55 protein-coding genes, 2 tRNA genes and 2 rRNA genes (1 of these 59 running past the window's edge) are annotated in these 57,671 nt (G+C 57.3%); 53 read left to right on the top strand and 6 right to left on the bottom strand.

Annotated features, from left to right (window positions below):
- The 30 genes from K341_RS0106880 to K341_RS0107035 all read left to right on the top strand — a co-directional run.
- Positions 1–311 (top strand): 23S ribosomal RNA (locus tag K341_RS0106880); the annotation flags it as partial.
- A 106-nt stretch (positions 312–417) separates the two neighbouring features.
- Positions 418–534 (top strand): 5S ribosomal RNA (gene rrf, locus K341_RS0106885).
- A gap of 52 nt (positions 535–586) precedes the next feature.
- Positions 587–662: transfer RNA gene (locus K341_RS0106890), tRNA-His, on the top strand.
- Between the two features lies 1 nt (position 663).
- Positions 664–739, top strand: a tRNA-Trp gene (locus K341_RS0106895).
- 138 nt (positions 740–877) lie between these two features.
- Positions 878–1,435, top strand: a complete 558-nt coding sequence (locus K341_RS0106900; RefSeq protein WP_009349097.1) for a hypothetical protein — start codon at positions 878–880, stop codon at positions 1,433–1,435.
- A gap of 364 nt (positions 1,436–1,799) precedes the next feature.
- Positions 1,800–2,345, top strand: coding sequence for a cell division protein SepF (locus K341_RS0106910; protein ID WP_009349094.1), 546 nt, complete (start codon positions 1,800–1,802; stop codon positions 2,343–2,345).
- Between the two features lie 211 nt (positions 2,346–2,556).
- Positions 2,557–3,267 (top strand): 30S ribosomal protein S2, encoded by a 711-nt coding sequence (gene rpsB, locus K341_RS0106915; protein ID WP_009349093.1) that lies wholly within the window; start codon positions 2,557–2,559, stop codon positions 3,265–3,267.
- 78 nt (positions 3,268–3,345) lie between these two features.
- The gene (gene tsf, locus K341_RS0106920) at positions 3,346–4,215 is read left to right on the top strand and encodes a translation elongation factor Ts (protein WP_026762305.1); all 870 of its coding nucleotides are present in this window, start codon (positions 3,346–3,348) and stop codon (positions 4,213–4,215) included.
- A gap of 116 nt (positions 4,216–4,331) precedes the next feature.
- Positions 4,332–5,057, top strand: a complete 726-nt coding sequence (gene pyrH, locus K341_RS0106925) for a UMP kinase (RefSeq protein ID WP_009657951.1) — start codon at positions 4,332–4,334, stop codon at positions 5,055–5,057.
- Positions 5,054–5,611, top strand: a complete 558-nt coding sequence (gene frr / locus K341_RS0106930; RefSeq protein ID WP_009349090.1) for a ribosome recycling factor — start codon at positions 5,054–5,056, stop codon at positions 5,609–5,611. Before pyrH ends, frr begins: the two co-directional genes overlap by 4 nt.
- A gap of 325 nt (positions 5,612–5,936) precedes the next feature.
- Positions 5,937–6,725 carry an undecaprenyl pyrophosphate synthase gene (gene uppS, locus K341_RS0106940; protein WP_026762306.1) on the top strand — a complete coding sequence of 263 codons (789 nt, stop codon included), beginning with the start codon at positions 5,937–5,939 and terminating at the stop codon, positions 6,723–6,725.
- A 15-nt stretch (positions 6,726–6,740) separates the two neighbouring features.
- Positions 6,741–7,562 (top strand): phosphatidate cytidylyltransferase, encoded by an 822-nt coding sequence (locus K341_RS0106945; protein WP_026762307.1) that lies wholly within the window; start codon positions 6,741–6,743, stop codon positions 7,560–7,562.
- A 24-nt stretch (positions 7,563–7,586) separates the two neighbouring features.
- On the top strand, positions 7,587–8,627 hold the full coding sequence (gene rseP / locus K341_RS0106950; protein ID WP_026762308.1) for an RIP metalloprotease RseP: 1,041 nt from the start codon (positions 7,587–7,589) through the stop codon (positions 8,625–8,627).
- An 8-nt stretch (positions 8,628–8,635) separates the two neighbouring features.
- The gene (gene ispG / locus K341_RS0106955) at positions 8,636–9,715 is read left to right on the top strand and encodes a flavodoxin-dependent (E)-4-hydroxy-3-methylbut-2-enyl-diphosphate synthase (protein WP_009657946.1); all 1,080 of its coding nucleotides are present in this window, start codon (positions 8,636–8,638) and stop codon (positions 9,713–9,715) included.
- Positions 9,712–11,424 (top strand): proline--tRNA ligase, encoded by a 1,713-nt coding sequence (locus K341_RS0106960; RefSeq protein WP_026762309.1) that lies wholly within the window; start codon positions 9,712–9,714, stop codon positions 11,422–11,424. The genes ispG and K341_RS0106960 overlap by 4 nt, the downstream gene beginning before the upstream one ends.
- Before the next feature lie 107 nt (positions 11,425–11,531).
- Complete coding sequence (locus K341_RS0106965; RefSeq protein WP_026762310.1) at positions 11,532–11,978, top strand: Hsp20 family protein; 447 nt, start codon at positions 11,532–11,534, stop codon at positions 11,976–11,978.
- Between the two features lie 36 nt (positions 11,979–12,014).
- Positions 12,015–12,803 (top strand): CheR family methyltransferase, encoded by a 789-nt coding sequence (locus tag K341_RS0106970; protein ID WP_009657941.1) that lies wholly within the window; start codon positions 12,015–12,017, stop codon positions 12,801–12,803.
- Positions 12,800–13,714: a phenylacetate--CoA ligase family protein gene (locus tag K341_RS0106975; RefSeq protein ID WP_026762311.1), complete on the top strand. Its 915-nt coding sequence runs from the start codon at positions 12,800–12,802 to the stop codon at positions 13,712–13,714. Before K341_RS0106970 ends, K341_RS0106975 begins: the two co-directional genes overlap by 4 nt.
- Before the next feature lie 2 nt (positions 13,715–13,716).
- Entirely contained in the window at positions 13,717–14,430 is a 714-nt protein-coding gene (gene pyrF / locus K341_RS0106980) for an orotidine-5'-phosphate decarboxylase (RefSeq protein WP_026762312.1), read from the top strand.
- Entirely contained in the window at positions 14,430–15,005 is a 576-nt protein-coding gene (gene pyrE / locus K341_RS0106985) for an orotate phosphoribosyltransferase (RefSeq protein ID WP_026762313.1), read from the top strand. Before pyrF ends, pyrE begins: the two co-directional genes overlap by 1 nt.
- Before the next feature lie 12 nt (positions 15,006–15,017).
- Positions 15,018–15,710 (top strand): hypothetical protein, encoded by a 693-nt coding sequence (locus tag K341_RS0106990; RefSeq protein ID WP_009657938.1) that lies wholly within the window; start codon positions 15,018–15,020, stop codon positions 15,708–15,710.
- A complete protein-coding gene (locus K341_RS0106995; protein ID WP_428829698.1) occupies positions 15,710–16,975 on the top strand; it encodes a methionine gamma-lyase family protein in 1,266 nt (421 codons plus the stop codon). The genes K341_RS0106990 and K341_RS0106995 overlap by 1 nt, the downstream gene beginning before the upstream one ends.
- A 44-nt stretch (positions 16,976–17,019) precedes the next feature.
- Positions 17,020–18,012 (top strand): aldo/keto reductase, encoded by a 993-nt coding sequence (locus K341_RS0107000; protein ID WP_009657948.1) that lies wholly within the window; start codon positions 17,020–17,022, stop codon positions 18,010–18,012.
- 240 nt (positions 18,013–18,252) lie between these two features.
- Complete coding sequence (locus tag K341_RS0107005) at positions 18,253–18,870, top strand: ABC transporter ATP-binding protein (protein WP_009438968.1); 618 nt, start codon at positions 18,253–18,255, stop codon at positions 18,868–18,870.
- On the top strand, positions 18,851–19,507 hold the full coding sequence (locus tag K341_RS0107010; protein WP_009657953.1) for a heme exporter protein CcmB: 657 nt from the start codon (positions 18,851–18,853) through the stop codon (positions 19,505–19,507). Before K341_RS0107005 ends, K341_RS0107010 begins: the two co-directional genes overlap by 20 nt.
- Positions 19,508–19,524: 17 nt before the next feature.
- Positions 19,525–20,136, top strand: a complete 612-nt coding sequence (gene ccsA, locus K341_RS0107015) for a cytochrome c biogenesis protein (RefSeq protein ID WP_009657936.1) — start codon at positions 19,525–19,527, stop codon at positions 20,134–20,136.
- Complete coding sequence (locus tag K341_RS0107020) at positions 20,133–20,510, top strand: cytochrome c maturation protein CcmE domain-containing protein (protein ID WP_009657949.1); 378 nt, start codon at positions 20,133–20,135, stop codon at positions 20,508–20,510. The genes ccsA (K341_RS0107015) and K341_RS0107020 overlap by 4 nt, the downstream gene beginning before the upstream one ends.
- Positions 20,507–22,633 carry a cytochrome c biogenesis protein CcsA gene (gene ccsA / locus K341_RS0107025; protein WP_026762315.1) on the top strand — a complete coding sequence of 709 codons (2,127 nt, stop codon included), beginning with the start codon at positions 20,507–20,509 and terminating at the stop codon, positions 22,631–22,633. The genes K341_RS0107020 and ccsA (K341_RS0107025) overlap by 4 nt, the downstream gene beginning before the upstream one ends.
- A gap of 27 nt (positions 22,634–22,660) precedes the next feature.
- Positions 22,661–23,143 (top strand): cytochrome c3 family protein, encoded by a 483-nt coding sequence (locus tag K341_RS0107030; protein WP_009349063.1) that lies wholly within the window; start codon positions 22,661–22,663, stop codon positions 23,141–23,143.
- The gene (locus tag K341_RS0107035; RefSeq protein ID WP_009752857.1) at positions 23,136–24,440 is read left to right on the top strand and encodes an ammonia-forming cytochrome c nitrite reductase subunit c552; all 1,305 of its coding nucleotides are present in this window, start codon (positions 23,136–23,138) and stop codon (positions 24,438–24,440) included. The genes K341_RS0107030 and K341_RS0107035 overlap by 8 nt, the downstream gene beginning before the upstream one ends.
- A 68-nt stretch (positions 24,441–24,508) precedes the next feature.
- Here the strand turns inward: K341_RS0107035 and K341_RS0107040 are convergent, their stop codons facing one another.
- On the bottom strand, positions 24,509–25,306 hold the full coding sequence (locus K341_RS0107040) for a sulfite exporter TauE/SafE family protein (protein ID WP_009752795.1): 798 nt from the start codon (positions 25,304–25,306) through the stop codon (positions 24,509–24,511).
- A 234-nt stretch (positions 25,307–25,540) separates the two neighbouring features.
- Here K341_RS0107040 and K341_RS0107045 point away from each other — a divergent pair, with 234 nt between their 5' ends.
- From K341_RS0107045 to K341_RS0107065, 5 genes are all read left to right on the top strand, one after another.
- The gene (locus tag K341_RS0107045) at positions 25,541–26,977 is read left to right on the top strand and encodes a carbon starvation CstA family protein (RefSeq protein WP_026762316.1); all 1,437 of its coding nucleotides are present in this window, start codon (positions 25,541–25,543) and stop codon (positions 26,975–26,977) included.
- 170 nt (positions 26,978–27,147) lie between these two features.
- The gene (locus K341_RS0107050) at positions 27,148–27,651 is read left to right on the top strand and encodes a hypothetical protein (RefSeq protein WP_026762317.1); all 504 of its coding nucleotides are present in this window, start codon (positions 27,148–27,150) and stop codon (positions 27,649–27,651) included.
- A gap of 130 nt (positions 27,652–27,781) precedes the next feature.
- Positions 27,782–28,612, top strand: coding sequence for a polysaccharide deacetylase family protein (locus K341_RS0107055; RefSeq protein WP_026762318.1), 831 nt, complete (start codon positions 27,782–27,784; stop codon positions 28,610–28,612).
- Positions 28,613–28,807: 195 nt separating this feature from the next.
- On the top strand, positions 28,808–30,133 hold the full coding sequence (locus K341_RS0107060) for an S-layer homology domain-containing protein (RefSeq protein WP_026762319.1): 1,326 nt from the start codon (positions 28,808–28,810) through the stop codon (positions 30,131–30,133).
- A gap of 276 nt (positions 30,134–30,409) precedes the next feature.
- A complete protein-coding gene (locus K341_RS0107065; RefSeq protein ID WP_009349052.1) occupies positions 30,410–31,702 on the top strand; it encodes an S-layer homology domain-containing protein in 1,293 nt (430 codons plus the stop codon).
- A 196-nt stretch (positions 31,703–31,898) separates the two neighbouring features.
- On the opposite strand, the gene K341_RS0107070 is transcribed toward K341_RS0107065, so the two are convergent.
- The 5 genes from K341_RS0107070 to K341_RS0107090 form a co-directional block, all read right to left on the bottom strand.
- Positions 31,899–32,711: an HAD-IIB family hydrolase gene (locus K341_RS0107070; RefSeq protein WP_026762320.1), complete on the bottom strand. Its 813-nt coding sequence runs from the start codon at positions 32,709–32,711 to the stop codon at positions 31,899–31,901.
- Positions 32,708–33,283, bottom strand: coding sequence for an anthranilate synthase component II (locus K341_RS0107075; RefSeq protein WP_026762321.1), 576 nt, complete (start codon positions 33,281–33,283; stop codon positions 32,708–32,710). The genes K341_RS0107070 and K341_RS0107075 overlap by 4 nt, the downstream gene beginning before the upstream one ends.
- Positions 33,267–34,772, bottom strand: a complete 1,506-nt coding sequence (locus tag K341_RS0107080) for an anthranilate synthase component I family protein (protein WP_026762322.1) — start codon at positions 34,770–34,772, stop codon at positions 33,267–33,269. The genes K341_RS0107075 and K341_RS0107080 overlap by 17 nt, the downstream gene beginning before the upstream one ends.
- Positions 34,769–35,074, bottom strand: a complete 306-nt coding sequence (locus K341_RS0107085) for a hypothetical protein (RefSeq protein ID WP_009752896.1) — start codon at positions 35,072–35,074, stop codon at positions 34,769–34,771. The genes K341_RS0107080 and K341_RS0107085 overlap by 4 nt, the downstream gene beginning before the upstream one ends.
- Before the next feature lie 89 nt (positions 35,075–35,163).
- Positions 35,164–36,393, bottom strand: coding sequence for an FAD-dependent oxidoreductase (locus K341_RS0107090; RefSeq protein WP_026762323.1), 1,230 nt, complete (start codon positions 36,391–36,393; stop codon positions 35,164–35,166).
- A gap of 213 nt (positions 36,394–36,606) precedes the next feature.
- On the opposite strand from K341_RS0107090, the gene K341_RS0107095 reads away from it, so the two are divergent.
- The 18 genes from K341_RS0107095 to rbr form a co-directional block, all read left to right on the top strand.
- A complete protein-coding gene (locus K341_RS0107095; RefSeq protein WP_026762324.1) occupies positions 36,607–38,613 on the top strand; it encodes a methyl-accepting chemotaxis protein in 2,007 nt (668 codons plus the stop codon).
- 337 nt (positions 38,614–38,950) lie between these two features.
- Complete coding sequence (locus K341_RS0107100; protein WP_009349040.1) at positions 38,951–40,957, top strand: methyl-accepting chemotaxis protein; 2,007 nt, start codon at positions 38,951–38,953, stop codon at positions 40,955–40,957.
- Positions 40,958–41,046: 89 nt separating this feature from the next.
- Complete coding sequence (locus tag K341_RS0107105) at positions 41,047–42,246, top strand: saccharopine dehydrogenase family protein (RefSeq protein WP_026762325.1); 1,200 nt, start codon at positions 41,047–41,049, stop codon at positions 42,244–42,246.
- Complete coding sequence (gene nspC / locus K341_RS0107110; protein ID WP_026762326.1) at positions 42,246–43,388, top strand: carboxynorspermidine decarboxylase; 1,143 nt, start codon at positions 42,246–42,248, stop codon at positions 43,386–43,388. The genes K341_RS0107105 and nspC overlap by 1 nt, the downstream gene beginning before the upstream one ends.
- Positions 43,389–43,421: 33 nt before the next feature.
- On the top strand, positions 43,422–44,012 hold the full coding sequence (gene folE / locus K341_RS0107115) for a GTP cyclohydrolase I (RefSeq protein WP_009349036.1): 591 nt from the start codon (positions 43,422–43,424) through the stop codon (positions 44,010–44,012).
- Entirely contained in the window at positions 44,009–44,857 is an 849-nt protein-coding gene (gene folP / locus K341_RS0107120) for a dihydropteroate synthase (RefSeq protein WP_009349034.1), read from the top strand. The genes folE and folP overlap by 4 nt, the downstream gene beginning before the upstream one ends.
- Position 44,858: 1 nt before the next feature.
- Positions 44,859–45,224: a dihydroneopterin aldolase gene (gene folB / locus K341_RS0107125; protein WP_009349033.1), complete on the top strand. Its 366-nt coding sequence runs from the start codon at positions 44,859–44,861 to the stop codon at positions 45,222–45,224.
- A 2-nt stretch (positions 45,225–45,226) separates the two neighbouring features.
- Positions 45,227–46,192 (top strand): 2-amino-4-hydroxy-6-hydroxymethyldihydropteridine diphosphokinase, encoded by a 966-nt coding sequence (gene folK, locus K341_RS0107130; protein WP_009349032.1) that lies wholly within the window; start codon positions 45,227–45,229, stop codon positions 46,190–46,192.
- Positions 46,193–46,202: 10 nt separating this feature from the next.
- Positions 46,203–46,898 (top strand): uracil-DNA glycosylase, encoded by a 696-nt coding sequence (locus K341_RS0107135; protein WP_026762327.1) that lies wholly within the window; start codon positions 46,203–46,205, stop codon positions 46,896–46,898.
- Between the two features lie 31 nt (positions 46,899–46,929).
- The gene (gene msrB / locus K341_RS0107140) at positions 46,930–48,084 is read left to right on the top strand and encodes a peptide-methionine (R)-S-oxide reductase MsrB (protein ID WP_026762328.1); all 1,155 of its coding nucleotides are present in this window, start codon (positions 46,930–46,932) and stop codon (positions 48,082–48,084) included.
- 75 nt (positions 48,085–48,159) lie between these two features.
- Positions 48,160–50,148: a TonB-dependent receptor plug domain-containing protein gene (locus K341_RS0107145; protein WP_009349028.1), complete on the top strand. Its 1,989-nt coding sequence runs from the start codon at positions 48,160–48,162 to the stop codon at positions 50,146–50,148.
- 39 nt (positions 50,149–50,187) lie between these two features.
- Positions 50,188–51,162 (top strand): sugar phosphate isomerase/epimerase family protein, encoded by a 975-nt coding sequence (locus K341_RS0107150; RefSeq protein WP_009349026.1) that lies wholly within the window; start codon positions 50,188–50,190, stop codon positions 51,160–51,162.
- Positions 51,163–51,275: 113 nt separating this feature from the next.
- Positions 51,276–52,385: a methyl-accepting chemotaxis protein gene (locus K341_RS0107155; protein ID WP_009349025.1), complete on the top strand. Its 1,110-nt coding sequence runs from the start codon at positions 51,276–51,278 to the stop codon at positions 52,383–52,385.
- Positions 52,386–52,570: 185 nt separating this feature from the next.
- Entirely contained in the window at positions 52,571–54,319 is a 1,749-nt protein-coding gene (locus K341_RS0107165) for an FAD-dependent oxidoreductase (RefSeq protein ID WP_009349022.1), read from the top strand.
- A 10-nt stretch (positions 54,320–54,329) separates the two neighbouring features.
- Positions 54,330–54,860 carry a NapC/NirT family cytochrome c gene (locus K341_RS0107170; protein ID WP_026762329.1) on the top strand — a complete coding sequence of 177 codons (531 nt, stop codon included), beginning with the start codon at positions 54,330–54,332 and terminating at the stop codon, positions 54,858–54,860.
- Positions 54,861–55,032: 172 nt separating this feature from the next.
- Positions 55,033–55,614 carry an alkyl hydroperoxide reductase subunit C gene (gene ahpC, locus K341_RS0107175; protein WP_009349019.1) on the top strand — a complete coding sequence of 194 codons (582 nt, stop codon included), beginning with the start codon at positions 55,033–55,035 and terminating at the stop codon, positions 55,612–55,614.
- A 72-nt stretch (positions 55,615–55,686) separates the two neighbouring features.
- Positions 55,687–57,318 (top strand): FAD-dependent oxidoreductase, encoded by a 1,632-nt coding sequence (locus K341_RS0107180; protein WP_009349018.1) that lies wholly within the window; start codon positions 55,687–55,689, stop codon positions 57,316–57,318.
- A gap of 109 nt (positions 57,319–57,427) precedes the next feature.
- Positions 57,428–57,671, top strand: partial view of a rubrerythrin gene (gene rbr, locus K341_RS0107185; protein ID WP_026762330.1) — the beginning only. Its footprint extends 290 nt past the window's final position; 244 of the gene's 534 nt are visible here — the first part of the coding sequence; it begins with the start codon at positions 57,428–57,430; its stop codon lies off the right edge, out of view.

Below are 57,671 nucleotides of genomic sequence, written 5' to 3' on the forward strand. Positions count from 1 at the left end.
AACGTCGTGAGACAGTTCGGTCCATATCCATCGCGGGCGCAAGATACATGAGGGAGGCTGCTCCTAGTACGAGAGGACCGGAGTGGACGAACCAACGGTGTACCGGTTGTCCTGCCAAGGGCACGGCCGGGTAGCTGCGTTCGGAAGGGATAAACGCTGAAAGCATCTAAGCGTGAAGCCCGTCCCGAGATGAAGTATCTCATCTTTTAAGAGAGTAAGACCCCTTGCAGAAGACGAGGTAGATAGGCTGGGCGTAGAAGTGCGGCAACGCATGCAGCTGACCAGTACTAATCGGTCGAGGGCTTGATTTATTGATGGAAAGTGCGCAGCACTTTCCATGATGACAGGTTATTTCGCAACTAATTTGCAAAGAGTTTCTTCTGTCTAGTTTTGAGTGAGCAAAAGTTTACTCAAGTATGCGGTGATGATGCCCGGACGGTTCCACCTGTTCCCATTCCGAACACAGCAGTTAAGCGTCCGCAGGCCGAGGGTACTTCGTTGGAGACGACGTGGGAGAGTAGGTAGTTGCCGCAATGGGACTCGTGAATCGCGTGGTTCACGAGTTCTTTTACAAAATATTATAACGGCGGCTTTGGTGAAGCGGTTAACACACTGGATTGTGGCTCCAGCATGCATGGGTTCGATCCCCATAAGTCGCCCCATAGGGGTATAGCTCAACTGGTAGAGCAACGGTCTCCAAAACCGTAGGTTGTGAGTTCAAGTCTTACTGCCCCTGCCATTGAAATTTACCGTATTGCTCTTGCGATACGGTCTTTTTTATGTTCTTTTTTCCTTGTCAAAGATTCAATAATAGTGTAGAATGACACATGTGCAAAACTGCATATACTTATTGTGAATCTAAGGAGGAGATATACTCATGAAGAGATTTGTCCAAATGGTGCTTGTGCTCTGCCTCACGCTGTTAGCCGCGCAGGCAGGAGCGTCCCCTTATTCCGACAAGGTGACACTTCCCGAGGGGGCTGTCATTACGAATGTGAACCGTTTGGCTGTCGGGGCTCCTCTCTATGTACAGGTGGAGGATACTTCGCCGTCACTTGAGATTTTGACGCAGATTGTCTCGGATGCGAGCCGTATCACACGTGCGAATATTGTTCCCTATGATATGGTCGTCAAGGGAATTCAGGAGTCGAAGGGGGTTGATCTTAAGACGCTCCCCCGCCGCGATGCTGCAAAGATCTTTAAGGAGAATGTTGCGGACTATGCGGACGCCTATATTATTCTGACTGTAGCAAACAACAGCCGGACGACGTTCTTCTTTGATGTTTACCGCTCCGGTTCGAACGATCTCCTCTACACCTATGAGGTTCGTGCGAACAAGTCGGACGGCAATACGGTTGCGACGTTCTCCAGCCTTTCCGAGCAGTTCTATAAGAATTGGCAGCGTTCGGTCGAAGAGCAGAATAAAGGAAAATAAGATTATTGTACGTTGCGAGAGATTGCTGCACTTCTGTGCGGCAGTCTCTCTTTATTATTTTATAGATCTCAAAAAAATTCAATTTTTATCCTGTACAATAACCATACCTACCGGATAGAAAATTACCGGGCGGACGATGGGAGGGCGCCCTCAAAAAACTACCTTGCAAAGTTGAAAAACGTCGATGAAGGAGCCTATAAAGTCTTGAAAACCATAAGAAATTTGAAACCAAGAAAGATCGATAATATTTTTTACGTAAATTATCTTGCCTCCCTGAAAAAAATATGATAAGATGACTGCGTTGTTAGGATGAATACTTGTCACTAAATACGGTGAGTACATTTGCTAAGGAAGGAAGAGATAAATGGGTGAAAATTCATTCTTTTCCCGCATGAAAGATACATTTTCAAGCGTGGTGAACTCATTTATGCCGATGATGGAAGAAGAGTTTGAAGAGGAGATTGCGCAGGAGCGCGCTTCTCAGAAGGCGGAGATGCGGCGGGAGACATCTGCGCTGCGGGAGCGTCGGGTCGCTAATGGTGGAACGGTCTCATATGACACCTCTTCCTATGGCGCAGGGACTTCCGCCTCGGCGATGCATACGACCTCTACCGGGGATTCCGGTACGCAGTTCACTGTCCATACGACGAAGGTTGCGGAGCTGAAGGTTCGTATTCATCGTCCGCGTCGCTATGACGATGCTGCGCCTGCCGTGGTTCAGCTCAAACAGGGAATTGCGATCGCGGTTAATTTCGACTGTATGAATGAACCTGAGCGCCGCCGTGTCTGCGACTTCCTGAACGGCGCCTGCTATGTTCTGCATGGTTCGGCACGTGTCATTTCGAGCACGATCATTCTCTACGCACCGAAGGGCGTGGACGTGAGTGAAGCAATGACCATGGCAAAGTAATTTTACGATATTGTTTATGTACACGGAGAGACGATGTTCGCTCCGTGTTTTTGTTTGCAAAGAAATTTTTTCCGAAGCGTTGTTTTACATCTGTTCTTATGTTATAATACTCGGCAGTGTGAAAAAGCACGCGATTCCGATAGCCAACCTGTGCTGCTGATGCGGTGGTATGGCACATGAGGAACGCGGAAGAACAACAGGAGGTATATTCATGGCAGTCATTTCTATGAAGCAGCTTTTGGAGGCAGGCGTCCACTTCGGACACCAGACGCGCCGCTGGAACCCGAAGATGGCGCGTTACATCTTCACGGAGCGCAACGGCATCTACATCATCGATCTGCAGAAGACGGTGCGCAAGGTGGATGAGGCGTACAACTTCCTTCGCAGTGTTGCGCAGGAAGGAAAGTCCGTACTCTTCATCGGTACGAAGAAGCAGGCGCAGGAAGCGATCCGCGAGGAAGCTCTGCGTGCGAATATGTTCTATGTCAACGAGCGCTGGCTCGGCGGCATGATGACGAACTTCCAGACCATTCAGCGCCGTATTCACCGTCTCAAGGAGCTTGAGGCGATGGAGGAGAACGGGACGTTCGAGGTTCTGACGAAGAAGGAAGTGCAGGGACTGCGCCACGAGATGGAGAAGCTCGAGCGCTATCTCGGCGGAATCAAGGATATGAACCGTCTGCCGGGTGCACTCTTTGTCGTTGACCCGCGCAAGGAGCGGATTGCGGTCGCCGAGGCACGCAAGCTCAATATCCCCATCGTGGCGATTGTCGATACAAACTGCGATCCGGACGAGATCGACTATGTGATCCCCGGAAACGACGATGCGATCCGCGCGGTGAAGCTCCTCACGGGCTGTATGGCAGACGCTGTGCTCGAGGGCAATCAGGGCGGCGCAGCGGAAGAAGCTGCGGCTGAGTAAGGAATAAAGAGGGGGGTAAGGGAGTGTTATCCCTTGCCCTTTTTTGATGAAGGCGATCAATGCAATAGGAGGCATACAATGGCAACAATTAGTGCTGCAATGGTAAAGGAACTGCGCGAGCGTACGGGCGCAGGAATGATGGATTGCAAGAAGGCGCTCGCTGAGACGGGCGGAGACATGCAGAAGGCGATCGACTACCTGCGTGAAAAGGGAATTGCAAAGGCGGAGAAGAAGGCCGGCCGCGTTGCGGCTGAGGGGGCTGTGACGGCGTATCTCTCGGCTGATGCGAAGGTTGGCGTGATCGTTGAGATCAACTGCGAGACGGACTTTGCGGCGGGCAACGAGCAGTTCCGTGCGCTCAGTGCAAAGGTCGCAAAGCATATCGCTGAGACCGATCCCGCAGATCTCGACGCGCTGAATGGAAGCACTCTTGACGGCAAGGACGTCGCTGCCCTCATCACGGAGGCGACGGCAACGATCGGTGAGAAGATTTCCCTGCGCCGATTTGCACGCTATGAGAGTACAGGGCGTGTTGCGACCTATATCCATATGGGCGGCAAGATCGGCGTGCTCGTAGAGCTCACGGGCGGCGATGAGCAGCTCGGCAAGGATATCGCGATGCAGATTGCGGCGGCGATGCCTCTGGCGATCGACCGTTCCGGCGTGACGGCGGATCACATCGAGCACGAGAAGGAAGTGCTGCGCAAGCAGGCGCTCGAAGAGGGCAAGCCCGAAAAGATCATCGAGAAGATGGTCGAGGGGCGCATCAATAAGTTCTACGAGGAAGTCTGCCTGCTCGAGCAGAAATTCGTGAAGGATCCCGAGAAGAAGATCTCCGAGGTGCTCGGAGATGTTCAAGTTAAAGCGTTCACACGGTTCCAGCTGGGCGAGGGCATCGAGAAGAAGCAGGAAGATTTTGCTGCTGAAGTTGCTGCACAGATGCAGTAATAGACCGAGAAGGAGAGCTGCCTGCCGGCAGCTCTTTTTTGCAGAGATAAAGCGGATTTTTTTAGAAATCTATGCTATAATGTCGCAGAGTAGAGAGCGTGACAGGAGGAATCATCTTGGATGCGAAATATCGCCGTATCGTTTTGAAACTCAGCGGGGAAGCCCTTGCGGGCGAGCAGGGATTCGGCATCAATCCCTCTGTGGTCGAAGAGATTGCCGCACAGATCAAGAAGGTGCGCGATCACGGCATCGATGTTGCGATTGTTGTCGGTGGCGGTAATATCTGGCGCGGGCTTTCGGGCAGTGCTAAGGGCATGGATCGTGCGACTGCGGACTACATGGGCATGATGGCGACGGTGATGAACGCTCTTGCCCTGCAGGATGCGCTTGAGAAACAGGACGTCGATACGCGCGTACAGAGCGCGATCGAGATGCGTCAGGTCGCGGAGCCGTACATTCGCCGCCGTGCGATTCGCCACATGGAGAAGGGGCGTGTCGTGATCTTTGGCGCGGGGACGGGTAATCCATACTTTTCGACGGATACGACGGCGGCGCTGCGTGCCGCAGAGATTGAAGCAGACGTGATCCTCATGGCGAAAAAGGGAACGGACGGCATCTATGATTCCGATCCAAACAAAAATCCGAATGCAAAGCGGTTTGAGAAGCTGGCCTATATCGATATTCTGCAAAAGGGGCTTGCAGTCATGGATGCAACGGCAACGAGCCTGTGTATGGATAATAAGATTCCCATTGTTGTGTTCAGCATGGATCGCTATGAGAACATTGCACGCGCTTCGTTTGGAGAGGCGATTGGAACGACTGTAGGAGGCGAAGCAAAATGATCAAGGAGATTCTTTCAAAGCACGAAACGAGCATGACGAAAGCGATCGAATCGCTGCGCCGCGAGTTCTCCTCGCTGCGGGCGGGGCGCGCGACGCCGAATCTCCTCGACAAGGTGATGGTGCCGTATTATGGCACGCCGACATCGGTCAATCAGCTGGCGAAGGTGACAGTGCCGGAGCCGCACATGATCGTTATCACGCCGTGGGAAAAATCCGTCCTGCACGATATCGAGATCGCGATTTCCAAATCGGATCTCGGACTTTCACCAAACTCCGACGGCAATGTGATTCGCCTTGCGATTCCTCAGCCGACGCAGGAGCGACGGAAGGAACTCATCAAGACAGTCGGGAAAAAGACGGAAGAGGCGAAGGTCGCTCTGCGTAATATCCGCCGCGATGCGAACGAGGCGATCAAAAAACTTGAGAAGGATAAGGAAATCAACGAGGACGAATCTAAGCGCGGTCAGGAATCCGTGCAGAAGCTTGTGGATAAATTCGTGAAGCAGATGGAAGAGATGCGCGCCGCGAAGGAAAAAGAGGTTATGGAGATCTGATGCCAGCCGTCTATGAAGGGCGCCCTTGGGCAGATGTACAAATGGAACTCGATGCCGCAGGAATCTCCTATGCGCTGTGTCAAACGTGCGCGCCCCGGGATTTTTTCAAAACGGATGTACGGCAGCCTTATGTTGTTCGGACACGAGAGCTGCATGGAGTATTCGAAGTGACACTTGCTTTCGCTCCGAAACGAAGTCTTTCACTTGCAGAAGATGATGAGATACGCTGCTAAGCGGAAAAGCATTACCCCTTCCGGCAAAGCCGGAGGGGGATTTTGGCAGTGAGATACAGAGAAGTGGAACCTCTAAGGGGAGACGGAGCGCCATGTGGAAAAAGATTTTTGGCGGTGGGGCAACGGATGCCGCTTCGCACGATACCTCGCCGATATGTGCGGTTCGTTGTGAAAATATGCCGCATCATGTCGCTATTGTTATGGATGGTAATGGTCGCTGGGCAAAGGCGCAGGGGCTTTCACGGTCAGCGGGACATGAGGCGGGCGTGCGCACGCTCAAGCGTATTGTACGTGCGGCGTCCGATATGGGGATCGAGGTACTCACGGTATATGCGTTTTCAACGGAGAACTGGAAGCGACCTCCGATAGAGGTGGATTTCCTCATGCGTCTCTTTGATTCGTTCCTCCAAAAGGAAATTGAAGAGATGCACCGGGAGAATGTACGGATTCATTTCATAGGGCGACGCGACCGTTTCGGTGATCGATTTCGACGTCGGATGCAGGAAGCAGAGAACCTCATGGCAAATAATACAGGGCTTCGATTTAATGTCGCGGTGAACTACGGCGGTCAGGATGAGATCCTGCGTGCGGCACATAGTCTTGCTGAACGCGTTGCCTCGGGGCAGCTTACCCCGGAGGATATTGATGAGACTGCGTTCTCAAATGAATTGGATACGGCGGGAGATCCGCCCGTTGATCTGTTCATTCGAACGAGCGGGGATCTGCGTTTGAGCAATTTTCTTCTATGGCAGTCTGCCTATGCTGAGTTCTACTTTACGGATACGCTGTGGCCGGATTTTACGCCGGATCACCTTGCGGCGGCAGTGGAGGACTTCGCGGGCAGAACACGCCGATTCGGAGGGCTCACCGCAGAGGATTAGCATAGGAGGCTGTCTTTGATTACACGCATTATTTCCGGTATCGTCGGCATCGGTTTGTCTGCCTATGTCATTCAGGAGGGGGGGCGAACGTTTGGGATTGCGGCGGCAGTCCTTGCCCTGCTCGCTTGGATTGAGTTTACACGAGCATTTTCGCATCGCGGAGGTAACCCAACGCTTTTTACAGGCGTGCTTGGTATCGCCGGGATCCTGTACGGCGCTTTTTATGGTCAGCACGATTTTATTTTGCTTTCCATTATGGCGGCGACGCTGCTTGCCGCGCTTAGCTGTGTACTCCTGCGTGGGGATGTATCCGTTCCGGACGTTGGGATCTCCATCGCGGGGATCTGCTATATTGGACTGCCGTTTGCGCATCTCATGATGCTGCGGCAGCTCTCAGGGAACCTGTATACGACACCTATTGGAACGTTTGACCTTGGCACGGCGATGGTATGGGTCATGTTTATTGGAACATGGGCCAGTGACAGCTTTGCCTATTTCGCCGGAAATGCGTTTGGCTCCCATAGACTTGCACCTGCAATTAGCCCGAATAAAACAATCGAGGGCTTTGTTGGAGGGCTTCTCGGCACGGTAGGCGTAGTCGTTGGGCTTGGATATTTCCTGCATTTTCCGCTCGAATATATGGCGGGGCTCGGCTGTGCGATCGCGATTCTCGGCACGCTCGGCGATCTTGTGGAATCCATGATGAAACGCCATACGGGCATCAAGGACTCGGGTGCGATCATCCCCGGACACGGCGGCGTATGGGATCGGTTTGACAGCGTGCTGTTTACGGCGCCGCTCGTTTACTATTATACGATTTACTTTGTGCTTCGATAATCACGGCATCATAAAGGAGACCCGATGTTAGAGAAGATTGTTGCAACGATTTTTGTATTTGGACTCTTGGTGTTTGTCCATGAATTGGGACATTTTATCACGGCGAAACTGACGGGGATGCGCGTCGATGAGTTTGCTATCGGTTTTGGACCGCGGCTCCTGAGTTTCCGCTATGGGGAGACAGTTTATTCTATCCGTATTGTACCGCTCGGCGGGTTCAACGATATTGCAGGAATGACGCCCGATGACAACGAGGCGGGGGAGCGCGGCTACTGCCGCAAACCGATTCTGTCGCGCATGTTCGTGATCCTTGCAGGTTCTGCGATGAACCTCATTCTGCCCGTTGTGCTCTTTTTTGGAATTTTCTTCTTTGCGGGGGTACAGACGCCGAATCCCGCGCCGGTGCTCGGCACAGTGCTTGCAGATCAGCCTGCGGCGCAGGCGGGGCTCTTGCCGCAGGATCGCATTGTTGCGATTGATGGGAAGCCGGTGGAGACGTGGCAGTCGATGGTCGAGATGATTCGCGGGAATCAAGGAAATGTTCCCCTCACGATGCAGATTGACCGTGCGGGGCAGAATCTGACCGTCAGCGTAACGCCGCGTTACGATGCGGCGCAGAATCGCGGCTACATTGGCATCGTCAACGCCTTTGACAGCACATACCCGGGCTTTTTCCAGTCCCTTACAATGGCCGTTGAGCGAACAGGCATGATCATCGTGATGATGCTCGACGCACTGTACCGCATCATCCTCGAGCTCTCCGGCTCGGAGCTTGCGGGACCGATCGGCGTTGCACAGATGGCAGGCGAGGTTGCGGAGATGGGCATTGTGCCGCTGCTGAACTTTGCGGCGCTCCTTAGTCTCAACCTCGGCATCATCAATCTGCTGCCGGTACCCGCGCTCGACGGCGGGCATTTCCTCACGCTCTGCGTCGAGGCGGTGCGCGGAAAGCCGCTGAGTCCGAAGGTAATGCACTATATTCAAAATGCGGGTGTTGGGCTCATCATCTTGCTCATGCTGCTCGCCATGAAAAATGATGTCGTCCGTATCTTTGCAGGAGGCTGACCGCCCTTATGCCCACATATGAACGCCGAAAGACACGGCAAATAAAAATCGGGAGCATTCCTATCGGCGGCGGTGCCCCCATCTCCGTGCAGTCGATGTGCAATACCAAGACCACGGACACGGAAGCAACCGTACAGCAGATCCGCGAACTCGCGGCGGCGGGCTGTGACATCGTGCGCGTCGCCGTGCCGGATATGGCTGCGGCGCAGAATCTCGGGAATATTATCCGTCAGGTCAAGACGCCGCTCGTTGCGGACATTCACTTCGACTATAAGCTCGCGCTCGAGGCGATGAAGCAGGGCATTGCCGCACTGCGCATCAATCCCGGCAACATCGGCGGGACGGAGCGCGTCAAGAAGGTGGTCGCAGCAGCGCGCGAGGGCAGCATCCCAATTCGCATCGGCGTCAATGCCGGATCGCTCGACCATAAGATGCTCAAACAATACGGCGGCGTCACGGCAGAGGCACTTGTCGCGTCCGCAATGGAGCATGTGCGTGTCCTTGAGGAACTCGATTTTTACGATATGAAGATCTCGCTCAAGGCGCATGATGTCCCGCTCACTCTTGCGGCATACCGGCTGATGAGCGAGCGCGTGGACTACCCGCTGCATCTCGGTATCACGGAGGCGGGAACGGCGGGGACGGGCATCATCAAGTCCTCGGTCGGCGTCGGCGCGCTTCTCGCGGAGGGCATCGGCGATACGATCCGCATCTCGCTCACGGGCGATCCCGTCGTCGAGGTGCGTACGGCGAACGAGATTTTGAAGGCACTCGGGCTCAAGGAATACGGTCCCACACTCGTCGCCTGTCCGACCTGCGGGCGCACGAGCATCAATCTCGTGGAGATTGCCGAAAAGGTGGAAGAACGGCTGCGCGGTATGGAGGATCCCATCGAGGTCGCCGTCATGGGGTGCGTCGTCAACGGCCCCGGCGAAGCGCGCGGCGCGGATGTCGGCATCGCGGGCGGCAACGGCGAGGGGCTGATCTTCCGCAAGGGAGAAGTCGTGCGCAAGGTGAACGAAGAGGAACTGCTGTCCGAGCTGTTTAAGGAAATAGACGCGATATTGGAGGAACGCAAGCAATCATGAGAGCAACGAATCTTTATGCGCCGACCCTTAGAAATACGCCCGCCGAGGCGGAGATCGCAAGCCACCGGCTCATGTATCGGGCGGGGCTCATCCGTAAATCCGCGGGCGGTATGTATACCTATCTGCCTCTGGCGTGGCGCACGCTCCGCAAGATCGAGCAGATCATCCGTGAGGAGATGGATGCGGCGGGCGGTCAGGAGATCATGATGCCGATTCTTCAGCCCGCCGAACTGTGGGAAGAGAGCGGGCGTTGGGGGGCATACGGCGCGGAGATGATGCGCATCAAGGATCGCCACGAGCGCGCGTTCTGCCTCGGCCCCACGCATGAGGAGATGATCACGGCACTCGTGCGCGACGAACTGCGCTCCTATAAGCAGCTCCCCGTGATGCTCTATCAGATTCAGGATAAATTCCGCGACGAGCGCCGCCCGCGGTTCGGCATCATGCGCAGCCGCGAGTTCATCATGCAGGATCTCTACTCCTTTGATAAGGACGTCGAGGGAATGCACGAATCCTACCGCAAGATGTACGAGGCGTATACGAATGTCTTTACGCGCTGCGGACTGAACTTCCGCGCGGTGGAGGCGGACTGCGGCGCGATCGGCGGCGGACGTTCCGAGGAATTCACCGTGCTCGCGCCCGAGGGTGAGTCGCGCATTGCCTGCTGTGATGCATGCAGCTATGCGGCGAGCGATGAGAAGGCGCAGCTGCGTCCCCTCGACGCGCCGGATGAGGCGGAACTTCCCCTTGAGAAGGTCTCGACCCCGCACACGAGCACGATCGCATTGCTCGCGGAGTTCCTCAAGATTCCCGTCGAAAAGACGATCAAGGCGGTAGCGTATCAGACGGAGGAGGACGTGCTCGTTCTCGCCTTCCTGCGCGGCGATCACGAGGTCAACGAGGTGAAACTCGCGAACGCCGTGCCGGGCGCTCGAGAGCTGCGCATGGCGGATGAAGCCGCCATCCGTGCAGCGGGGGGATGCCCCGGTTTTATGAGTCCCATCGGCATCAAGGAGGGGACGCATATCGTCGTTGACGAGACGGCAATGCGGATGAAGAACGCCGTCTCGGGGGCGAACGAACAGGACTATCACTATACAAACGTCAATCCTGTCCGTGATTTCGTCCACGTGACAGTAGCCGATATTCGTCTCGTCGCCGAGGGGGATCTCTGCCCCGCTTGCCGCGAGGGGCATCTCCACATCAGCCGGGGCATTGAGGCGGGACAGATCTTTGCGCTCGGGACGAAGTACAGTGAGGCAATGCAGGCGAACTTCCTCGATGTCGACGGCAAACTCAAGCCCCTGCAGATGGGGTGCTACGGCATCGGTGTCGGGCGTACCATGGCTGCCGCCATTGAGCAGAACCACGACGAGCACGGCATTATTTGGCCGCGCGCGATTGCGCCCTATGAAGTCGTCGTCGTTGCCGTCAATGCAAAGGTGGAAGAACAGCTCGCCTATGCCGAGGAGATCTATGAGGAACTGCGCGCGGCGGGCATCGATGTCCTGCTGGACGACCGCAGGGAACGCGCGGGCGTCAAGTTCAACGACTGCGACCTCATCGGATACCCCGTGCGCATCGCCATCGGTCCGAAGACGATCGAAAACGGCTCGATAGAGGTTAAGCTGCGCCGTACGGGCGAACTTGTGAACTTTGCACGCGATACCTACCTCAAAGGCGTCCGCGATATGCTTGCGGCGCTTTGAGGGCAGAGGGGGCACCGCAGTTTTCTGCGGACGTATTGAAAACACCGCATGTAATTGATATAATGATCGTGTCGAAATAAATGTTGACTGACTTGGAGGTGGCTGCTATGATTCGCCCATTGCCGTTCAATTTGAAAGAGAACGCTGAGAAGGGACAAGAGATGCTTGGCAAGGTGCTGGAAGCGATCGTGGATCATTCCTTTAACCCGTTGGATAAGGTCGGCGGCATGATCTTCCCGTTTCGTGTCGATGTGATCGACTGCGAGAACCGCTATGAACTCTTCGCGGAGCTGCCCGGTTTTTCGAAGGCGGCGATACAGGTAACGGTACACGAAGGCGGTCGGCTTAAAATCAGGGCGGAGCGCGATGACACGGACTTTGCCGATGCTAAATTCCTCTGCCGTGAGCGCAAGAAGGGCGTCTTTGAACGCGTTTTCTTCGTGGATGATATTGAGGAAAACGGGATCACGCTGTCGTATGAGAACGGTATCCTGCATGTGATTGTACCCAAGCTCGAGGAGACGAGCAGCTGCCGTGTCTTTACGGTTCAGTGAGAGTGATTCGTGTAGGGGATTTTTGGAGGGAATTGTATGGCCGAAGATCGGGACTGGGAGATTTTTAAGCAGAAATTAAAGGCGAAGACAGAGATCGATCTCGACCTTTATAAAGAACCGCAGATGAAGCGGCGCATCAATAATTTGATCACGCGCGCGGGACATAAATCCTGCACAGAATACTTTGACCATGTGTGTGGAGATAAGGATGAATTTGCGGCATTCATCGAGTATCTGACCATCAACGTGTCGGAGTTTTTCCGCACGCCGGAGAAGTTCAGCAAGCTCGAGACGGATGTCATTCCCGATCTCCTGAAGCGCTCGCCGAAGCTCAACATTTGGAGTGCGGGATGCTCGATTGGGGCAGAGCCGTATTCGCTTGCGATCATCATGAAGGAGATGACGCCGGGAACGAAGCACCGCATCCTTGCATCCGATCTCGACATCGAAATTCTCGCAAAGGCAAAGCGGGGCGTCTACACAGCGGACGAGATCAAGAGCATGGCGCCGGAGCGTCGCCGCAAGTATTTCAACGAGGAAGGGGAGCTCTTTGCCGTAAAGCCGGAGATCAAGAGCATGATCGAATTCAAGCGGCACAATCTCCTGCAGGATAAGTTCGAGACGGGCTTCGACCTCATTCTCTGCCGCAATGTCGTGATCTACTTCACGGATGAGGCAAAGGATCAGCTTTATCGGCATTTCTTTGACGCGCTCAAACCGGGCGGAATTCTCTTTGTCGGTGCGACGGAATCAATCCTGAATTTCCGCAAGATGGGCTATACGAGCTTCCAGCCGTTCTTTTATCAGCGGCCGCTTGAGTCGTGACGGCGGCGGAGCAGCTCGTGCTCCTGCAGCGCCAAATCGCGTGGGCGGCGGAAAAGACGGCGTTTTACCGCGACGCGTTTGCGCGCGCGCGCGTTTGCGCGGGCGATGTGCATACGCCGGCGGATATGAATCGTCTGCCGCTCTTGGAGCGTGCGGCATGGGAAGGGGCGGGCGCCCCTTTTTTCATGCTCGCACTGCCGCTCTCGGGGCTGATGCGCATGAGCCTCTTGCGGGATTCGGCACATGAGCGCGGTATCTTTCATTGCTGTACGCAGGAAGACGTCGCCCGCCGGGTTCGGTCGGCGGCGCAGATGCTTTCGGCGGCGGGGATCAATCGTGCGAGCAACGTGCTTCTCGTCGGAGATTTTACCGACAGCAGAATGCTTGACCTTCAATATGCGCTGGATACACTCGGGGCTATGACCATGCCGATTGGGACGGATGCGTCGGCGGCGGACATCGATCGGATATTAAGCGTCATCGTGCCGGATACCGTCATTGTGTGGGAGAACCTTCTTTCACCTGTCGCGGCAGCATTGCAGGAAAAGCAGATTATGCTGCATCGGCTCGTCACCGTCGGTGCGCGGGTTATGCCGCAGGAGGAAACGCGTGCGATTTCCGGAAATTTTGCGAGAGGGCACGTACATCTCTATACCGACGCTCTACTTGGGGCATTGATCGCGGGCGGTGCGATCGGCGGCATGCGGATCGATGCGGAACAATTTTTTGCAGAAGCCCTCGATGCTGCGGGCGCAGGGCATACGGAGGACGGCGCCGCAGGGGAACTCGTTCTCTCGACGATTGCAGCGGAGGCCATGCCCGTTCTGCGGTATCGTACGGGAAGAGCGGTGCGGTTCGTGCGGCGCGCCGCAAGCGGCAGCACATCTGAATTATACATCACGGAGGGATGAACGTGGCGGACGAGAGACTGATTGCGGCGCTGGACGTTCCGACGCGGGCGGCGGCGGAGCGCCTTGTCACGCGTTTGGGGAGCAGCGTCGGATACTATAAGGTCGGCATGGAGCTTTTCTATGCGCTTGGCGGGGAGATTGTCACATGGCTGAAGGAACGCGATAAGAAGGTTTTTCTCGACCTCAAGCTCCACGATATTCCGAATACGGCGGCGCAGGGGCTTTGCTCGCTCCTGCGCCTGCGTCCGGATCTGCTCAACGTCCACACGGCGGGCGGCCTGCGCATGATGCGAACGGCTGCCGAAGCCCTGCGCAGGGCTTCGGAGGAGCAGGGCGTACCATGCCCGAAGCTCATCGGCGTGACCGTACTCACGAGTATGGACGCTGCGGATTGGACGGGACTTGGACATGTGGGCACGATTGAGGAAGCGGTGCTTCGCCGTGCGCAGCTTGCGCAGGAGGCGGGACTCGACGGTGTTGTGGCATCGCCGCAGGAAACGGCGCGTATTCGGCGTGCATGCGGGGCCGGTTTTCTCATCGTGACGCCGGGCATCCGTCCCGCAGGCGTATCGAATGACGATCAGCGGCGCGTGACGACGCCGGCGGAGGCGATCCACGCGGGAGCCTCGCATATCGTCGTGGGGCGTGCGATCTCAGGCGCGCAGGATCCGCGCGCGGCGGCGGAGCATATTTTACGAGAGATGGAGGAAGCATGATGACGCAAGAGGAAGTACGCGGTCTGCTGCTCGAAACGGGCGCGATTATGGAGGGACATTTTCTCCTGACATCGGGACGGCACAGCGCGCAGTATGTGGAGAAATTCAACGTGCTGCAGCATCCGCTGCATACGCAGCATCTCTGCGAAGCGATGGCGGAGAAGTTCAAAAACACCGGGATAGAGACCGTGGTCGGCCCCATGACGGGCGGCATCCTGCTTGCGCATGAAACGGGCAAGGCGCTCGGTACGCGTGCGATCTTCACGGAGCGTGTGGCGGGGCGCATGACGTTCCGCCGCGGCTTTACACTCCGTCCGGGAGAGCGTGTGCTCATCGTTGAGGACATCGTGACGACGGGCGGATCCATTAAAGAGGTCATTGATGTTGTAAAGTCTCTCGGCGCCGTTCCGGTCGCCGTCTCTATGCTGGTTGACCGCAGCGGAGGCAAGGCGGACTTCGGCGATGTGCCGAAAACGGCGCTCCTCACGATGGACGTGGAGAGCTATGCGCCCGAGGAATGCCCGCTTTGCAGAGAGGATGTTCCCATGACCAAGCGCGGACGCACGGGGAAATAGGGCAGCAGACGGATGGCAGATTCATACACGGAGAAGGTGGACGCCGCTCTTGCGGATTGGCCGAAATTACAGGAGCTCCCGCAGGAAATCGCGGGCTTCCGACGCAGCTGTGAGCGGAGGCAAGAGGACGCGCAGTATGAGTTCTTTCGCTATGATCATGCAGATCTGCACCGTGCCGCGATCGGATTTTACGATGCAGTGACCGATTCGTATAAACTGCGCGTGCAGATCGGCGTTGTGAGCTATGCGCTGCCGTCCTTCGTCTGTAAGGAACTGGGGCGCTTTGGGGACGAGCTGGATGTCTATCTGCCGCGCGTGATGGAGGATCTTCTCGCAGAAACGCTGCATACACAGGAGCTGCAGACGATCTGTGATGCGGTTCTCGCGTGGGAGTATGGAGCGGCGCTGCCGGAGGAATGCGAGGGCTTTGTGCTCTTTATTCGTCCCAAATCCCCTGCGGCACTGACGAACGGCTCCTATCTCGTCATTGACTATGTAGACTTTTCGCAGGAGAGCGACGTCGGTATTTACTACAATTTTTATCGCGATGAGTTTTTTTGCGAGTATCATATCTGGGGTATGCCGTACGTCAGTTATGATTTTGACGCGGTGGATCTCGAAGAGTTGGAACAGCGGCTCAAGCTGTACCTGGTGCGCTATCTCAAGATGGTGGCGGCGGAGGCGGCAAAAGGACGCCCCGCATAATGTTTTGTGAAAGAGAGGAAGACGTGCAGAAAGAGCGGTTGCAGTCACTGCGCGGCGATGTACTCAGGCGTGCGGAGGAGCAGTTCCTACGCATCGACGGCATTGCGGAGTATAATACGAAAAAGGTGCTCGACGCCATGCGCGAATGCCGTGTGTCGGATGCGCATTTTGGGGTGAGCTTCGGCTATGCATACAGCGATCTCGGGCGGGAGAAGCTGGACGAGCTCTATGCGCGTGTATTCGGTGCAGAGCGCGCTCTCGTGCGGACACAGTTTGTCTCGGGAACACATGCGCTCGCCACGGTGCTGTTCGGACTCCTGCGTCCCGGAGACGGGCTTGTCTCCATTACGGGAACGCCCTATGATACCATGCAGACGGTCATCGGTTATGCGCACGAGAGCACCGGATCGCTGAAGGAATTTGGCATCAAATACGACGAACTCCCCATGCAGGACGGCGGCGTTGACCTTGCAGGAATTTCCCGTGTAATTACGCCCGAGACGAAGGTGGCGCTCATTCAGCGCTCACGCGGGTACAGCGAGCGCCGCCCGCTCAGCATCGCGGACATCCGGGAGATCACTGCGCGCGTGAAAGCGGCGAATCCCGGATGTATCTGTTTCGTGGACAACTGCTACGGCGAATTCGTTGATACCTCTGAGCCGACTGACGTGGAGACCGTCGACATCATGGCAGGATCGCTCATCAAAAATCCCGGCGGCGGACTTGCGCCGACGGGCGGTTATATCGCAGGACGAAGCGACCTTGTGGAAGCTGCTTCCTATCGTCTCACCGCGCCCGGCATGGGGGATGAGCTCGGGGCGAGTCTCACATCGAATCGACTGATCTTTCAAGGGCTGTTTCTCGCACCGCATATTGTGGCGCAGGCGCTCAAGGGCGCAGTCTTTGCCGCTGGGATCTTTGAGGGCTTGGGGTTTCGGACATTTCCCAGCTTTATGGAGGAACGCGGCGACATCATTCAGGCGGTCATCCTTGGAGATGCGGAGCGGATGAAGGCATTTGCACGCGCGATACAGGCAACGTCACCCGTAGATTCGTTCGCTGCGCCCGAGCCGTGGGATATGCCCGGCTACGCCGATCAGATCATCATGGCGGCAGGGACATTTGTACAGGGGGCATCCATTGAGTTGAGCGCGGACGGTCCGATGCGCGCGCCGTACTGCATTTATTTGCAGGGCGGTCTGACCTTCGAACACGCGGCACTCGCCGTGATGGCGGCAGCGGAGGCGGTTACGGCATCGTTATGATTTGACGGGCGAAGTGTACCGTTATTATATCGGGGGGAACACAGATGAATTATCGTCAATTAGGAAATCTCACCGTCTCGTCAGTAGGGCTTGGGTGCATGGGGATGAGCCATGCGTACGGTGCGCCCGCAGATAAGAAGGAGATGCATGCGCTGATTGCCGCGGCAGTCGACATGGGGATCACTCATTTCGATACGGCGGAGGTCTACGGTTCGCCCGACGATCCGCATGACAATGAGCGTCTCGTCGGTGCGGCGCTCGCGCCCTATCGGGAAAAGGCCGTCATTGCGACGAAGTTCGGCGTCTCGTTCGATATGTCGCTGCTCAAACAGGGGCGCAGCCCAATCGTGACGGATGCGCGTCCGGAGGTAATTCGTTCCTCTGTGGAGGGCTCACTGCGCCGGCTGGGCACGGATTACATCGATCTCTACTATCAGCACCGCGTTGATCCCCAAATTCCCGTCGAGGAGGTTGCGGGCGTCATGGGAGAGCTCATCCGGGAGGGTAAGATTCTCCACTGGGGCATCTCCGAGGCGACGGAGGAGGATATTCGCCGCGCACATGCGGTCTGTCCCTTGACGGCGGTGCAGAACCGCTACTCCATGATGGCGCGCGGCTATGAAAAGCTGTTCCCTGTGCTCGAGGAACTGAATATCGGCTTTGTCGCTTTTTCACCGTTTGCGAACGGCGTCCTCACCGGGGCATACGGCAAGGGTGATGCGTTCGATGCAAAGAACGACATGCGTGCGCGGATGCCGCAGTTTACACCCGAAGCGATGGAAGAGAATGCGGCGCTGCTCGAGCTCCTGCGCGGATTTGCGGAGGAAAAGGGCGCGACGAGCGGGCAGATCGCACTTGCGTGGATGCTCTGCAAGAAGCCGTACATCGCGCCGATCCCTGGGACGAGGAAGATCGTGCGTCTCAAGGAAAACGCGGGGGCTGCCGACATTGCACTCTCTGCCGCCGAGGTTGCGGCGATTGACGAGAAACTTTCCGATATGCCGATGTCTGCCGTGTTTGGAGGATCGGGGTCATAAGTGTTCAATAAAAACCGGGCTGCCGTACTTGCATATAAAATGTAAGTACGGCAGCCCGGTTTTTCTCTATAGGAAACCTTTTCATACGGTATAGAAATTCCTCATGCGATTTCTTTATTCATGAATGATGTTCAATATTAATATAGTCTACAACTATAGAAGTAAACTATATAAAAGAAGTATTTCATTTTTTTTTCAAAAATGTGCTAGAATAAATTAAAGTTATGGAAGGAATAGATCATGATTGAGATCCGATTCGAGGGAGTTGGTCAGGTATTTGACGGTCGACAGGTATTAGGCAATCTGACCTGCGTCGTTCGCGGCGGGCAGATCACAGCGGTTGCGGGAGCGAACGGCAGCGGGAAATCGACGCTGCTTCGTCTCGCGGCACGGCTCATGCTCCCGACGTCCGGGACGGTGACAACGCTCCGTGACGGCGTGGCGGTGCGCGGGGCGGCGTACCGCGCGATGCTCGGCATGGCAACGCCGGAGATGGAACTCTACACGCGTCTCACGGTGCGGGAGAATCTTTCGTTCCTGCTCGGGGTGCGCGGCGTGCCACATGAAGAAGAGGTATTACACGAGCTCTTGGAGCGTGTCGGGCTTTCCCCGGACATTTTGCCGCGCACGGCGGGGCAGCTCTCGACGGGGATGCGCCAGCGTGTGCGGCTCGCCGTACTCTTCGGCAGTGACGCCGCGGTGTGGCTGCTTGATGAGCCGGGGCTCGCGCTCGACGACGCGGGACGCGCACTGCTCGGCGCCGAGGTACGGCGGGCAACGGAGCGCGGACGGCTCGTTCTCTGGGCGACGAATGACCGCGAGGAGAAGGAGGCAGCAGATGCGTGCATCGAGCTTTGATGCGGCGTGCCGCGTCGCCTATAAGGAACTCCTCGACGGTGTGCGCCACCGCGCCGGCTATGTGACGATGGGGATGTTCGCGCTGACCGTGATTGCGTTCATGAGTATGTCGCTTGCGGGGGATATGCCGGATGCGCGGCAGGCGGCGACGCTCTACTGGATCGTGCTCTTCTTCGCGGCGACACTGCAGGGGGAACGGCTCTTTGCGGAGGAAGCGGCGGCGGGAACGCTGCTCTTCCTGCGGATCTACGTTCCGGCACAGGCGGTGCTGTTTGGAAAGATGGCGGCGCATCTTATCACGCTGCTCGTTCTATCTGTCCTTGTGATGCCGCTGGTCATTGTTCTGATGGACGCGATGTTCATGCTCGATGCAGCGTTTCTCGTTGTTCTCATTCTCGCACTTTGGGGGATGGCGGCGGCGGATACATTGCTTGCGGCAGTCGCGTCGTCTGCCAGCGTACGCGGAGGACTCGTCCCCGTGCTGCTGCTGCCGTCGATGCTGCCGATCCTCCTGCCAGCGATTGCGGTCACGGCGGGATCGACTGAGACATCGCTGTTCGGCGGGATTTTACTTTATGATTTGGCGCTTACGGTAGGGGCGTCGATCCTGTTTGATGCTCTGTGGATCGAGTCGTGAGGAAGGAGGAGAACCGTATGTTGCTCGGCGCAATCGGTGTTTTGACACTCGCGGCGCTTTACACGATATTTTTTGTCGTTCCTCCTGCCGAGGGGCTCGGAGAATATGTGCGCATCGCGTTCTTTCACATTCCCGTGGCGTGGGTCTCGGTCATCGCGTTCTTTTACGCGGCGTATCGCGGCGGTCGCTATCTGCGGACACGCGATCTCGCGCACGATGCGGCGAGCGCACGCTCGGCGGTGCTTGGTCTCGTCTTTACGCTGCTCGCGACGGGGAGCGGAGCGATTTTTTCAAAACTTACATGGGGGGCATATTGGAACTGGGATCCGCGGCAGACAACCATCTTTGTCCTGCTCCTCATCTACGGCGCGTATGCGACGCTGCGCATGACCATGCGCGATGAGCGCGCACGGGCGTCCGCGTCGGCGGTCTATGCACTCTTTTCCTTTATCTCCGTTCCGTTCCTCGTCTTTATCCTGCCGCGCATGTTCTTCTCGCTGCATCCGTCGCCCGTCATCAACGGCGCGGGACGGCTTGATATGGATACCGTCATGCTGGGGACGCTCTTGCTCTCCCTGCTCGACGCAACCCTCGTTTACGTTTGGCTGATGAAACGGAGGCTCACATGAAACGCACCTATCTCTTTATCGGATTAATTCTTGCTTTTATCGGATATGCGGGCTATTTCTTCGCGGACTCCGTGACCCCCTATGTCGGTATCGCGCAGGCGCGGGCGGCAACGCGCAGCGTGCAGGTCAAGGGGCTGCCGGATAAATCGGTTGCGGCACATATGGAGGATGACGCGTTTGTGTTCTCCATCGCCGACGAGGATACCGGCGAGACGATGCTCGTTCGCTACAAGGGCATCAAGCCCGACACTTTCGACGAGGCGTATCATATCGTCGCCGTCGGCAAATATGCGGACGGTACGTTCAACGCGGATAAACTTCTCATCAAATGCCCGTCGAAGTACGAGTCGCAGAAGGGCAAGGTCACCGTATGATCGGAACCGTCTTTCTCGGCGCTGTTCTCCTTTTCTCCCTCGGCGCTGTGGTCTGCGAGCTGCAGGAGAAACGGAGCGAGGGCGATATTTGTGCCTATCTGGCGGGGGTCGCGTCGCTCGGGGCGGCGGCAGCGCTCTTTGCCGCGATCCTCACGGATGACTTCGGCTATGCCTACGTCGTTAGCTACTCGTCTATCGAGCTGCCGCTGCTCTATAAAATCTCGGCCTTTTGGGCTGGACAGCAGGGATCGTTTCTCCTATGGCTTGTCATTCATGCGCTCGTCGGCGCACTGCTTGTGCGCCGCAGTGCGATGGGGCGGGCGGGACGCATCGTCTATCAGTTGCTCACGGCGCTCCTTGTGTTCCTCGTTTTGATCAAAAGCCCCTTCGCGTATGCGGAGACGATCGTGCCGGACGGCAACGGGATGAACCCGCTGCTGCAAGACCCATGGATGGCAGTGCACCCGCCGATCATCTTCATGGGCTACGCGCTGCTCGCCGTGCCGTTTGCCTACGCGCTTGAGAGCATGATCGCGGCGCCTTTAGACGGCAAGTTCCTTGCGCCGATGCGCCGCTGGGCGCTCGTTGCATGGGCGTTCCTCGGCGCAGGCATCTTCATCGGCGGCTACTGGGCGTACAAGGTGCTCGGCTGGGGCGGCTACTGGGGCTGGGATCCCGTGGAGAACTCCTCCCTCGTGCCGTGGCTGCTCTCCTGTGTACTCATTCATCTGATCTCTGTGGCCCGTGCGCGGCGGGGCGCATACTACCTCGTCCACCTCGCGGCGATATTCTCCTACGCGTTCGTGCTCTACGGCACGTTCCTCACGCGCAGCGGCATCCTCGGCGATTTCTCCGTGCACTCGTTTGCAGGCTCTGACATCGGGTTCTACATCGCCATTGCCAACGGGCTTGTGCTCCTCGCGGGACTGGGGATTCTCGCCGCGCGGATTGAGCGCCTGCCGAAGGGCGATGTCTACGGAACGCACAAGAGCCGTGCGTTCTTCACACTCCTCGGGATGCTGCTCATCGTATTCATCACGGCGGTCGTATTCTTCGGCATGTCGATGCCGCTCATCTCGGGACTGATCGGCGAGAGCGCGGCGGTGGATACGAGCTACTATGTGCGGACGTCGCTGCCGATCGCGGTCGTGCTCGCGCTGCTCATGGGATTTGGGGTTCTGCTTCCTCATGCGGAGGGGCGTGTCGTTCGACCCGTTTGGATCTTCGGCGTTACCGTGCTCGGCGGCATTGCCGCGGGACTTGCGGGCGTTACGGAGATTGCGCCGATCTTCCTCGCCGCGTTCGGGAGCTTTGCCGCGGCGGCGGCGGTTGCGGCGTTTCTAAGTCGCCGACTCGGAGGCGGCGGTCTCCTCGCCCATGCGGGGGCGGGGCTTGCGCTCCTCGCCTTCGTCCTTTCGGGCAGCGGCAGTCAAACGACGACCGTGACGCTTACGCCCGATGAGCCGCAGGAACTCTACGGACACACAGTCGTCTATCGCGGGCAGGCGTTCGCGGAGAGCGGCAAGGAAAAGTCCTACCGCTATGAGGTGGACGGCGCGGCGTGCGAAGCGGTGACAAAGCTCCGTGCGAACGGCGAGGATGCGGCGAGAGAGCCGGCGATCGCGCGGACGCTCCTCGGTGACATCTATATCGCGCCGACGCCGACCTCGGCGGAGCGCGGCGAGATGATCCTGCACCACAATCAGACCGCGATGGGTGTGGACGACTATGCCTTCCGATTTGAGAACATCGCCTATGAGCCGCAGGGCGGCGGCAAGACGCTCGTCACGGCGGATGTCGCCGTGACGGACGGCGAGACGGTCGAGACGGCGCAGCCGAGCATCCTTGCCACGGAGCGCGGCGGCACCTCGCAGCCCGTGGAGGTCATGGGCGGAAAGTTCCGGATCCGCCTCACGGGGGTCTCGGGAGACGATCGTGATATCCGTCTCGAACTCCTGCCCTCTGTGGATGAGGAAGCGGCGCTGCCGGTTGCCGCATCGGTCAGCACGAAGCCCGGAATATCGCTCCTCTGGCTCGCCTGCGTTCTCGTCGTTCTCGGCGGACTTACAGCGGCACGGCGGATGCCGCAGGGCAAAGGAGGTGGATCAGAACGTGAGTTTTAGGAATATTTCAGAAGGGAGGAAGGAAACATGAATCTAAAGCAGCTTTTGGAACGGCACACGCTGCGCTGCATCGGCGGCGGATTTGTACTGGCGCTCATTGTCGTTGCCGGCGGGATGCTCATGGACAAAGCGTCGGCATCGCCCGCATTCTGCGGCATGTGTCATGCGATGCAGCATGAGTCCGCGACGCACGCCGTGTCCTCGCACCAAAAGATTGCCTGTGTGGAGTGTCATCTGCCGCACGACAACGTCGTCGTCTACTACTTTGAAAAAGGAAAGACGGGGATGCACGACACGCTCCATCAGGTGCTCGACGATTATCCCGTCCACATTAAGATCTCGGATCACGGTCGGGACATCGTGAATGACAACTGCCTGCGCTGCCATACCGCAACCATGAGCGCCGTATGTGTGGACAAGGGCAAAGACGGCAGTGCGACCTGTACGAAGTGTCACAGCAGCATTGCGCATGGTTCCAATCCTTTGGAAGGAGGGATAAGAGTTGAGTAGCAAACAGAAAATCATCGCGGGGGTTGCCGGCGTCTGCGCCCTGTTCTTTGGATTCGTTGCCGTTCGTATCGGCGCGCAGCCGAACGATGCGAGTATGAAACTCGTCCAAATTTCCAAGGAGAACAACGCGCAGATTGGCAAAGAGGCGTACAAGGATGCCTACCCGCTGCAGTACAACTCGTTCATGAAGAACAACATCGAGTCTCCGTCGCCCACAGGATACGGCGGCAGCATGGAAGGGAACTCGCATCTCGAACATCAGCCCGAGATGCTGGAGAATTTTAAGGGATATAAATTCTCCATCCAGTATGACGACGACCGCGGTCATACCTATGCGGGCTACGACCTCCTGCATACGAAGCGTCTGCCGGGGCAGAAGGGCAGCTGTATCGTCTGCAAGGGCTCCTATATGTATGACGTCTGCTTCAAGGAGGACGGCTGGGCGTTTGCCTCCAAGCCGTTCATGGAAGTTGCGGAGAATATCTCGGACGATCAGTGGTTCGGATGCTCGACCTGCCACGATCCTGACACGATGGAGCTGCGCGTCTATCAGCAGGGATTCATCGAGTCCATGGCACGGCGCGGCATCGACGTGAACGCCGCGAGCCACAACGAGATGCGCGCCTACGTTTGCGGACAGTGCCATACGGAGTATTACTTCACGGCTGAGGACGGCCGCGTGGCGCATCCCTATGAGAACGGTTTTGATGCCGAGGACGAGTACCGCTACTATCAGTCGGGGCAAGCGGGCGGATTCAAGGGCGACTGGCTGCATCCGGACTCCAAGACGATGATGCTTAAGGCGCAGCATCCGGACTTCGAGTCGTGGGCAACGAGCGTTCATGCGGACGCGGGCGTCACTTGCGTGGACTGCCATATGCCGTATATGCGTGACGACGGCAAGAAGTACACTTCGCACTGGATGACGAGTCCGCTCAAGACGACGAAGGAGTCCTGTCTCAAGTGTCACGACGAGAGCGAAGAGACGCTCGTCGCGCGTGTCAAGACCATTCACGACAACACGTTCCGGCTCCAGCGCATCGCGGGACAGACCGTCGCAAAGGCACATCTCACGATCAAAGCCGCGATGGAAGCGGGTGTTCCCGACGCTGCGCTTGAGGATGCACGGGCAAAAGTACGCGAAGCACAGTGGTACTGGGATTGGGTCGCAGCAGAGAACGGTGTCGGCTTCCACAACCCGGACAAGATGACGCGTACCGCAGGTCTCGCCATCGATCTCGCCCATCAGGCGATCGAGTCGGCAGAAGCCGCACGCTACGGATTCCAACCACTCTGAGAGCAGTTTAAGGCACAAAAAAAGAATCGCTTCGGCGATTCTTTTTTTGTGCGGTCAAATCATCTCACTCAAATCATGCCGCTCATCCAAATGAGCCGCAGCCCGAGCGCGAACATTGCGGCGGCAAGCAGGGTGAGAATCATCTTGGACTTTGCCTTCCGCGAGAGCGCCGCGCCAATCTGCGCACCGACTGCCGCACCGATCGAGATGCATATGGCGGGCGTCCAAATTACATGACCGAGCCACACATGACTGATCACACCGAATGCAGCGGAGGCGGCAAGGACGAAATGCGAAGTTGCCGTCGCCGCGTGCACGGGGAAATTCAGCAGATAGACCATCAGCGGCACATGAATCACGCCGCCGCCGATGCCAAAAATACTTGATAGGAATCCAACGCCAAGACTTGAACCGATACCAAGCGAGCGATTGAAGGTAAAATTGGCAGGCAGCTCATGCACATCCACATGCGTCTTGTGCGTCGCATTCCAATACATCATGCACGCCATGATGAGCAGGAACGCTCCGAATGAAACGTAGAGCATCGGCCCCGTAAAATCGTCCACAATGTACGAGCCGAGGAAGGCACCGGGGAGTGTTGCAAGAGCAAACGGCACGGCGGCAGGGAAGTAGACCCTCTTTTGCCGTATATACGCTGCCGTTCCTGAGAGCGCATTCGCAAGGACGATCACGAGCGACGTTCCTGTAATTTGTGCTGCCGTGTGAAAATACGGATAGATCCCCCCGTCCGACAGGAAAAAGATGAAAATCGGCACACAGATGAGGCCCCCGCCGATGCCGACAAGCGTCCCGAACGTCCCGACAAATACCCCGAGGATAAGAAAGAGCAGAATATCAATCCCCATAAGAAAACCCTCCCAAAACATTGATGCTATTGACCATTATAGCACATAGGAATCGTTAGACAAGAGGACTTTCTTATGATAAAATAAAGCGGAAGGAGTCGATTTCGTATTGATATGTATTTTCATTCAGCGTGCTTCTTCAAAAATCGCAGAAGAAAGGAGGCGGGAGGAGAATTTGCCGGAAAGTCCGTTTGCATATCTTCGTGTATTCTTAAAAGAAAGAAGTGACAAGCAATGGTTACATTTCTTGGCGCGCTCGCAACACTCATCATCGGCTATCTTGTCTACGGCGCACTCGTAGACAAAGTATTCGGCCGTACGGGCGAGACCGCACCTGCCGTTCGGTTGGAGGACGGCGTGGACTACATTCCACTCCCAACGTGGAAGGTATTCCTCATTCAGCTGCTCAACATCGCAGGACTGGGCCCCATCTTCGGCGCACTCGCGGGCGCACTGTGGGGACCGAGCGTCTATCTGTGGATCGTCTTCGGTACGATTTTTGCGGGCGGCGTCCACGACTTCCTCTCCGGTATGATATCGTTCCGTGAGGACGGTAAGAGCATCTCGGAGATTGTCGGGAAAAATTTGGGGCACATCATGCTCCAGGTTATGCGCGTATTCTCCATCGTCCTGCTCGTCCTCGTCGGCGTCGTCTTTATGACCGGCCCCGCGATGCTCCTTGCAAAACTTACGGGGCTTGAGATGCTCCTGTGGCTCGCGGTTATTTTCATCTACTACACGCTCGCGACGCTTCTGCCGATCGATCAGATCATCGCGCGTTTTTATCCGCTCTTCGGCATCTGTTTGATTGTCATGGCGCTCGGCATCATGGGCGGAATGCTCTTCGGCGTCGGCGGACATACCATGCCCGAGATGACGCTTGAGAACCTCCATCCGAAAAATCTGCCCATCTGGCCGCTGCTCTTCATTACCGTTGCATGCGGCGCAGTCTCCGGATTCCATGCCACACAGTCTCCGATCATGGCGCGCTGCCTGAAGGATGAAAAGATGGGGCGTCCCGTATTCTACGGCGCGATGGTCGCCGAGGGTATCATCGCGCTTTGTTGGGCGGCCGCAGGCGTCACCTTCTACGATAGTACAGCGGGACTTGGTGCCGCACTCAAAGAGGCAGGACCCGGCGGCGTTGTCTATGACATCTGCGTCGGATTCATGGGCGCGATCGGATTCGGCGGCGTGAGCATCGGTGCGATCCTTGCCATGCTTGGCGTCATCGCGTGTCCCATCACCTCGGGCGACACCGCGTTCCGCTCCGCGCGGCTGACCCTCGCCGACTGGTTGGATATCCCGCAAAAAGAGGCGTCGAAGCGTCTCATGATCGCCGTTCCCATGCTCGGCATCGGTCTTATCCTCTCGCAGATGGATTTTTCCATCATTTGGAGATACTTCTCGTGGGCAAACCAGACCCTCGCCATGATTACGCTTTGGACGGGCACGGCATATCTCTATCTGCACAAACCCGGCTCCTACGCCTACATCATCGCCATGCTGCCCGCTATCTTCATGTCAGCGGTCACGACGACGTACATCCTGCAGGCGCCCGAGGGCTTTGGACTGCCGACCAATATCACCTATCCTGCCGGCATCGGCTTTGCCGTACTCTTTACCGCGCTCTTCTTCCGTGCATTTATCCTGCGCAAGAGAACTGCATGAACAACATTTCTTAAAAATACAGAGGCGCCCATGTTTGGATACCATGGGCGTCTTTTCTATCGCACGTATGGAATACAATAGATGACAAATATTTCTATTTATGCTACAATAACTTCGTCTTAGGACAGAATACGAATCTGTTCACGCAGCAATAAGGAGGCAAAATTTACATGGCAAGCAGCGAAGAGAAGGATTTGCAGAAAAAAGTACAGCAGAGTGCAGCAGGCGCGGACGTCCATGAGGGCGGCGCAAAGGCGGAGAAGTTCCAAAAATTCCTCAAGGAGAACGACATCAACTTCTTCGAGTCGCAGACCCTTGCCGACGAGTTTCATACCACGATTTTCCGTTCGCGCATCGAGGCGAAGGGGCAGATCATGCCGATGGCGATCTTCATCGACGACAGTATCTTTACCATCATTCGCACGCAGGTTGCAACGGGCATCAACGCGAAGAATATCGAGCGCATCAAGGATCATCTCAACGTACTCAACGCAGAATACAAGATCTTCAAATACTATCTCCGTGAGGACGGCAACATCTACCTCGACATCTGTGTGCCATTCGTTGACGAGACCTTTGACAGCCGCATGATTCAGACGCTTCTCCCGATCCTCGTACAACAGCTCGAGACCGTCTATGAGGATCTCATGGCAGTCGTCTGGGCAAAAGAATAATCGATTATCACCTGACATTGGGAAGGGACTGCAGCGAGTCCCTTTTTCTATGCACAGAATCCTATGATGCAGCCCTATTGATTTCTCTCTCAAATCTCAGTACAATAAACACCGGCAAAGGAGGAACGGCATGGATTTGAACAAACTCATCGGCGGACGGCAATTTTGGACGATCATTGCCGTCCTTGCTATCCTCCTTGGCGCACTGCTCCTCCTTGCAAAACCGCAGGATAAATCCGAACCCGTGCCGATGCCCGCCGCGGATGATACACAGGTGCTCGTTCTCAACTACCATATGGTCAACTCCATGTTCATCTCGCTCGCTGTCGAGCCGGAGGACTTTGATTGGCAGATGAAATATCTTGTCGACCATGGCTATCATACCATCACCCCGGACGAACTCTATGACTCCCTCGCGGGCACGGGAAAACTCCCCGAACGTCCCGTCCTCATCACGTTCGACGACGGCTACGTCGATAACTACACGACTGCCTATCCTATCCTCAAAAAATACAATCTCAAAGCCACCATCTTCGTTGTCACCGGATTCCTCAGCAAACGCAAAGGATACCTCACATGGGATCAGCTCCGTGAAATGGAACAGCACGGCATCACCATAGAGTCCCATACCGTCACACACGCGCCGCTGCCCGAACTCTCTGACGACCGCATCCGAGAGGAACTCATCGAATCTAAAAAACATGCCGAACGCGAACTCGGACATCCCATCGAATTTATTGCCTACCCCACGGGCGTCCACGACCTCCACATCGCGCAGATCGCACAGGAGGCAGGGTATAAAGGCGGATTTACCGTCAAATACAGCAACGTCGATCGGAACAGCAACGTCTTTGCCATGGAGCGTGTCCCTATCTTCCGCACCGCCAATACCAACAAAGACTTTACCGATCGTCTGCGCTATACGTCGAATATCACACAGTACGGATGGGTGAGGAATTAATGAGAATAATTCCCGATATTCAAAATAAAGATATAAAATTATGAAAAAGACTTCTAAAAAATATGACATTATGTTATAATAACCGCGTTGAACCGATATGAGGAGCTGCATACGAGGGAACACGGATACTCGTCCTCCTGTATCGGATCAAGATTATTCTTTGATGGCGGGAACATCCCGCAAGGAGGAATTACCATGAAGAAGACTCTGGCAGCAGCTCTCGCGGCGGCGCTCACGATCGGCGCGGCATCGACCACGTTCGCAGCGGCGAACCCCTTCTCCGACGTGCCTCGTGATCATTGGGCATACGACGCTGTGACGCAGCTCGCGGCAGACGGCGTTGTCGAGGGCTATGGTGACGGCACGTTCCGCGGTGACCGCAACATCACGCGCTACGAGATGGCGCAGATGGTCGCAAAGGCGATGGCGAAGGGCGATATGTCCGCATCGGATCGTGCGCTTGTTGACCGTCTTGCCGCTGAGTTTGCAGATGAGCTTAACAACCTCGGTGTCCGTGTCTCCAACCTCGAGCGCAACGCGGATATGGTGAAATGGAACGGCAAACTTCGTTACACCTATACCAGCAATCGCCACGATGTGACACACAGCAAAGTGAATAATGATGCACTTCTGTTCCGTCTCGAGCCGTCCGCTGAGGTCAACAGCCATTGGCATGTGAAGGCACGTCTTGATGCGACGACCAACATGAAGAACGATTCCGGGACAAATGGCAGCGATACGGTCACACTGAAGCGTGCTTATGCACAGGGCGACTATACGAACTTCCAGGTAAAACTCGGTAAGATCGGGCTTTCCTCTCCTGAGAGTAAGGTGCATCCGGGATCCGGCAACCTCCTTACCGATGAAGGCGCAAAATTCTCTGGCGCAGAGGTTACGTTCGGCAATAAGCTGCAGGCAACCGTACAGGCAGGCCGGTACGCTTTCGGAGGAAATAAGTACAATGGTACCATAAATCCGTTTGCCAGCGGGGATACCTCGAACTATCAGTCGATCGACCTTAAGTACATGAGCAGTAAGTGGTCGTTTGGTGCCGGTTATTTCCATCTCGGCTCCGAAAACTTCAAAGGTGCCGTTATACCGGGGCATCCCTATAAAAAAGACGGCAATGATGCTAAGGATGCGAACATTTGGCGCGTCTTTGCCGGGTATCGTTTCGATAAGAATAGTGCCCTTGGTGGATCCTATGCGAACAACGCAAAGGCGGACAACTTTGACAACGCTTATACGGTCGAGTACGACTATAAGGGAGCAAAGGCTTCCGATAAAGGGTCATGGGGCGCGTATGTCGCGTACCGTAAACTCGGCGCTTTTGCGGCGATCGCTCCGACGACAGACGGTGCAGGTTACAACCAAAAGGGAATTGAGGTCGGATTCGACTACGTTCCGTTCAAGAATGTCGTTTTGAAGGCAAAGTACTTCAACGGCAAGGATATGTATGTACCGGCAGGCAGTGACGATAAAGCGCAGAACCTCTTCGGGCGCGTAGAGTTCCTCTTCTAAATTACTTCCTGCGGCTATAGAAGAAAGTCCATGGCATCAGAACGGTGCCGTGGACTTTTTCTTATGGGAAAAACTATATTTAATAATTTTCGACTTTCTCAATAACTTTACAACAATAAAATTTAAGCTTTGCAAATATCAGATTCATATGATATAATAGCCGCGTTGAATCTTGGTATAGGAGTTTTGATGTGAGGAAACAAGGATACTCCATCCTCCTGTATCGGATCAAGATTATTCTTTGATGGCGGGAACATCCCGCAAGGAGGAATTACCATGAAGAAGACTCTGGCAGCAGCTCTCGCGGCAGCGCTCACGATCGGCGCGGCATCGACCACGTTCGCGGCGGCGAACCCCTTCTCCGACGTGCCCCGTGACCACTGGGCATATGACGCCGTGACGCAGCTCGCAGCGGACGGCGTTGTCGAGGGCTACGGTGACGGTACGTTCCGCGGTGACCGCAACATCACGCGCTATGAGATGGCGCAGATGGTTGCAAAGGCAATGGCAAAGGGGGATATGTCCGCATCGGATCGCGCACTCGTCGACCGCCTTGCCGCCGAGTTCGCAGACGAGCTCAACAACCTCGGCGTTCGCGTCTCCAACCTCGAGCGCAACGCGGATATGGTGAAGTGGACGGGCGAACTGCGTTATCGTTATTGGAGCCGTCGTAACGACCACAAGAACGACACAAAGGTCGCTCAAAAAGCAAACAAGGATCAGCTCCAGTTGCGCCTCTTCCCGACGGCGGAGATCAACGATCATTGGCATGTCAAAGCGCGTCTGACGGCTTCGAGTAATATGAAGACGGATGAGAGCGACAATGTCGTCCTTACCTATGCGTATGCGGACGGCGACTACGGCAAGTTCCATGTCCAGCTCGGTAAGATGCCGGTCTCCTCGAATGCCGATCAGGGGATCGTTATCGATGATTTCTTCTCGGGTGCACAGGTCTCCTATGGTGACAAGTGGTCTGTACTTGCAGAAGCGGGCCGCTGGAACCTTGACGATGCCAATAAGAATATTGCTGCAGCGACGGACAAAGCCGCCAACTATCAGGGCATCGAACTCGGCTACCGCTCCGGCAAGCTCGTGCAGAGCGGCGTCGCCTATCGTCATTTCTCCAGCGAGGCATTCAAGAGCGCAGCCCTTTACAATAAGAACGGCGCGCCGCAGGACAAGGCCGATATCTGGTCGGTTGGCGCAAAGTACGCATTTGATAAGAATACTGCACTCAGCGCTGCCTATGCAAACAACACGAAGGCGGACGAACTGAAGAAGGGTATGAGCTTCCAGTTCGACTACAAAGGCGCAGACAAGAGCAACATGGGGTCGTGGGGCGCTTATGTGGCGTATCGCCATATCGGTGCGAACGTAGGCCTTGCACCGACCTTCTCGACAGATCAGCTAACCTCTGTGACCACGAACGGTGCAAAGGGAATTGATCTCGGTCTCGGCTATATTCCGTTCAAGAATGTTCTGATGCAGGCACAGTATTTCAACGGCAAAGAGCTTAAGACGGACAACAAGGTTCAGACGCTCTACGGTCGCGTCAGCTTCTTCTTCTAAGACTGCTTGCTGTGCAAGTAAATTATCACTGTCCCGTCCGGGGATAGGATCAAAAAAAGAGTGCCAATCGGCACTCTTTTTTTGTGTTCTTATTGACGCCGCATATTTTACCGTACTTTATTTTGGTCGGCTTTTCCGTGTTCTTGTGCAATGTTCAACATACCGTTAACGGAAGTTTCCGATTGACCATCCATCTTCAAAGAATTTCCTTCAGTACCCATGCGATGAGGTTTTCGCTGCACGGGACGCCGACACGGTCGGCAGCGGATTTTGCCTCTTCGGAGGCGTCGGCGGGCGCGATGCCGATGTCTGCCATGCGCAGGAGAACGGCGTCGTTCCCGTAGTCGCCGCACGCAACGACGCGGCGTCCGGCATAGGCGGGCATGGCACGCAGAACCTCCGCCATGTCGCCTTTGGACGTATGCGGCGCGACGTATTCCAGATAGTTCGCCTCGGAGTAGAACGAGGTCGAGATCTGATCAATGCCGAGTTCCTTTGCAAGCCGTTCGACAAAGGTTAGATTGACGGGAGCATCGTTGATGAAGAACTTGAGCCATGTTTCCTCCTCCACGTCACGCAGTGTGCAGTGCTTTACGTTGTAGAATTCGCCGTCCAGACGCGGATCGTCGTTTTCCTCCGGGCTGATGACGATGCAGTCCTCTGTGGTGTAGACCTCGACACAGGCACGCGGGAACTGGTAGAGCACACGCGCGGCGAAGTCACGCCAAATATCTCCGTCGAGTGTGCGCATCTCGAGCACCTTGTCTTCCTTCAAATCCTTCAGCATTGCGCCGTTGAAGAAGATGGCGGGCGCATTCACGGTGATGCCCTCAAGGTAGGGGAGTGCGGAACCGGGCGTGCGCCCTGTCGCGGGGGAAAATGCACCGCCGCGCGCGGTGAACTCGTTGATGGCGCGCAGATTTTCTTCTGAGATGATCTCATAGCGCGGGATGATCGTACCGTCGAGGTCGCTGATCAGGAGGATATCATCGTATCTTTTTTCATTCATAGCGCATGGATTTCCTTTAGATAATTTTCCATCATTTTTCGCCCGTCGGGCGTCAGGATCGACTCGGGGTGAAATTGGATGCCCTCGATGGGGAGCGTCTTGTGACGTACACCCATGATCGTTCCGTCCGCCAGCTCGCTTGTGATCTCAAGTGCATCCGGTAATGAGGTGCGATCAATGATGAGAGAGTGGTAGCGTGCAACGGTCGTTTCCTGTGGTATATCGCGGTACAGCCCTGTGCCGCAGTGGCGGATGGGGGAGGACTTCCCGTGCACGATCTCCGCTGCGCGCACAACACGCCCGCCGAATACCTCGCCGATCGCCTGATGCCCGAGGCAGACGCCGAGGATGGGGAGCGCGCCGCCGAGTGTCCGTATGACTTCCTCAGTGATGCCCGCATCCTGCGGCAGTCCGGGTCCCGGGGAGATGATGATGCCGCTGCAGCCGCGCGCGCAAATTTCGTCCGGCGAAATCATGTCGTTGCGGACGACCTCGATGTCGGCACCGATATTTCTGAGCAGCTGGTAGACGTTGTAGGTGAAGGAGTCGTAGTTGTCAAGCAAAAGCAGCATTGTTCTCCACCTCCTCTACCACCTGAAAGAGCGCCTTGGACTTCTGCAAAATTTCGAGATATTCCTTTTCCGGCACGGAATCATTCACAATGCCCGCACCCGAGCGGATGACCGCCGTGTCGTCGTTCTCGATGCACATGGTACGCAGGGTAATGCACATGTCCATGTTGCCGCGGAAATCCATATATCCGACCGTCCCCGCGTAGAACCCGCGCGGCGATTCTTCGAGTTCGTGAATGATCTCCATCGCGCGCAGTTTCGGTGCACCGCTGACTGTTCCGGCAGGGAATGCGGCGCGCAATACGTCCATCGGCGCATAGGCGGGCGCGATCTCACCGACGACGCTGCTCACCATATGCGAGACATGTGAGAAGCGTTCGACTGCCATGAGCTTCGGTACGCGCACCGTCCCGGGCACGCTGATGCGCCCGAGGTCGTTGCGTGCGAGATCGACGAGCATCGCGTGTTCGGCGCACTCCTTCTCATCTGCGCGGAGATCGGCGGCGAGTGCCGCGTCCTCTTCGTCCGTCTGCCCGCGTTTCCGCGTTCCCGCGATGGGGTAGGTATAGACTGTGCTCCCCGCGACCTTGATCAGCATCTCGGGCGACGCGCCGACGAGCTTCACCGTTCCGAAATTGTAGTAAAACATGTAGGGCGACGGGTTGACCTGCCGCAGCCGCCGGTAGAAGAGGAACGCGGGGCGCGTGATCTTCTCCGTAAAGCGGTAGGAGGGGACAACTTGGAAAATATCACCCGCGTAGATGTGCTTCTTTGCCCGCTCGATGATCTTGAGGAATTTTTCGGGCGGCGCCGCGTGCCGCGCCATAAAGTCTACGGGCGAAGATCGCTTCGAAAGGGGGGCTGAGGGCGGGGAGAAGGGGGCAGCAAGGCGCACGCGCATCTCCGCAATCCGTGTGCGGATCATGTCGTAGAGCTCTGCGGGATCGTCGCCCTCCTTGATGTCCGCGAGATAGTGCAGATGCGCGCTTCCCTTGAGCGCATCACAGACAACGAGCCAGCGGCACATCATGAACTGCCCGAGCAGATCCTCGCCGCCAAGCGCAACACCGCGCACGCGGTCAAAGGTCGCGGCGGTCTCATAGGTGAAATAGCCCGCAAGCCCACCGTGCACGAGCGGCAGAGGCTCTTCACCTGCAGGAACGGCGGGGGTGAATCGTGCGGCATACGTCTTCATCGTTTCATGCGGCGCGCCCTCGACGACCTTCATCAGACCGTTCTCGTTGACGATCAGCTTATCGGCAAAGACCTGCACGCGCACGAACGGCTCGCCGCCGATGAAGGAGTAGCGTCCGAACTGCTGCTGCGTCGTATCGACGGACTCCATGATGTAGCCCTTTTTCTCGCCGACCAATTTATAGTAGACGGAAACAGGCGTATCCAGATCCATCGTCAGCTCCGTGGAGACGGTGATGAGATTTGCAGTTTTACTGTAGGATATGAAATCTTCTTTACGCGGCGTTAGTTTCATCCATTGATCTCCATGACGACGTCGCGCTCTTTCCGGCCGAGGATCCATCCGAGCACCTTCAGCTCCGCGTAGAGCATCTGCTGCTGTTCGCGGTTGTTCTCGCGGCTGAGCTTCAGCTGCTTGTACTGCTTGCGCCCGAGATTGTAGCGTGCGAGGATTTCCGCCTCGCTCCGCATCTTGTGCCTTCCGCCTGCGTGCATCCGTACGAGTTCTTCAACGTCCGCATCCGTATAGGTCGGCTCTTTTGGCGGAGCCGCCATTTGGCGAACGAGATTCGTGATGTCCTGATCGCTCATGTCCATAGAAGATGCTCCCTTCGTTACGTTCTACAATTATATTGAAATTAGTTTTTGTGAACTGCCATACCGAGTGGTGCGGCTAAAATGTATGATTATACGGCAGCGCTGCGTGCTTCAAGATATCTTATCATCGCGTCGGCAACGTGCTTTGCGTCCTTGACGACCTGCACGACGTTCCAAGGGCCGAGGACGACGTCGCCTGCGGCAAATACGCCGTCGCGCTCCGTCATGCCGTTCTCGTCGATCTTGACCAGCCCCTTCTCGTTGAGCGTGACGCCCTTCGTCGTACGCACAATTTTGTCCTTGACGCCCTGGCTCGCTGCGATGACCGTGCTGTCAGCGGGGATAAGGTAGGGCGCGCCCTCACTGATGAGGTTTTGCTCCTCGTCAAAGACGCGGTCGTACATCATCGGCCCCTCCGGGGTGACGGAGTGAATACCCTTGGCATATTCAATTTCGCAGCCGTCCATGAGTGCGTACTCGAGCTCGCGCTCACTCGCGGAGATGCCGTTGCGCCGCGCGTAGATCGTGACGTATCGGCTGCCCTTGCGGATGGCAGTGCGCGCCACGTCCATTGCCGAGTTGCCCGAGCCGATGACCGCGACACGGTCGCCGAGGTGATAGACGTCCGGATTCTGGAGGTAGTTGACCGCATAGTGGCAGTTGCCAAGCGTCTCGCCGGGAATTTTAAGAGCCTTGGCGCGCCATGCGCCCGTCCCCATGAAGATCGCCTCGTACCCGTCGCGGAAGAGATCGTCCACGCGCAGCGCACTGCCGATGGTCGTGTTCGGACGGATGTGGATGCCGAGTGTTCGCAGCTTTTCTCCATAGCGATCGATTGTGGAGGGCGGCAGACGGAAATCGGGGATGCCGTAGCGCAGCATACCGCCGATCTGCTGCATCCGCTCAAAGATCGTGACGCCGTATCCCTCCTGCGCGAGCTTCACCGCGACGACGATGCCCGCGGGACCCGCGCCGATGACGGCGACGTTGTGACCATTGTAGGACTTGCGCGTGAGAACGAGCTTATCGAGGTAGGTGTCAGAGATGTAGTGCTCGATGCTCGAGATCTGGATCGGCGCGCCGCGCCGTCCCTGAATGCAGTTGCCCTCGCACTGCGCGTCGTGGTCGCAGACGAGGGAGCAGAAAACGCTCATCGGATTATTGTCGTAAAGCATTGCGCCTGCTTCGTTGATTTTCCCATCGAGGAAGAGACGGATCATCTCCGGGACGTTGGTTTGAACCGGGCATCCCTTGATGCGGCAGAGCGGCTTTTTACACTGGAGACAGCGGCGTGCCTCGTTGATGACATGAACAGCCATAGAAAGATTCCTTTCGTTTGTTTCCTAAAATAATTGCATACACATGAGTAATTATAACATACTTTCGGGATGATACAAAAGAGTTTTGCAGTGATTGATAATTACTTTTATGAGACTTAAAGACTTGACAATAATATAAAATAGCGATAAGATGCGCTGGAAAGATGAGCAGATAGATATAATTATTTCATGGGTCAAGGAGGGTGTGGTATTTTGCAATTCAAATCTATTAGGACAAAGTTTTTAGCGCTTGTTCTTCCTATCGTGCTCATCGGCTTCCTCGTGTTTTTTGGGGTCAGTTACAAGACGGCAAGCGATATGCTCGATACAAATGCCGAGACAATTGGCGTCGGCATCGGAAAACAGGCGGGACTCGAGGTGCGGCGGGTTTTTGAAAGCAACAAAGCGCATTTGGAAGAAATGGCGTCCGACGACGCGTTTCTGCATGGGGATGATGCTGCAAAAATTGCCAAGATGAAGCAAGTGAAGCAGAATGCGCAGGTATTCTCTGTGATCTCTTATCTTGATATGACAGGGAAAGGGTTCAGCGTTGAAGGCGAACAGATCGAGCGTTCCGGTCGGGATTATTTCAAAAAAGTCATGCAAACACAGCAGACCGTGATCTCAGAGCCGCTCATATCGGGGAGTACAGGAAAAGTTGCCACGGTCATTGCGGTTCCCGTGAAGGCGAACGGCACCGTTATCGGAGTGGTGACCGGAACGGTCAAGCTCTCGAATTTCAACGATGATCTTAAGAACCTTTTTGTGCACCGTACAGGTCATATGATGATTGCGGACGAATCCGGCATTGTTATTATAGATCCGACGGATGAGTCGCAGGTTGGTAAACTTGATCTCAGCAAAGATATTCCAAACAAGCCGAATGGGGCGCCGCTTGTCGCGGGATTTAAGGATGTCCTCGACAAGAACGATTCGACCGTTGTTCACTATGTGGATGGGAACGGCGAGGATCTGACGGCAATGCTCGTACCGGTGCAGCTTGACGGCCGCCGCTGGGTCGTGATCGGCGAGGTGGCGACGCGTGAGGTTCGTGAGGAAGCAAACAGTCTCCTCGGCATTCTCGCAGGGCTGACGCTCGTGATGCTTCTTCTCGTGTCGGGCATTGTCTTCATGATGACGAACAGCTTTGCCGTCAATATTAAAAAGGTGGTTCACGCATGTGATCTCCTGAATGACGGGGATCTGCGCGACAGACCGAAGACAATCACCTCGGAGGATGAGCTGGGGCAGCTCTCCGACGGCTTCATCAAGATGCGCAGGACGCTGCATGATCTCATCAACAATGTCCAGTCCCATGCCCTTGAGCTCTCTAAGTCGGCGGAAGCAGTATCGCATGCGTCGCAGCAGTCGGCGGATGCATCGACGCAGGTGGCGGACACCATCACGGAGATTGCTGCAGGTGCGGAGAAGCAGCATGAGTCGGCAGTCTCGGTGACGAACGCGGCGACGGCGATCTCGGAGCATACGGCGACGATGTCGGAGCGTGCGGAGGAAGTCGCCGCGGTCACGAACAATACCATCGAGCGCGTCCGCGAAGGGCGTCACTCGATTGACAAAGTCGTGAGCTACATGCAGCAGATCAAGACCGGATCGGAGACGGTCGACGCCGCAATTACGGCGCTTGGAAAGAGCTCTGAGGAGATCAGCCACAGCGTTGACGTTATCGCGAGCATCGCGGAGCAGACAAACCTGCTCGCGCTCAACGCCGCCATCGAAGCGGCGCGTGCGGGTGAGCACGGGCGCGGATTTGCAGTCGTCGCCGAGGAAGTCCGCAAGCTCGCCGAAGAATCGGGCGAGTTCTCCAAGAAGATCTCGCAGACGATGCAGTCCGTGCAGTCCGATATGGAGCGCGCCATTGAGGCGGGCAGGCGCGGCGGTGAATACGTCAGCAACGGTCTGACCTCGGTGCAGACCGCGGATGAAGTATTCCAGTCGATTTCGGCTGCGATTCAGCAGCTTGATGCGGGCGTGAAGGGCATTACCGACGGCATTCGTCAAATGGACAGCGAGACGCAGACGGTACGCGAGCAGATTGTCTCCGTGCAGGAGGTCAGCATGTCAAACGCGAGCGGTGTGCAGTCCGTTTCGGGCGCGGCGCAGGAACAGTCGGCATCGATGGAAGAGATCTCGGCAGAGACACGGACACTCTCGAATCTCGCGGATCAGCTTGCCGGGGAAACAAAGGTGTTCAAATTATAATATTCACCATAGTATTATGATACAGCAGGGCTGCTGCACGAAATGTTTTTCAGCATATGTGCAGCAAGCCCTTTTTTGATTTTGATCTTGAATACGGTATGTCGCAATAAATCGTTCAAGGACGCAGCGGTGTAGTTTCCTGTGAGGTCGGCATATGTTATTAAGGGATCGGGATGATGCAAATGTGTTCTATGAAGAATTTGAATATTTATTACCATTATATGTTAATAATTTAATTATGGTATGTCTTGTTAATGTTGGAAAAATATGATACGATTCATCGCAATAGTAGTATGTGAATGGGAATCTATGTGGTTTTTTAAGGAGAGAAGGAAAAATGCAGTTTAAGTCTATCAGGACGAAGTTTCTTGCCTTTGTCCTGCCCGTTGTGCTGATCGGTTTTCTCGTATTCTTTGGCGTGAGCTATAAGATGTCGAGCGGTATGCTCGACGAGAACGCCGCAACGATCGGCAAAGGCATCGGCAAGCAGGCGGCGCTCGAGGTGCAGCGTGTTTTCGGCATGAACGAGGTGCAGCTAGAGGCAATGGCGCGTGATGACTCCATGATCCATGGGGATGACGCCACAAAGCTCGCGAAGATGCAGGAGCTCAAGAGGGATACGGATGTATTCTCGAACATAGGCTACATCAATCTCGACGGCACCGGGTTCGATGTGGACAATAACGTCCTCAACCGTGCGGATCGCGAGTATTTTAAGAGGGCGGTACAGACACAGAAAACCGTCATTTCCGAGCCTGTCATCTCGTCGATTACGGGGAAGGTCGTTGTGGTCATCGCGGTTCCGGTGAAGGACAACGGCGTACTCAAGGGCATCATTGCGGGAACGGTCGGACTTTCGAACTTCGACGAGACGCTTGCTTCAATGGCGACATACAAGACGGGACAGCTCGTGGTCGCAGATGAGTCGGGACTCGTCATCATCCATCCGAACGAGCAGCAGCAGGTCGGCAAGCTTGACTTCAGCAAGGAAGTATCGAGTGTGAAGATTTCGCCGAGCCTTGTGACGGCGTTCAAGGAAGCCCTCGATAAGGATGCACCCGCAACAGCACACTATGAGCGCGAGTCCGGTGAGGAGATGACGGGAATTCTCGTTCCGGTACATCTCGAGGGGCGCCGCTGGGTCATCATGTCCGAGGCGTCGGACAACGAGATCCTCGCAAGCGCACATCATCTTCTTCTGATCCTTGCGGGGCTGACCATCGTGATGCTTCTTGCCATTTCGGCGATCATCTTCTTCATCTCCCATAATTTTGCGGAAGGCATCAAGCGCATTGTCCGCGTCTGCGAGATTCTGAACAGCGGCGATCTGCGTGAGATACCGAAGACCATTACGTCCCAAGACGAGATGGGGCAGCTCTCTGACGGGTTCATCCAAATGAGCCGCACGCTCAACAAGCTCATCAAGGGGATTCAGGCGAATGCGGGTGATCTCTCCGAATCAGCCGGGGCGCTGACGGATGCATCCCAGCAGTCGGCAGAGGCGTCGAACCACGTTGCTGTGTCTATCACGGAGATTGCGGAAGGCGTCGAGCGTCAGTCGGAGGCATCTCGCTCCGTATCAGAGGCCGCGGCGGCGATCTCGAATCATGCGGCGGAGATGTCCAAGCGTGCAGAGTCAGTGGCTCAGGTGACGAGCGATACGGTCGAGCGCGTCAACGAAGGACGCCGCTCCATCGATGAAGTCGTCAACTACATGCATCAGATCAAGACGGGATCGGAGACCATTGAAGGCGCGATCACGGCGCTCGGACGCAGCTCCGAGGAGATCAGCCGCAGTGTCGACGTCATTGCGGGCATCGCGGAGCAGACAAACCTGCTCGCACTGAACGCCGCCATTGAAGCGGCGCGCGCGGGCGAGCATGGACGCGGCTTCGCGGTCGTTGCTGAGGAAGTCCGTAAGCTTGCCGAGGAGTCGGGAGAATTCTCTAAGAAGATTTCCCAGACGATGCAGTCCATCCAGGGCGACATGGATCGTGCGATGGAGGCAGGAAAGAGCGGCAGCGCAGATGTCGCGCGCGGGCTCGAGTCCGTACAGACAGCGGACGGCGTGTTCCAGTCCATCTATGATGCGATTCAAGATCTCGGTGACGGGGTACAGGGCATCACGGCGGGCATCCAGCAGATGGAGGGCGAGACGCAGACGGTGCGCGCACAGGTCGAAGAGATCCAAAAGGTCAGCACGGCGAATGCGGACAACGCACAGAACGTCTCTGCGGCGACCGAGGAGCAGTCGGCTTCCATGGAGGAGATCGCGGCGTCGACGCGGCGTCTCTCGAACCTTGCCGAAGAGCTTGCCGAGGAAACGAAAAAGTTCAAACTCTAATACAAGCAGAGTTTTCAAAAACGGGGCATTGCACTTGCAGTGCCCCGTTTGCTGTTGTATGATAGAGGATATACAAAGGAGGCGTTTTCATGGGAAAAGCAATGATCATCGGCGCGGGCGGCGTGGCGAGCGTCGCCGTGCATAAATGCTGCCAAAACCCGGAGGTGTTCGAGGAGATCCTCATCGCCTCGCGTACGAAGTCGAAATGCGATGCGCTCCAAGAGAAACTCGGCGGGGGCAGGACGAAGATTCGGACGGCGGCGATCGATGCGGACGATGTGGCCGCGCTCACCGCGCTGATGCGGGAGTTCAAACCCGAGGTTGTGCTGAACCTCGCGCTTCCTTATCAAGATCTGCACATCATGGACGCGTGCCTTGCGGCGGGCGTACATTATGTGGACACGGCGAACTACGAGCCGGAGGACACGGCGAAGTTCGAATACAGCTGGCAGTGGGCGTACCGCGACCGATTCCGCGACGCGGGGCTGACCGCATTGCTCGGGTCGGGCTTTGACCCTGGCGTAACGGGCGTATTCAGCGCGTACGCACTGAAGCACGAGTTTGAGGAGATCAACTATATCGACATCCTCGACTGCAACGGCGGCGACCACGGCTATCCGTTTGCAACGAATTTCAATCCCGAGATCAATATCCGCGAGGTCTCCGCGAACGGCAGCTACTGGGAAAATGGAAAATGGGTCGAGACGAAGCCGATGGAGATCAAGCGCGTCTACGACTTCGCCGAGGTCGGGAAGAAGGATATGTACCTGCTCCATCACGAGGAACTCGAGTCCCTCGGGAAAAATATCAAGGGCATTCGCCGCATCCGCTTCTTTATGACGTTCGGCGAGAGCTATCTGACGCATCTGCGCTGTCTGGAGAACGTCGGCATGACGTCGATCGAGCCGATCGACTTCGAGGGACACAAGATCATTCCGCTCCAATTTCTCAAGGCGGTGCTCCCCGATCCCGCAAGCCTCGGCCCGCGGACAAAGGGCAAGACAAACATCGGCTGTATCTTCCGCGGGAAGAAGGATGGAAAAGAGAAGAACTACTACCTCTACAATGTCTGCGACCACGAGGAATGTTACAAGGAAGTCGGCTCGCAGGCGGTCGCCTACACGACGGGCGTGCCCGCGATGATCGGCGCGATGATGGTCATGACGGGCAAATGGAGAAAGCCGGGCGTCTACAACATCGAGGAGTTCGACCCCGATCCGTTCATGGACGCGCTGAACCGGTGGGGGCTGCCGTGGCAGGAGAACCGTAATCCTGTCTTGGTCGACTGATGGCGGCGCAGTGCGGAAAGCGGCGTCCCGAGTGGGCGGCGGTGCCGACGCCCTCCTATCTCGTCTATGAAGAGCTGCTGACGCACAATCTCGAAATCCTCAAGGGGCTTGCGGAGCGCACGGGGGCAAAGGTGCTGCTCGCGCAAAAATGCTTCTCGATGTATTATTACTATCCGCTCATCGGGCGGTATCTCGCGGGGACGACGGCGAGCGGAATCTACGAAGCGCGGCTCTCGCAGGAGGAGATGGGCAAGGAAAATCACGTCTTTAAGCCCGCCTATGAAGCGGAGGAAATCACTGCGCTCGCGGCGATCTGTGATCACATCGTGTTCAACTCCTTTTCCCAGTGGGAACGATTCGGCGCGGCGGCACGCGCGCAGGGGGCATCCTGCGGCATCCGCATCAACCCGGAGTGCTCGACGCAGGAGCACGCGATCTACGATCCGTGCGCGCCCGGCTCGCGCCTCGGCGTGAAGATCGCGGAATTTCCGGAGACCCTGCCCGAGGGGATCGACGGTCTGCACTTTCACACGCTCTGCGAGCAGGGGGCGGACGCGCTCGCCGTGACGCTCGCAGCGGTGGAGGAGAAGTTCGGGAACTATCTGCACGGGCTGAAATGGCTGAATTTTGGCGGCGGACATCACATCACGCGCGCGGATTACGACATCGCCCTGCTGGAAGAGTTGATTCGTCATGTGCAGGAGACCTACGACGTCGCCGTTTACCTTGAGCCGGGGGAGGCGGTCGCGCTGAATGCGGGGTATCTCGCGGCGTCCGTGCTCGATGTGCGCGCGGACGGCAACGTGATCCTCAATACGTCCGCCGCCTGCCATATGCCCGACGTGATTGAGATGCCCTACCGTCCGCCCGTCGTCGGCGCGGGCGAAGCGGGGGAGAAGGCGCATACCTATACGCTCGCGGGGCCGACCTGTCTCGCGGGTGACACGATCGGGACGTATTCGTTTGACGCGCCGCTCGCGCCGGGCGACCGCGTCGTGTTCGGCGATATGGCGATTTACACGATGGTGAAGAACAACACGTTCAACGGGATGCCGCTCCCGCACATCGTCGCCGTCGATCCGTCGGGTGCGTGGGAGATCGTGCGCTCCTTCGGCTATGAGGACTTTAAGATGCGGCTGTGAGCGGTGTGGTGGGAATCAAAGGAGCATGAATCAATGAAAAAGCAGACCCGGGGCGGAGCGCCCGATCTCCCGCGTGCGGCGGCGGCGATGCGGGAGTTCCTTGCGGCGTTGGGCGTTGACGCCATGTCCTGTGGGATGTCGGAGACGCCCACGCGGACGGCGGAGCTGTACGCGGAGCTCTTTGCGGGGCTGCGGAACGATCCCGCCGCGCTGTGGGCGGAGACGATGACCGAGGACACGGCGGGACTCGTCGCCGTGCGGGATATTCCCTTTTACTCCATGTGCGAGCATCATCTGCTCCCGTTCTTCGGGACGGTCGATATTGTCTACCGTCCGCAGGGCGGGCGTGTGGCGGGGTTCGGCGTCTTTGCGCAGCTTGCCGCACTCTATGCGGCGCGACCGCAGCTGCAGGAGCGGTTGACGGCGCAGATCGCGGATGAGATCATGCGCGGGCTCGGGGCGGCGGGCGTGCTCGTCGTCGTTCGCGCGCGGCAGCTCTGCATGATGATGCGCGGGGAGCGCGCACATGGGACGCAGACGGTCACGGCGGAATGCCGCGGTGCGTTCCGGTCGGATGCGGCGGAGTCTGCCGCCGCGTGGCAGATGCTGGGAGTACATGAATGACGGCAAAGAGAATCTATCGGTTTCGTGACGGAAAGAGCCTGACGCTCGGAGAGCGCACGCTCGTCATGGGGATTTTGAACGTGACGCCCGATTCGTTCTCGGACGGGGGGCGATGGAATACGCGGGAGCGCGCGCTCCGGCATATGGAAGAGATGGTACGGGACGGTGCGGACATCGTCGACGTCGGCGCGGAATCGAGCCGTCCCGGCTTTGTGCCGATGGGCGCCGCGGAGGAGATGGAGCGGCTGATGCCGCTGCTCGAAGCCGTCCTGCGGGAATGCCCCGTGCCCGTCTCCGTCGATACGTTCAAGGCGGAGACGGCGCGTGCGGCGCTCGCGGCGGGGGCGCACATCCTCAACGACATTTGGGGTCTGCAATACGCCGAAGAGCCGGGCGAAATGGCGCGCGCGGCGGCAGCGGCGAACGCGCCCGTCGTCGTCATGCACAATCAAAACGGCACGGAATACGACAGGGATATCATCGCGGCGATGCGGGAATTTTTTACAGTCTCCATGGAAATTGCGGATGCGGCGGGGCTGTCTAGGGAGAACATTATCCTCGATCCCGGCATCGGCTTTGGCAAGACGCCCGCGGCGAATATGCATGTGATGCGGCGTATGGACGAGCTGATTTCCTATGACGGGGCGGACTATCCTCTGCTCCTCGGCGCGAGCCGCAAGAGCTTTATCGGAGCGGCGCTTGACCTGCCCGTGGAGGAGCGCATGGAGGCGACAGGTGCGGCGTGCGTCCTCGGAATCCTGCGCGGTGCGTCTATTGTGCGCGTGCATGATGTGAAGCCGATCGCGCGCATGTGCCGGATGACGGATGCGATATTGAGGGCGTAATATGGATCGAATTTTTTTGCGCGGCATGACGTTCTCTGCATGTCACGGCGTGCTCCCGCATGAGCGCGAGAATTCGCAGCGATTTGTCGTGGATGCGGAGCTGCTGCTCGATTTGCACGAGGCGGGGGCGCGGGACGACCTTGACGCGACGGCGAACTACGCGGAGCTCTATGAGATCGTGCGCGCCGTTGTGGAGGGCGCGCCGAAACGCCTCATCGAAGCCGTCGCCGAGGAGATCGCGGTGCGCGCTCTCGATGCGTTCCCGCGCGTACGCGCCGTGCGCGTGACCGTGCACAAGCCGGACGCACCGATCGGCGGCGTATTCGCCGATGTGGGCGTCGATATTGTGCGGCGTAGGGGACGGTGACGATGCAGACGGCATACATCGGGCTCGGGGCAAATCTCGGCGACCGCGGCGAGACGATGCGGGAGGCTCTGCGCCGCATCGCCGCGCATCCTCGGATGCGGCTTGCGGAGGTATCGGCGTTCTACGAGACGCCCCCGTGGGGAAAGACGGATCAGCCGTCCTTTCTCAATGCCGCTGCCTGCGTCACGTTTGACATGTCACCGCAGGAATTGCTTGAGGTACTGCAGGGGATAGAGCGCGATCTCGGCAGGGTGCGGCGCGAGCATTGGGGTGCACGTACGATCGACCTTGATATCCTGCATATCGATGACGTGGAGACGGCGGGGGCGGAGCTTACACTGCCGCATCCCTACCTCTGCGAGCGCGCCTTTGTGCTCGTGCCGCTCGCAGAGATTGAGCCGCGCCTTGTCGTGCGCGGAAAGACGGTGACAGCGTGGTGTGCGGGAGTTGATACGTCCGGCATTGTGCGCGCGCCGGAGCTGGCCGCACCCTATCCGCTCGAACTCATCGCGGCGGTGGATGAGGATATGGGCATCGGGCGCGCGGGCGGACTGCTGACGTCCTGCGCCGAGGATATGGCGCATTTCCGTGCGGAGACGACCGGGGGCATCGTCATCATGGGGCGGCGCACGATGAAGAGCCTGCCGGGCAAGCAGCCGCTCGCAGGACGGGAGAACATCGTGCTCTCGCGGACGCTTGACCGCGCGGACGGCTTTCATATCGTACACGACCTCGCGGCGCTTTGGCATCTGCTCGGGCGGCTGGATTCCGATGCGGCGCGCCGCATCTTTGCGATTGGCGGGGAGGAATGTTACCGCGTGCTCCTGCCGTATGTGCATCGCGCGCATGTGACGCGTCTCATGGGCAGATACGGCGCGGATACCTTTCTGCCGCCGCTCACGGATTTTGCACGGACGGCGGCGCGCGCAGGAAAAGACTGTATCTTTGAAATTTACGACAGAATCTAGGAAGAATGCGATGGCAAAAGCAATTTTTCAAAACGACTGGCAGGAGCTGCTTGCACCGGAGATGGCACAGCCGTATTACAGCGAGCTGCGCGCGTTTCTCATCCAGGAATATCGAACGCGGCGCGTTTATCCCGATATGTATGCGATTTTCAATGCTATGCACTATACGAGTTTTGCCGATACGAAGGTTGTCATCCTTGGACAGGATCCCTATCACGGCGACGGGCAGGCGCACGGGCTTTCGTTCTCCGTGCAGGTCGGGATTGCGCCGCCGCCGTCCCTGCTCAACATCTACAAGGAACTGCAGGATGATCTCGGCATCGCGCCGCCGAACCACGGCTGTCTCATCCCGTGGGCGCGCCGCGGCGTGCTCCTCCTCAACACCGTGCTCACCGTCCGCGCACATGCGGCGGCGTCGCATCAGGGGCATGGCTGGGAGCAGTTCACGGATCACATCATCCGTCTGCTCGGCGCGCGGGAGCGTCCGCTGGCGTTCATCCTGTGGGGCAGTCCCGCACGGCGCAAGCGCGCGCTTATCACGAATCCCGCACATTTCATCGTCGAGTCGCCGCATCCGAGCCCGCTCTCGGCACACCGCGGATTCTTCGGCAGCCGCCCGTTCTCGCGCGTGAACGATTTCCTCGTACGCGCGGGTGAGACGCCGATCGAGTGGGCGCTGCCGCCGGCAGAGGAAATCAATGTATGAACGAAAGTCTCGTCTCGAAAGGAGCATCCATATGAATATCAAGGGAATGCGTCTCGTCTGCGCACTTGGACTCGTCTTTTGTCTCGGCGGCTGCGGCGCGCCGGGTGCGTCGTCGAAGGCATCTGCGGAGATGCCGCGCGGCATCGTACAGAAAAATCAGCCGAAGGACGGGCAGGCGGAGATCTATCTCGCGGGCGGATGCTTTTGGGGGACGGAGCTCTATACGAGTCTCGTGTACGGTGTCGTCTCCGCCGAGAGCGGCTATGCGAACGGCAAGACCGTGAACCCGACCTATGAGGAGGTATGCAGCGGCAGCGGACATGCGGAGACGGTGCATGTCGTCTACGATCCGCGCATTGTATCGCTCGACGAGCTGCTGAATGTGTTCTATGACTCGATTGACCCGACGACGCAGGATCGGCAGGGCAACGACGTCGGGCGGCAGTACCGTTCGGGGATTTACTATGTGCCGAACGCGGACGGGAGCGAGACGGCGGACGAGCGCACGATCCGCGCATCGCTGGACGCGCTGCAAAAACGCATCGGCAAGCCGATCGCCGTTGAGATGGGCCCGATTGTGAATTTTTACCGCGCGGAGGAGGGGCATCAGGAATACCTCACAAAGAACCCGAACGGCTACTGCCACATCTCGCCCGCAAAGATCGCGGAGATGCGTGAAAAGCACGCCGCCGCGGAGAAAGCCGCCGCAGAGAAGCAGACGGCACAGCGTCCGAGCCGCACCTATGAAAAGCCGTCGGATGCGGAGCTGAAGGAAAAGCTGACGGATATGCAGTACGCGGTGACGCAGGAAAAGGCGACCGAGCCGCCGTTCCGCAACGAATACGATCACGAGTTCCGCGCGGGCATCTACTGCGACATCACGACGGGCGAGCCGCTCTTTGTCTCGACGGACAAATATGACTCGGGCTGCGGATGGCCGGCGTTCTCGCGCCCCATCGACGATGCGCTCATCGCGGAGCATGAGGATCGCTCGTTCGGTATGGTGCGCACGGAGGTCACGGCGGCGGGCAGCGGCGCGCATCTCGGGCATGTCTTTGACGACGGCCCGCAGGCGAGCGGCGGCCTGCGCTACTGCATCAACAGCGCTTCCCTGCGCTTTATCCCGAAGGAGGACATGGAGGCGGAGGGCTACGGTGACTATCTCTATCTTCTTGAAAATCAATAAAGCTCATAACTGTGCCGCTTCCGAGGATTGCGGCGCAGCGCTGTATTCTTGTTTCAATGGAAAGAAGATGTTTTTATGAAAATGGAAAAGGGGAAAATTCTTGCGCGCCTGGTTTGCGGCGCACTGCTCGCGTCCGGTCATCACGCCTATGCTGCATCGGCAGCGGATGATGCGCAGGGCATGGACACCTACACGCTGGGGGACGTCGTTGTGACGGCGACTCGAAGCGAGAAGAACGATGTGGATGTTCCGGCGGCGACGACGGTGATCACGGCGGATGAGATCAAGGCGAGCGGAGCGGCACATGCGTCCGATGCGCTTGCACAGGTCAATGGATTTACATACAAATCCTTTGGCCCGAACGGTGCGTCGATGGGATCTATGACGAACGAGGTGAATCTGCGCGGCGTAAAGGGCGGCGCGCTTGTACTCATGAACGGCAATCCGATCTCGTGGCGCGGAAAATACAATCTCGATGCGATTCCGGCATCCGCTATCGAGCGCATTGAGGTTGTGAAGGGCAGCGGATCCGTGCTCTACGGCAGTGAAGCGGTGAGCGGCGTTGTCAATATCATCACGAAGCAGCACGTGCAGAACGAGGTTCATGCAGGATTCGGCAGCTATGGACAGCGCAGTGCCGGCATGAGCGTCGGGGATGACCGCTTCAGCGTGTATTATAACTACGATAAGTGGGGACATCAAAACGGGCTGACCTATACGAATGTTGCTCAGACGCGGTTCAAGGGAGAAACGCGGACGGACATTCATGATGTAGAGAAGAAAAATCTTGGCATCGGCTATCATATCAACCCGCGTTTGGATTTCCTGTTCAATCTCTATGAATCCTCTGCGCGTTACCAACGCTATGTGATGGCGCGTCATGCGGGCAGCATCCCGCTGACCATCGGAGAGCCGTATAACAACCGCAAATACGAGACGAAGCAGTACGTCACCCAGCTCAACTACCATGATGCAGATTGGAAAGGAAGTCTGTACTTTAATACGAGTACGATGGAATTTGCGGGATCGGTGTACTTTAACGGAAGGGGCGGCGCGCGCACGCCGGACGGGTTCTACGATTCGCGCGAGAAAAATATGACCTACGGGCTGGATCTTCAGCGGACATGGCAGGTCAATGCTAAGGCGACGGCGATTCTCGGTGTCGATTTCGAGCATGAATATTATGCCGCGCTCCCGACGGTCGCGAGTAATAAGGACGACCGATATTCCCGCAACAATTGGGGTATTTTCGGTCAGTGGGAGCAGCGCTTTGACGAGCGCAATACGGGGATCTTCGGTCTGCGCGAGACGTGGACGACGGGCGCGGCGAAGCGGCAGAATTTCCACAATCTCAGCGCATCGGGACAGTGGCTGCATAAACTGAACGCCGAGAGCAGTCTCTATTTGAACATCAGTCAGTCGTTTGTCATGCCGACCTTCGCGCAGATGTACGGGGAGAACGGGCGGCAGCTGCCTGCATCCAATCTGCGTCCGCAGACGGGGGTTAATTACGAAATCGGCTGGAAGAAATCGCACGGCGGACACATATGGAAAGCCGCACTCTTCCATATGAACGTTAAGGATAATATCACGGCAAAGGTGAATACGGGAAGAACCGAATATCAATACACGAATGAGGATTTCCGCAATACGGGTGTGGAGCTCTCCGCGGATATTAGGGGGACACACGGATTTTCCTACAACTGGGGACTGACGTGGCAGAACCCGGAGACGAACAGCACGGCTGTTGCGGGCGGGTGGGACCGCGCGTTTGGCAAGATTCAGCTTACGGGCGGCATACACTATCAAAAAGGGAAATGGAACTCCGCACTCACGGCGTCCTATCTCGCCTCGCGCGTGCAGTCACCGTCGGCACAGCGTTCCTATGCGGCAAAGCCTTATCTGCTCACGACGTGGAACACAAGCTATGCGCCGGACGATCACAGTGAGATCAGTCTGCGGATTGACAATGTGCTCGACCGCAAGGATACGACGATGCACAGCGGAACAGTTTATTATACGGCGCCTATCAATTATCTGCTGAGTTACAGCTACAGGTTCTAAAGGGATAGACGCTGCAAAACGATTTAAGGGAGAATCGAAATGGTGCAGCTCATCAATGTTTCAAGTGCGGACTGCGACATCTGCAATCTGCCGGGCGGAACGCCGCAGGGCGTGGAGTCTCTTTTGCAGCGCTACGGGCTTGACGGCATTGAGTTTATGGTCTGCGATGCGAAGGACACGGGGCTTTTCCCCCGGCGCATCGTGCGCGGCATTCATCTGTGGTTTTACCCCTCTTGGATGCATTTTTGGCGCGGCAACGAGGAGCTGCTTGCGCGCGATTATGCACCAGAGCAGGTGCGCTGCATCTTCGGCGACTCGCGCGAGGAGTGGTTGACGCGCTTTCGTGATAACTTCCGCGTCGCGGGAGCGTGCGGGGCGGAGTACGCCGTTTTTCACGTCGCGCACGCGGGGCAGGGCGAGATCTTTGCGCGCAATTTTTTCTACGACGACAGGGATGTCGTCGAGGGGACGATCGAGGTTGTGCGCGAGCTCGTCTCGGCGCTGCCTCAGGAGTGTATGCTGCTCTATGAAAATCTCTGGTGGCCGGGACTGACCTTTCGCGACCCCGCGCTCGCCGTGCGCCTCATTGAGGAGACACCGCACGAGCGGACGGGCTTTATGCTTGACACAGGGCATCTCATGAATACGAACTGGGATCTGCGCACGGAGGAGGAGGGCGTCGACTATGTGCTCGATACGATCGAGGGGCTTGCACGCTGCGACGAGGAGCTGGCCGCGCGCATCCGTGGGCTGCACCTGCATCAATCGCTCTCGGGGGCGCATGCGCGCACTGTGCAGGAGGCAGCGAGGCGCGGCGAGATGCCGGAGCGTCCGACGCCGCACGAGTCCATCGACTATGTGCTGCGCATCGACCGGCACGCGCCGCTCCATACAGCGCGTGCGCGAGAGATCGTCGACCGCGTGCGCCCGCAGTGGCTTGTCCATGAGTTTATCCCCACGGATACGACGGACTGGGAGGAAAAACTCGCGGCGCAGACGGCGGCGATTCGGTGATGACTGTATGATAAAATATTAATTGTCTTATAAAGAGTCTTTTCATATATGGTGTTCTATGGTACAATCTCTGAGAGAATGGGATGAGACTTTTGTCGTATGGAGGGATAAGAATGGTAGGAAAGAATGCGGAGACGGCGCCGGAGATCGGCGGCGACGGGCTCTCTGCAGTGATTGATCGCCTTGTTGCGGGACATGAGAAAAATGAGCTGTTCGAGAAGATATCCGGCGGTACGCCTTATGCGGCGGAGCTGAACGAATTGATCGGGTGTGTCAACGAGGAGCTGGAGTATCAGCGGTTTCGGCTGCGTACGGTGAACGAAGCGGTGCACTCGGGCATGTGGTACATGAAGATCAATGCGGACTTCAGCATCGCGTATGCCATATGGTCGGACGAGTTCCGCCGCATGGTCGGGTTCAAAGGAGAATCAGATTTTCCGAACAAGGTGGAGTCATGGAGCTCGCGTCTGCATCCGGAGGATGTGGATCACACGATCAGCTCGTTTACGAAATGCATTAAGGATCTGAGCGGTCACACGCCGTACGACGTGGACTATCGGCTCAAAGTGCATGACGGCAGCTATCGCTGGTACCATGCGTCCGGCAACGTCGTGCGCGATAAGAACGGGCACCCCGAGGAGATTATCGGCGTCTTTGTCGATATCGACGCGGACAAAAAGAATAAGGAATCGCTGGAACAGAGCACGCAGAAGAAAGAGCAGTTCTATAAAGAACTGGGCACGATGCTGAGCAGTCTCTACGCATCCATCGACGGTATTACGGGCAGTGTGAGCGAGACGACGGAGCAGACCGTCGAGCTCTCGGGCGTCCAAGAGGAGATCACACAGGCAGCCGAGGATGCCTGCGGGCAGACGGAGAACACGCTCAAGATGACGGAACTCATCATGAACATCTCCAAGCAGACGAATCTCCTAGCGCTCAACGCATCCATCGAGGCGGCGCGCGCAGGCGAGGCGGGGCGCGGCTTTGCCGTCGTCGCCGAGGAGGTACGCAAGCTCGCGGACAGCAGCCGCGAGGCGACGGCGAAGATCGTGGAAGCCCTCGGGTCGATGCAGACGGCGACGAACAACATCGTCGATAAGATCAACTCGATCAGTCAATTGATCGAAAATCAGGCGTCGAATATGAAGGAGATCAGCGCATCCGTCGAAGAGGCGAAGGCGATGTCGAACAACATCGAGGAGCTTTCGCGGAACCTCTAAGTATAAGACTTTTGCAGGGGCTGTAACGAAATTGTGTTTTTGACACGTTTGTTGCAGCTCTTTTTTGCGCACGTTACAACAAAAAAGAACTGGTCGATAAATAAAAAATATGGAAAAATACGGTTGAGTTTATGCATCTGCGCTCCTATAATAGAGAATAACAGGAACAGAAAGGAGCGGATACGATGGACAGCGAAAAGAACGGGACGCTCAGCCGTAGGAATTTTCTCAAGGGAAGCGCGCTCGCCTTTGGCGGCTTCGTCGCCGCGCCCGCCCTGCTCGCGGGGTGCGGGGAGAATCCGAACGATCGATTGATCCCGCCTTCGCCTCCGGCGGAGCCCCCTCCGGCGCCCGCATGGCTCGGCACTGCGCCGGAGATCCCGGACGGCCGGATCGCGGAGGAACGCGCCGCGGACGTTGTGATCGTCGGTGCGGGGCTCGCGGGACTCACTACCGCGCGCGCCGCATCCGAACACGGCGCGTCCGTGCTCGTCATGGAGCGGGCGAGCACATGGCAGTGCCGCAGCGGGCAGTACGGCACGATCGGCAACCGCTATCAGCGGGAACTCGGCATCACGTTCGACAAGAACGAAGCGATTCTCGAGAACATGAAGCAGATGGGCTATCGCTCGGATCAGCGCATGTGGAAATACTGGGCGGATCACAGCGGCGAGGATTTTGACTGGATGCTTGACCTTGCGCCCGCCGTCCATCTGATGAAGGAAACGGACACGGAGCTTGACCGCACGAAGATCAATCTCATGATGATGCACTATCCGCTGCCCGAGGGATACAACCGTGCAGAGGAGAACAGCCCGACCTATCCGACGGTCATGACGCTCCTGCCGAGTCAGGAACCGCTCCTCACGCTCGTCTATGAGAAATGCCTTGCGCAGGGGTGCAAATTCATCTTTGCGACGCGCGCGCAAAAACTCATCCGTGAGGACGCGGACGGGCGCGTTACGGCGGTCGTCGGCGAGGACATTCACGGAAAATTTGTCAAATGCACGGCGCGCAAGGCGGTCGTCCTCGCGACGGGAGACTACGGCAACAACAAGGAGATGATGTCGTATTTTGTGCCGTGGGCGGTCGATTATCTCAATGTGTTTCCGAACCGCGACGCGTGGGACAGCCCCACGAATACGGGCGACGGGCACAAAATGGCGGCGTGGGTCGGCGGAAAAATCGAGGACGGACCTCACGCGCCCATGATTCACACGCTCGGCGGGCCGCTTGGCGTGGACGCCTACCTGCTGCTGAACGACGACGGGAAGCGGTTCGTCAACGAGGACATCGGCGGACAGCAGCTCTCCTGCGCCATCTATCGGCAGCGCGGCGATTATGCGTGGCAGATATTCGATGCGAATTTTCCGAAGCAGCTCGGCGCGATGGGCGTATCGCACGGCAGCGTGAACCACTGCGTCTCCGCTGCGGAGAATCCGAAGCTCCCGCCCGACTGCCAATGGGCGATCGGGCGCACCTCGTATACCTCTGTGGAGGATGTCGAGAAAACGCCCGGGATTGTGCGCGCGGATACGATCGAGGAGCTTGCCGCCGCGCTTGCGCCCGAACGCCCCGCCGTGCAGCGCACGATCCTCTCGGAGATCGCGCGCTACAACGCGCTCGCTCATGCGCATCTCGATACGGACTTCGGCAAGGCGTCAAAACGGCTCTTCCCGATTGAAAAGCCGCCGTTCTACGCGGGCAAGATGCTCGGCGGCGCGCTCCTCGTCAACATGGGCGGACTGACCGTGAACCCCGAGGACGGCAACGTACTCGACAGGGGCTATCATGGCATCCCGGGGCTGTACGCCGTCGGCAACACGCAGGGCGGGCGGTTCGTCGGGGACTATCCCGTCGTGACGGCGGGTGTCAGTCACGCCTTTGCCCTCGTGTACGGGCGTCTCGTCGGCAATGTCGTCGGAAAACTTTGAGGAGGGGAGCATGATGCGATTCTTATCCAAACTCAAACGGCCGCGCGTCCTCTTGATCCTCGTCATCTGCGCCGCAGCAGCAGGATTTGGCAGTCTCGCGCTGCTCTCGGCGATGAGCGCAAAACCCGCCTTTTGCGCGGTCTGCCACAATATGCAGCCCGAATACGACAGCTATACGCACGACGGCTATCTCGCGAAGGCACATGCGGACATGGGCGTGACCTGCCACGACTGCCATGAGCCGACGCTCGCGCAGCAGATGAAGGAAGGATGGCTCTTCGTCACGGGCAATTACGAGAACCCCATGCCGAAGTACGGCTTCAAGAACGAGCTGTGTCTCTCCTGTCATGATTTCGAAGCGGTGAAGCGCGCGACCGCGCACTACGGCAAGGAGAACCCGCACGATCCCGTCCATCTCGCGGGGAACGAGAATCCCCAGCAATGCATGGACTGCCACAGTATGCATCACAAGCAGTCGGCGAAGAAATGCAGCGCCTGCCATCCCGTGACTTGGAAGCTCTACGCGAGCTGGGAACAGTGAGCGCGGAACGGGACAATTTATCTATATGTAGATATAAACAAAAATAATTATTAAAAAGGTGAAAATATTAGTTGACAGGATACGTCTGCGGTGCTATGATAATTCCAACAAAAGGACATACCCAATCGGTCGGCATCGGCACGGTTGGTTCAGCACAAAAGGAGGATTTTCAATGTCTCAGATCAATAAGGAAATCAGCGATTTTAAGGTAGACGCGTTCCAGAAGAAGGAAGGCGCGGCGCAGGGTGAGTTCAAGCAGTACACGAAGGCAGACCTCAAGGGCAAGTGGAGCGTGTTCTTCTTCTATCCGGCGGACTTCACGTTCGTCTGCCCGACGGAGCTTGCGGATCTGCAGGAGCAGTACGCAGAGTTCCAAAAGCTCGGCTGCGAGATCTTCGGCGTCTCCTGCGATTCGCACTTCGTTCACAAGGCATGGCATGAGAGCTCCGAGCTCGTCGGCAAGCTCACCTATCCGATGCTCGCGGATCCGACGGCGAAGCTCGCACGCGACTTCGACGTCTACATCGAAGAGGACGGTCGTTCCGAGCGCGGCACGTTCGTCGTGAACCCCGAGGGCAAGATCGTTTCCTACGAGGTCAGCGCAGGCAACGTTGGACGCAACGCCGCAGAGCTTCTCCGCAAGGTGCAGGCGCTCCAGTTCGTCGCCGCGCACGGCGATGAGGTTTGCCCCGCACGCTGGAAGCCGGGCGAAAAGACGCTGAAGCCGAGCTTCGATCTCGTCGGCAAACTCTAAGACGCTATATAGGGCACTTTGCGAGGGCGCTCGTAAAGTGCTTTTTTTCTATGAAAAGACAGGGGTGTACGGATGGACAAAATGTATGATGCGGTCATCGTCGGCGGCGGCCCTGCGGGACTCTCCGCCGCAATCTACCTCGCGCGTGCCAAATGCAAGGTGCTCGTCGTCGAGAAGGAAAAAACGGGCGGGCAGATCACCATCACCGCCGATGTCGTCAACTACCCGGGACTCGGGAAGATCAGCGGCGCGGAGCTCGCCGCGCAGATGGAACAGCAGGCGCGCGGATTCGGCGCGGAGTTCCTGTCCGCCGAGGTCATCGGGCTGAAGCTCGACCAAGACGTCAAGGAGGTCGAGACGACCGCAGGCACTGTCGAAGCGCTCAGCGTCATCCTCGCGACGGGCGCGAATCCGCGCAAGGTCGGTTTTGCAGGGGAGAAGCAGTTCCAAGGACGCGGCGTCGCGTACTGTGCGACCTGCGACGCGGAGTTTTTCACCGGGATGGACATCTTCGTTGTCGGCGGCGGCATGTCGGCGGTGGAGGAGAGCATGTTCCTCTCGCGCTACGGCAGATCGGTCACGATCCTCGTGCGCGGAGACAAGTTCCGCGCGCCGCAGACTGCGGTGGATGCACTCGCGAAGTATGAGAACGTCAACGTGCGGTTCAACACCGTCGTCGATGCTGTCGGCGGTGAGACGATGCTCTCTTATGCAGACATCCGCAACGATGTCACGGGGGAGACGCAGCATTTCACACCGAAGAGCGGCGAGACGTTCGGCGTGTTCGTATTTGCGGGCTATGTGCCGAACACGGGGCTGTTCCGCAATCTCGTCGCGCTGAACGAACAGGGCTACATCATCACCGATGAAAAGCAGGAGACGAACGTCAAGGGCGTATTCGCGGCGGGCGACGTCTGCATCAAGGAGCTGCGCCAAGTCGTGACAGCGGTCTCCGACGGCGCGGTCAGCGCGGTCGCGGCCGAGCGTCATGCGGCGGCGCTGCACGACCGTCTGCACCTGCCCGCATTCTCGCGTCCCGAGGTCGATACGGCGCGCCTCGAGCAGCGCAGGAGCTCGATCGAAAAAGATGCGGCGGAGGGGAACGAGACGAATTTTATCTCCGCAGAGATCCGTGCGCAGCTCGCCGCGGTGTTTGAGAAATTCGCCGCGCCCGTCAAGGTCGTCGGCCACTATGACGACGGCGACCTCTCGGCGGAGCTGCGCGGCTTTATGGAGGAGTTCGCGGGGCTGACGGACAAAGTGACCTACGAGGCGAAGGACGATGCCGCAGGTGAACCCGGCGTCGAGTTCGTGCGCGCGGACGGTACGCCGAGCGGCATCACGTTCCACGCGGTGCCGGGCGGACACGAATTCAACTCGTTCATCCTCGCGCTCTACAACGTCGCGGGACCCGGACAGGAACTGCGCCCCGAGACACAGGAAAAGATCGCGCGCATCACAAAAGAGGTGGACGTGAAGGTGCTCATGTCGCTCTCCTGCACGATGTGTCCCGACGTGGTGGCCGCGGTACAGCGCATCGCGGCGGCGCGTGAGAACGTCCGCGCGGACATCTACGACATCCGCTATTTCCCGGCGCTGAAGGAGAAGTACAGCGTTATGAGCGTTCCCTGCATGATCGTCGGGGAGGAGCTGCACTTCGGCAAGAAGAACATCGACGAGATCGCCGATATCCTGGCAGGCTGACGCCGCGCCCGCACGCCCCTGAGCAAGGCGTGTTTTGGAAAAGGGACGACTGATGTTTGCCGGTATCCATATGTTTTTGTGTATGTATTTTAGCAAAGGAGAGTCCATCATGGAGCTGAAGGGTTCACAAACGGAGAAGAATCTTTGGGCGGCGTTTGCCGGCGAGTCGGAGGCGCATACGAAGTATCTCTTTTATGCGTCGCAGGCAAGGAAGGACGGCTACGTCCAGATTTCCGATATCTTCAACGAGACGGCGGTCAACGAGAAGGCGCACGCGAAGATTTGGTTCAAGCTTGTCGCCGGCATCGGCGATACGAAGGCGAACCTTGCCGCCGCGGCCGCAGGAGAGAACG

The sequence above is a fragment of the Centipeda artemidis DSM 19719 genome (genome assembly GCF_000426665.1).
In the GTDB taxonomy this organism is placed as follows: Bacteria; Bacillota; Negativicutes; order Selenomonadales; family Selenomonadaceae; genus Centipeda; species Centipeda artemidis.

Bases quoted from the DNA above. Each gene is read 5' to 3' on its own strand.
- rpsB (WP_009349093.1), top strand. From the start codon at position 2,557: ATGGCAGTCATTTCTATGAAGCAGCTTTTGGAGGCAGGCGTCCACTTC.
- K341_RS0106970 (WP_009657941.1), top strand. From the start codon at position 12,015: ATGGCCGAAGATCGGGACTGGGAGATTTTTAAGCAGAAATTAAAGGCG.
- ispG (WP_009657946.1), top strand. From the start codon at position 8,636: ATGCCCACATATGAACGCCGAAAGACACGGCAAATAAAAATCGGGAGC.
- tsf (WP_026762305.1), top strand. From the start codon at position 3,346: ATGGCAACAATTAGTGCTGCAATGGTAAAGGAACTGCGCGAGCGTACG.
- K341_RS0107100 (WP_009349040.1), top strand. From the start codon at position 38,951: ATGCAGTTTAAGTCTATCAGGACGAAGTTTCTTGCCTTTGTCCTGCCC.
- K341_RS0106910 (WP_009349094.1), top strand. From the start codon at position 1,800: ATGGGTGAAAATTCATTCTTTTCCCGCATGAAAGATACATTTTCAAGC.
- K341_RS0107040 (WP_009752795.1), bottom strand. From the start codon at position 25,306: ATGGGGATTGATATTCTGCTCTTTCTTATCCTCGGGGTATTTGTCGGG.
- msrB (WP_026762328.1), top strand. From the start codon at position 46,930: ATGAATATCAAGGGAATGCGTCTCGTCTGCGCACTTGGACTCGTCTTT.
- K341_RS0107170 (WP_026762329.1), top strand. From the start codon at position 54,330: ATGATGCGATTCTTATCCAAACTCAAACGGCCGCGCGTCCTCTTGATC.
- K341_RS0107090 (WP_026762323.1), bottom strand. From the start codon at position 36,393: ATGGCTGTTCATGTCATCAACGAGGCACGCCGCTGTCTCCAGTGTAAA.
- K341_RS0107145 (WP_009349028.1), top strand. From the start codon at position 48,160: ATGAAAATGGAAAAGGGGAAAATTCTTGCGCGCCTGGTTTGCGGCGCA.
- frr (WP_009349090.1), top strand. From the start codon at position 5,054: ATGATCAAGGAGATTCTTTCAAAGCACGAAACGAGCATGACGAAAGCG.
- K341_RS0107005 (WP_009438968.1), top strand. From the start codon at position 18,253: ATGATTGAGATCCGATTCGAGGGAGTTGGTCAGGTATTTGACGGTCGA.
- nspC (WP_026762326.1), top strand. From the start codon at position 42,246: ATGGCGGCGCAGTGCGGAAAGCGGCGTCCCGAGTGGGCGGCGGTGCCG.
- folK (WP_009349032.1), top strand. From the start codon at position 45,227: ATGCAGACGGCATACATCGGGCTCGGGGCAAATCTCGGCGACCGCGGC.
- K341_RS0107050 (WP_026762317.1), top strand. From the start codon at position 27,148: ATGGCAAGCAGCGAAGAGAAGGATTTGCAGAAAAAAGTACAGCAGAGT.
- ahpC (WP_009349019.1), top strand. From the start codon at position 55,033: ATGTCTCAGATCAATAAGGAAATCAGCGATTTTAAGGTAGACGCGTTC.
- K341_RS0107180 (WP_009349018.1), top strand. From the start codon at position 55,687: ATGGACAAAATGTATGATGCGGTCATCGTCGGCGGCGGCCCTGCGGGA.
- K341_RS0106995 (WP_428829698.1), top strand. From the start codon at position 15,710: ATGTTTTGTGAAAGAGAGGAAGACGTGCAGAAAGAGCGGTTGCAGTCA.
- K341_RS0107155 (WP_009349025.1), top strand. From the start codon at position 51,276: ATGGTAGGAAAGAATGCGGAGACGGCGCCGGAGATCGGCGGCGACGGG.
- K341_RS0107150 (WP_009349026.1), top strand. From the start codon at position 50,188: ATGGTGCAGCTCATCAATGTTTCAAGTGCGGACTGCGACATCTGCAAT.
- K341_RS0107135 (WP_026762327.1), top strand. From the start codon at position 46,203: ATGGCAAAAGCAATTTTTCAAAACGACTGGCAGGAGCTGCTTGCACCG.
- K341_RS0107055 (WP_026762318.1), top strand. From the start codon at position 27,782: ATGGATTTGAACAAACTCATCGGCGGACGGCAATTTTGGACGATCATT.
- K341_RS0107165 (WP_009349022.1), top strand. From the start codon at position 52,571: ATGGACAGCGAAAAGAACGGGACGCTCAGCCGTAGGAATTTTCTCAAG.
- K341_RS0106965 (WP_026762310.1), top strand. From the start codon at position 11,532: ATGATTCGCCCATTGCCGTTCAATTTGAAAGAGAACGCTGAGAAGGGA.
- K341_RS0107060 (WP_026762319.1), top strand. From the start codon at position 28,808: ATGAAGAAGACTCTGGCAGCAGCTCTCGCGGCGGCGCTCACGATCGGC.
- K341_RS0107080 (WP_026762322.1), bottom strand. From the start codon at position 34,772: ATGAAACTAACGCCGCGTAAAGAAGATTTCATATCCTACAGTAAAACT.
- K341_RS0107030 (WP_009349063.1), top strand. From the start codon at position 22,661: ATGAATCTAAAGCAGCTTTTGGAACGGCACACGCTGCGCTGCATCGGC.
- K341_RS0107065 (WP_009349052.1), top strand. From the start codon at position 30,410: ATGAAGAAGACTCTGGCAGCAGCTCTCGCGGCAGCGCTCACGATCGGC.
- K341_RS0107085 (WP_009752896.1), bottom strand. From the start codon at position 35,074: ATGGACATGAGCGATCAGGACATCACGAATCTCGTTCGCCAAATGGCG.
- K341_RS0107045 (WP_026762316.1), top strand. From the start codon at position 25,541: ATGGTTACATTTCTTGGCGCGCTCGCAACACTCATCATCGGCTATCTT.
- K341_RS0106990 (WP_009657938.1), top strand. From the start codon at position 15,018: ATGGCAGATTCATACACGGAGAAGGTGGACGCCGCTCTTGCGGATTGG.
- K341_RS0107020 (WP_009657949.1), top strand. From the start codon at position 20,133: ATGAAACGCACCTATCTCTTTATCGGATTAATTCTTGCTTTTATCGGA.
- rseP (WP_026762308.1), top strand. From the start codon at position 7,587: ATGTTAGAGAAGATTGTTGCAACGATTTTTGTATTTGGACTCTTGGTG.
- folB (WP_009349033.1), top strand. From the start codon at position 44,859: ATGGATCGAATTTTTTTGCGCGGCATGACGTTCTCTGCATGTCACGGC.
- ccsA (WP_009657936.1), top strand. From the start codon at position 19,525: ATGTTGCTCGGCGCAATCGGTGTTTTGACACTCGCGGCGCTTTACACG.
- K341_RS0107000 (WP_009657948.1), top strand. From the start codon at position 17,020: ATGAATTATCGTCAATTAGGAAATCTCACCGTCTCGTCAGTAGGGCTT.
- K341_RS0107105 (WP_026762325.1), top strand. From the start codon at position 41,047: ATGGGAAAAGCAATGATCATCGGCGCGGGCGGCGTGGCGAGCGTCGCC.
- K341_RS0107075 (WP_026762321.1), bottom strand. From the start codon at position 33,283: ATGCTGCTTTTGCTTGACAACTACGACTCCTTCACCTACAACGTCTAC.
- pyrE (WP_026762313.1), top strand. From the start codon at position 14,430: ATGACGCAAGAGGAAGTACGCGGTCTGCTGCTCGAAACGGGCGCGATT.
- K341_RS0107010 (WP_009657953.1), top strand. From the start codon at position 18,851: ATGCGTGCATCGAGCTTTGATGCGGCGTGCCGCGTCGCCTATAAGGAA.
- K341_RS0107070 (WP_026762320.1), bottom strand. From the start codon at position 32,711: ATGAATGAAAAAAGATACGATGATATCCTCCTGATCAGCGACCTCGAC.
- ccsA (WP_026762315.1), top strand. From the start codon at position 20,507: ATGATCGGAACCGTCTTTCTCGGCGCTGTTCTCCTTTTCTCCCTCGGC.
- uppS (WP_026762306.1), top strand. From the start codon at position 5,937: ATGTGGAAAAAGATTTTTGGCGGTGGGGCAACGGATGCCGCTTCGCAC.
- K341_RS0106900 (WP_009349097.1), top strand. From the start codon at position 878: ATGAAGAGATTTGTCCAAATGGTGCTTGTGCTCTGCCTCACGCTGTTA.
- folP (WP_009349034.1), top strand. From the start codon at position 44,009: ATGACGGCAAAGAGAATCTATCGGTTTCGTGACGGAAAGAGCCTGACG.
- K341_RS0106960 (WP_026762309.1), top strand. From the start codon at position 9,712: ATGAGAGCAACGAATCTTTATGCGCCGACCCTTAGAAATACGCCCGCC.
- folE (WP_009349036.1), top strand. From the start codon at position 43,422: ATGAAAAAGCAGACCCGGGGCGGAGCGCCCGATCTCCCGCGTGCGGCG.